This window comes from Haemophilus parainfluenzae, from assembly GCF_014931375.1.
Classification (GTDB): Bacteria; Pseudomonadota; Gammaproteobacteria; order Enterobacterales; family Pasteurellaceae; genus Haemophilus_D.
On the sequence record NZ_CP063117.1, the window covers coordinates 1302501 to 1360171 of the forward strand.

At 39.4% G+C, this 57671-nt stretch carries 45 protein-coding genes, 2 rRNA genes and 1 riboswitch (2 of these 48 cut by a window edge); of the genes, 26 read left to right on the forward strand and 21 right to left on the reverse strand.

From position 1 onward, the window contains the following. The 6 genes from INP95_RS06400 to mfd all read left to right on the forward strand — a co-directional run. Positions 1-1095 (forward strand): 23S ribosomal RNA (locus INP95_RS06400) (it extends 1803 nt beyond the left edge of the window). A gap of 143 nt (positions 1096-1238) precedes the next feature. Continuing rightward, a 5S ribosomal RNA gene (gene rrf, locus INP95_RS06405) occupies positions 1239-1354 on the forward strand. Between the two features lie 103 nt (positions 1355-1457). Further along, positions 1458-3224: an ATP-binding protein gene (locus tag INP95_RS06410; protein ID WP_049384181.1), complete on the forward strand. Its 1767-nt coding sequence runs from the start codon at positions 1458-1460 to the stop codon at positions 3222-3224. A gap of 3 nt (positions 3225-3227) precedes the next feature. Continuing rightward, positions 3228-5072 carry a tRNA(Met) cytidine acetyltransferase TmcA gene (locus INP95_RS06415; RefSeq protein ID WP_070590882.1) on the forward strand — a complete coding sequence of 615 codons (1845 nt, stop codon included), beginning with the start codon at positions 3228-3230 and terminating at the stop codon, positions 5070-5072. Then, positions 5069-5242 (forward strand): DUF5363 family protein, encoded by a 174-nt coding sequence (locus INP95_RS06420; RefSeq protein ID WP_014065161.1) that lies wholly within the window; start codon positions 5069-5071, stop codon positions 5240-5242. Before INP95_RS06415 ends, INP95_RS06420 begins: the two co-directional genes overlap by 4 nt. A gap of 116 nt (positions 5243-5358) precedes the next feature. After that, entirely contained in the window at positions 5359-8796 is a 3438-nt protein-coding gene (gene mfd, locus INP95_RS06425; RefSeq protein WP_070590895.1) for a transcription-repair coupling factor, read from the forward strand. 51 nt (positions 8797-8847) lie between these two features. On the opposite strand, the gene gltS is transcribed toward mfd, so the two are convergent. The 5 genes from gltS to queC form a co-directional block, all read right to left on the reverse strand. After that, complete coding sequence (gltS, locus tag INP95_RS06430; protein ID WP_070590880.1) at positions 8848-10062, reverse strand: sodium/glutamate symporter; 1215 nt, start codon at positions 10060-10062, stop codon at positions 8848-8850. A 36-nt stretch (positions 10063-10098) separates the two neighbouring features. Then, positions 10099-12354, reverse strand: coding sequence for a DNA topoisomerase IV subunit A (gene parC, locus INP95_RS06435; protein WP_070590878.1), 2256 nt, complete (start codon positions 12352-12354; stop codon positions 10099-10101). Positions 12355-12365: 11 nt separating this feature from the next. Then, positions 12366-13559, reverse strand: coding sequence for a copper-containing nitrite reductase (gene nirK / locus INP95_RS06440; RefSeq protein ID WP_070590876.1), 1194 nt, complete (start codon positions 13557-13559; stop codon positions 12366-12368). Between the two features lie 16 nt (positions 13560-13575). Beyond that, entirely contained in the window at positions 13576-15474 is a 1899-nt protein-coding gene (gene parE, locus INP95_RS06445) for a DNA topoisomerase IV subunit B (protein WP_197560360.1), read from the reverse strand. Positions 15475-15669: 195 nt separating this feature from the next. Next, entirely contained in the window at positions 15670-16347 is a 678-nt protein-coding gene (queC, locus tag INP95_RS06450; protein ID WP_049383981.1) for a 7-cyano-7-deazaguanine synthase QueC, read from the reverse strand. Position 16348: 1 nt separating this feature from the next. Next, a riboswitch (PreQ1 riboswitch) is annotated at positions 16349-16393 on the reverse strand. Between the two features lie 124 nt (positions 16394-16517). Here queC and INP95_RS06455 point away from each other — a divergent pair. Next, positions 16518-16661 carry a hypothetical protein gene (locus tag INP95_RS06455; RefSeq protein WP_014065561.1) on the forward strand — a complete coding sequence of 48 codons (144 nt, stop codon included), beginning with the start codon at positions 16518-16520 and terminating at the stop codon, positions 16659-16661. A 45-nt stretch (positions 16662-16706) separates the two neighbouring features. Here INP95_RS06455 and ribA read toward each other — a convergent pair whose 3' ends face one another. Then, a complete protein-coding gene (ribA, locus tag INP95_RS06460; RefSeq protein ID WP_178162217.1) occupies positions 16707-17354 on the reverse strand; it encodes a GTP cyclohydrolase II in 648 nt (215 codons plus the stop codon). 67 nt (positions 17355-17421) lie between these two features. Between ribA and INP95_RS06465 the strand changes: the two genes are divergently transcribed. The 3 genes from INP95_RS06465 (at position 17422) to INP95_RS06475 (ending at position 20785) form a co-directional block, all read left to right on the forward strand. Next, positions 17422-18147 carry a phosphatase PAP2 family protein gene (locus INP95_RS06465; protein ID WP_197560361.1) on the forward strand — a complete coding sequence of 242 codons (726 nt, stop codon included), beginning with the start codon at positions 17422-17424 and terminating at the stop codon, positions 18145-18147. Between the two features lie 144 nt (positions 18148-18291). Next, positions 18292-19209, forward strand: a complete 918-nt coding sequence (nagK, locus tag INP95_RS06470; RefSeq protein WP_197560362.1) for an N-acetylglucosamine kinase — start codon at positions 18292-18294, stop codon at positions 19207-19209. Positions 19210-19345: 136 nt separating this feature from the next. Further along, positions 19346-20785 carry an alanine/glycine:cation symporter family protein gene (locus INP95_RS06475; protein ID WP_197560363.1) on the forward strand — a complete coding sequence of 480 codons (1440 nt, stop codon included), beginning with the start codon at positions 19346-19348 and terminating at the stop codon, positions 20783-20785. 74 nt (positions 20786-20859) lie between these two features. Here INP95_RS06475 and INP95_RS06480 read toward each other — a convergent pair whose 3' ends face one another. The 3 genes from INP95_RS06480 to INP95_RS06490 are packed head-to-tail and all read right to left on the reverse strand — an operon-like array spanning position 20860 to position 23389. Then, on the reverse strand, positions 20860-22050 hold the full coding sequence (locus INP95_RS06480) for a Bcr/CflA family multidrug efflux MFS transporter (RefSeq protein WP_197560364.1): 1191 nt from the start codon (positions 22048-22050) through the stop codon (positions 20860-20862). A gap of 1 nt (position 22051) precedes the next feature. Further along, a complete protein-coding gene (gene rsuA / locus INP95_RS06485; protein ID WP_070775278.1) occupies positions 22052-22750 on the reverse strand; it encodes a 16S rRNA pseudouridine(516) synthase RsuA in 699 nt (232 codons plus the stop codon). Between the two features lie 9 nt (positions 22751-22759). Next, positions 22760-23389 carry a DUF1919 domain-containing protein gene (locus tag INP95_RS06490; RefSeq protein ID WP_070775279.1) on the reverse strand — a complete coding sequence of 210 codons (630 nt, stop codon included), beginning with the start codon at positions 23387-23389 and terminating at the stop codon, positions 22760-22762. Positions 23390-23587: 198 nt separating this feature from the next. Here INP95_RS06490 and INP95_RS06495 point away from each other — a divergent pair, with 198 nt between their 5' ends. Both INP95_RS06495 and INP95_RS06500 read left to right on the forward strand, forming a co-directional pair. Further along, complete coding sequence (locus tag INP95_RS06495; RefSeq protein WP_070775341.1) at positions 23588-24862, forward strand: malic enzyme-like NAD(P)-binding protein; 1275 nt, start codon at positions 23588-23590, stop codon at positions 24860-24862. A gap of 146 nt (positions 24863-25008) precedes the next feature. Then, the gene (locus INP95_RS06500; protein WP_197560365.1) at positions 25009-26934 is read left to right on the forward strand and encodes an LTA synthase family protein; all 1926 of its coding nucleotides are present in this window, start codon (positions 25009-25011) and stop codon (positions 26932-26934) included. Between the two features lie 69 nt (positions 26935-27003). Here the strand turns inward: INP95_RS06500 and ytfE are convergent, their stop codons facing one another. Then, a complete protein-coding gene (gene ytfE, locus INP95_RS06505) occupies positions 27004-27678 on the reverse strand; it encodes an iron-sulfur cluster repair protein YtfE (protein WP_197560366.1) in 675 nt (224 codons plus the stop codon). A gap of 224 nt (positions 27679-27902) precedes the next feature. Here ytfE and INP95_RS06510 point away from each other — a divergent pair, with 224 nt between their 5' ends. Then, positions 27903-28754, forward strand: coding sequence for an endonuclease/exonuclease/phosphatase family protein (locus INP95_RS06510; RefSeq protein ID WP_197560367.1), 852 nt, complete (start codon positions 27903-27905; stop codon positions 28752-28754). Between the two features lie 58 nt (positions 28755-28812). Here the strand turns inward: INP95_RS06510 and INP95_RS06515 are convergent, their stop codons facing one another. Continuing rightward, positions 28813-30288 carry a leucyl aminopeptidase gene (locus INP95_RS06515; RefSeq protein ID WP_197560368.1) on the reverse strand — a complete coding sequence of 492 codons (1476 nt, stop codon included), beginning with the start codon at positions 30286-30288 and terminating at the stop codon, positions 28813-28815. Between the two features lie 105 nt (positions 30289-30393). On the opposite strand from INP95_RS06515, the gene lptF reads away from it, so the two are divergent. After that, on the forward strand, positions 30394-31485 hold the full coding sequence (gene lptF, locus INP95_RS06520; RefSeq protein ID WP_197560369.1) for an LPS export ABC transporter permease LptF: 1092 nt from the start codon (positions 30394-30396) through the stop codon (positions 31483-31485). An 11-nt stretch (positions 31486-31496) separates the two neighbouring features. Next, entirely contained in the window at positions 31497-32570 is a 1074-nt protein-coding gene (lptG, locus tag INP95_RS06525) for an LPS export ABC transporter permease LptG (protein WP_197561035.1), read from the forward strand. A gap of 90 nt (positions 32571-32660) precedes the next feature. On the opposite strand, the gene fbp is transcribed toward lptG, so the two are convergent. Next, positions 32661-33665 carry a class 1 fructose-bisphosphatase gene (gene fbp / locus INP95_RS06530; protein ID WP_049367726.1) on the reverse strand — a complete coding sequence of 335 codons (1005 nt, stop codon included), beginning with the start codon at positions 33663-33665 and terminating at the stop codon, positions 32661-32663. Positions 33666-33863: 198 nt separating this feature from the next. Between fbp and INP95_RS06535 the strand changes: the two genes are divergently transcribed. The 5 genes from INP95_RS06535 (at position 33864) to INP95_RS06555 (ending at position 40363) form a co-directional block, all read left to right on the forward strand. After that, positions 33864-35228, forward strand: coding sequence for a patatin-like phospholipase family protein (locus INP95_RS06535; protein ID WP_049368856.1), 1365 nt, complete (start codon positions 33864-33866; stop codon positions 35226-35228). A gap of 246 nt (positions 35229-35474) precedes the next feature. Next, positions 35475-35867, forward strand: coding sequence for a mercury resistance transcriptional regulator MerR (gene merR, locus INP95_RS06540; RefSeq protein ID WP_007526597.1), 393 nt, complete (start codon positions 35475-35477; stop codon positions 35865-35867). A 28-nt stretch (positions 35868-35895) separates the two neighbouring features. Beyond that, a complete protein-coding gene (gene merA / locus INP95_RS06545) occupies positions 35896-37536 on the forward strand; it encodes a mercury(II) reductase (protein ID WP_197560370.1) in 1641 nt (546 codons plus the stop codon). Between the two features lie 225 nt (positions 37537-37761). Beyond that, positions 37762-39018: an ISL3 family transposase gene (locus INP95_RS06550; RefSeq protein ID WP_232088510.1), complete on the forward strand. Its 1257-nt coding sequence runs from the start codon at positions 37762-37764 to the stop codon at positions 39016-39018. A gap of 199 nt (positions 39019-39217) precedes the next feature. Continuing rightward, a complete protein-coding gene (locus INP95_RS06555) occupies positions 39218-40363 on the forward strand; it encodes a 5-methyltetrahydropteroyltriglutamate--homocysteine S-methyltransferase (protein ID WP_197560371.1) in 1146 nt (381 codons plus the stop codon). Between the two features lie 136 nt (positions 40364-40499). Here INP95_RS06555 and lysS read toward each other — a convergent pair whose 3' ends face one another. The 7 genes from lysS to INP95_RS06590 form a co-directional block, all read right to left on the reverse strand. Next, a complete protein-coding gene (gene lysS / locus INP95_RS06560; protein ID WP_049370475.1) occupies positions 40500-42008 on the reverse strand; it encodes a lysine--tRNA ligase in 1509 nt (502 codons plus the stop codon). Between the two features lie 283 nt (positions 42009-42291). Next, complete coding sequence (gene nrdB / locus INP95_RS06565) at positions 42292-43422, reverse strand: class Ia ribonucleoside-diphosphate reductase subunit beta (RefSeq protein WP_014065539.1); 1131 nt, start codon at positions 43420-43422, stop codon at positions 42292-42294. Positions 43423-43516: 94 nt separating this feature from the next. Next, positions 43517-45787: a class 1a ribonucleoside-diphosphate reductase subunit alpha gene (nrdA, locus tag INP95_RS06570; protein ID WP_197560372.1), complete on the reverse strand. Its 2271-nt coding sequence runs from the start codon at positions 45785-45787 to the stop codon at positions 43517-43519. Between the two features lie 274 nt (positions 45788-46061). Beyond that, positions 46062-46643, reverse strand: a complete 582-nt coding sequence (gene dolP / locus INP95_RS06575) for a division/outer membrane stress-associated lipid-binding lipoprotein (RefSeq protein WP_197560373.1) — start codon at positions 46641-46643, stop codon at positions 46062-46064. A 90-nt stretch (positions 46644-46733) separates the two neighbouring features. Further along, on the reverse strand, positions 46734-47318 hold the full coding sequence (locus INP95_RS06580; RefSeq protein WP_197560374.1) for a D-sedoheptulose-7-phosphate isomerase: 585 nt from the start codon (positions 47316-47318) through the stop codon (positions 46734-46736). Between the two features lie 12 nt (positions 47319-47330). After that, positions 47331-47690, reverse strand: coding sequence for a YraN family protein (locus INP95_RS06585; protein WP_197560375.1), 360 nt, complete (start codon positions 47688-47690; stop codon positions 47331-47333). A 3-nt stretch (positions 47691-47693) separates the two neighbouring features. Further along, positions 47694-49415: a penicillin-binding protein activator gene (locus INP95_RS06590; RefSeq protein ID WP_197560376.1), complete on the reverse strand. Its 1722-nt coding sequence runs from the start codon at positions 49413-49415 to the stop codon at positions 47694-47696. A gap of 69 nt (positions 49416-49484) precedes the next feature. Here INP95_RS06590 and rsmI point away from each other — a divergent pair, with 69 nt between their 5' ends. From rsmI to INP95_RS06620, 6 genes are all read left to right on the forward strand, one after another. Next, the gene (gene rsmI, locus INP95_RS06595; RefSeq protein WP_197560377.1) at positions 49485-50333 is read left to right on the forward strand and encodes a 16S rRNA (cytidine(1402)-2'-O)-methyltransferase; all 849 of its coding nucleotides are present in this window, start codon (positions 49485-49487) and stop codon (positions 50331-50333) included. 81 nt (positions 50334-50414) lie between these two features. Continuing rightward, the gene (gene tldD / locus INP95_RS06600) at positions 50415-51863 is read left to right on the forward strand and encodes a metalloprotease TldD (RefSeq protein WP_197560378.1); all 1449 of its coding nucleotides are present in this window, start codon (positions 50415-50417) and stop codon (positions 51861-51863) included. Between the two features lie 308 nt (positions 51864-52171). Beyond that, positions 52172-53713, forward strand: coding sequence for a Re/Si-specific NAD(P)(+) transhydrogenase subunit alpha (pntA, locus tag INP95_RS06605; RefSeq protein ID WP_197560379.1), 1542 nt, complete (start codon positions 52172-52174; stop codon positions 53711-53713). A 10-nt stretch (positions 53714-53723) separates the two neighbouring features. Further along, the gene (gene pntB / locus INP95_RS06610; RefSeq protein WP_014065528.1) at positions 53724-55103 is read left to right on the forward strand and encodes a Re/Si-specific NAD(P)(+) transhydrogenase subunit beta; all 1380 of its coding nucleotides are present in this window, start codon (positions 53724-53726) and stop codon (positions 55101-55103) included. 149 nt (positions 55104-55252) lie between these two features. After that, on the forward strand, positions 55253-55612 hold the full coding sequence (locus INP95_RS06615) for a hypothetical protein (protein ID WP_049375984.1): 360 nt from the start codon (positions 55253-55255) through the stop codon (positions 55610-55612). A 165-nt stretch (positions 55613-55777) separates the two neighbouring features. After that, positions 55778-56137, forward strand: coding sequence for a hypothetical protein (locus INP95_RS06620; protein WP_049375985.1), 360 nt, complete (start codon positions 55778-55780; stop codon positions 56135-56137). Positions 56138-56226: 89 nt separating this feature from the next. Here INP95_RS06620 and yedF read toward each other — a convergent pair whose 3' ends face one another. After that, the gene (gene yedF / locus INP95_RS06625; protein WP_005696304.1) at positions 56227-56496 is read right to left on the reverse strand and encodes a sulfurtransferase-like selenium metabolism protein YedF; all 270 of its coding nucleotides are present in this window, start codon (positions 56494-56496) and stop codon (positions 56227-56229) included. A 40-nt stretch (positions 56497-56536) separates the two neighbouring features. Next, a protein-coding gene (gene yedE / locus INP95_RS06630; RefSeq protein WP_197560380.1) for a selenium metabolism membrane protein YedE/FdhT crosses the window boundary here: on the reverse strand, positions 56537-57671 show its 3' portion. The gene runs 89 nt beyond the window's last position; the window shows 1135 of its 1224 coding nt (coding positions 90-1224); the start codon falls outside the window, past its right edge; the stop codon is at positions 56537-56539.

Consider the following 57671-nt stretch of genomic DNA (forward strand, 5'->3'; position numbering starts at 1 on the left):
CGAAAGTGGACGTATAGGGTGTGATGCCTGCCCGGTGCTGGAAGGTTAATTGATGGTGTAATCGAAAGAGAAGCTCCTGATCGAAGCCCCAGTAAACGGCGGCCGTAACTATAACGGTCCTAAGGTAGCGAAATTCCTTGTCGGGTAAGTTCCGACCTGCACGAATGGCATAATGATGGCCAGGCTGTCTCCACCCGAGACTCAGTGAAATTGAAATCGCCGTGAAGATGCGGTGTACCCGCGGCTAGACGGAAAGACCCCGTGAACCTTTACTATAGCTTGACACTGAACATTGAATTTTGATGTGTAGGATAGGTGGGAGACTTAGAAGTAGTCACGCCAGTGATTATGGAGTCGACCTTGAAATACCACCCTTTAACGTTTGATGTTCTAACGAAGATTACGAAACGTGGTCTCGGACAGTGTCTGGTGGGTAGTTTGACTGGGGCGGTCTCCTCCCAAAGAGTAACGGAGGAGCACGAAGGTTTGCTAATGACGGTCGGACATCGTCAGGTTAGTGCAATGGTATAAGCAAGCTTAACTGCGAGACAGACAAGTCGAGCAGGTACGAAAGTAGGTCATAGTGATCCGGTGGTTCTGAATGGAAGGGCCATCGCTCAACGGATAAAAGGTACTCCGGGGATAACAGGCTGATACCGCCCAAGAGTTCATATCGACGGCGGTGTTTGGCACCTCGATGTCGGCTCATCACATCCTGGGGCTGAAGTAGGTCCCAAGGGTATGGCTGTTCGCCATTTAAAGTGGTACGCGAGCTGGGTTTAGAACGTCGTGAGACAGTTCGGTCCCTATCTGCCGTGGGCGTTGGAGAATTGATTGGGGCTGCTCCTAGTACGAGAGGACCGGAGTGGACGCACCACTGGTGTTCCGGTTGTGTCGCCAGACGCATTGCCGGGTAGCTAAGTGCGGAAGAGATAAGTGCTGAAAGCATCTAAGCACGAAACTTGCCAAGAGATGAGTTCTCCCTGTTTTTAAGACAGTAAGGGTTGTTTAAGACTAAGACGTAGATAGGTCTGGTGTGTAAGCGGTGCGAGCCGTTGAGCTAACAGATACTAATTGCCCGAGAGGCTTAACTATACAACGCTCAAGGGTTTTGGGTGTTGTAAGACGAAACTCAGAGACGAAAGAGAAAGTTTTGAAGTTTAATCAGCTTGTTTGGTTGTGAGACACTAGAGATAGTGAGAGCAGAAAGAGATAGAAGAAGTTATTAAAGGAATAATCCTGGCGGCGATAGAGCGGTGGTCCCACCTGACCCCATACCGAACTCAGAAGTGAAACGCCGATGCGCCGATGGTAGTGTGGGGTTTCCCCATGTGAGAGTAGGACACCGCCAGGTACTGAATGTAGAACCCCGAGCTGAATGGCTTGGGGTTTTTGTTTATGGATTTTTATTAAAAATTATATAGAATGATCTCAATTTTTATTTCTCAATATAAACCATGAAAAACTTTAGATATTTTGCGCAACGTTATGTTGATTGGGTTATTCGATTAGGTCGAGTTCGTTTCTCTTTACTTGGTATCGCTATTCTTGCGATTTTAGCTATCTGTATACAAATCTTATTAAGTACGCTTCTTAGTGATGGTATTCACTGGAGTGACATTGCTCGCTCAATCACTTTTGGTTTATTTACTGCGCCTTTTGTTATTTATTTTTTTACACTACTTGTTGAACGACTAGAACGTTCCCGTCTAGAGCTCTCTAAAACACTTGCTCGATTAGAAAAAAATAGTCGTGATAAAAGTACCTTACTGGCAACAATTAGCCATGAGTTACGTACGCCTTTAAATGGGATCATTGGTCTTAGTCGAATTCTATTGGATGATAAATTAACAGAACAACAACAAAATTATCTCAATACAATTAATCTAAGTGCGGTCAGTTTAGGTCATATTTTTAGCGATATTATTGATTTAGATAAGATCGATTCTAAGCGTATTGAATTAAATATTCAGCCTTGCGATTTCCATTCACTACTTAATGATTTCTATAATTTTGGCACCTTGATGGCAGAACAAAAGGGGCTAAAATTCTCTTTAAAGCTGGATGATAATTTACCTAATTGGCTTTATCTCGATCGTGCTCGCCTTAGCCAAATTCTTTGGAATTTAATTAGTAATGCCGTCAAATTCACAGACAAAGGTGACGTTATTTTAAGGGTGCAGAAAATGCAAGATAATCAGTATCAATTTAGTGTTACTGATACGGGGGCAGGAATTGCACCTTGCGAATTAGATAAGATTTTTACCATGTACTATCAGGTTAAAGATAATATTCATCGTTCTGCGGGAAGTGGCATTGGTCTTGCAATTTCTAAGAATTTAGCTCAATTAATGCAAGGGGATTTAACGGTTGAAAGTGAATTGGAAAAAGGTTCAACCTTTTACTTAACGATCATTGCAGAAAAAGCGCAAGCTCATGATGGTAATGCTGAAAAAGCCATGCAGCATCTTTCTATTTTATTAGTAGAAGACGTTGAATTGAATATCGTTGTAGCCAAAAGTATTCTTGAGAAGCAGGGGCATTATGTTGATGTTGCGATGAATGGTGAACAGGCTATCCAATTATTTGAGAAAAATACTTATGATATTGTTTTTCTTGATATTAAGTTACCAGATATGTCAGGTTTTGATATCGCATACTATTTGCGTAAAAACTACGAAGAAGGGATTTACGATTTTCTTCCACCTTTAATTGCCTTTACGGCAAATGTAATGCACAGCGAAGAGGAATATCAAAATCAAGGTATGGATGGTGTGTTACGTAAACCTCTTTCTTTGACGGAATTACGTCAGTGTTTTAAAACCTTTTTAGGTGATGATATCGAGACTACCTCTGATGAAGAAGAGCTCCCTCAAGTTCAAGAAGGTATTAATATTTCACTTATTGAGTTAATTGGAAAATCACAAGCTAAAGCTAATGTAGAGTTATTCAAACAGTGGATGCCAATTTATTTAGATGAATTAGAAACGGCGTATGAAGATTATCTTACAAACGCAGATATGCAACAAATGGTGTCAGATGTGGCACATAAAATAAAAGGCGCTGCAGCATCAGTGGGGCTTGTTAATATTCAAAATATCGCAAAACAGGCTCAAGACACGTCATTACCTAATTGGGCATCTGATATTGCTTTATGGATAAAGCAACTCAGTAATGAATGGTCTCAAAATGTAGCTGAATTAGAAGCATATTTAGAAAAATAATTCATGACACGTCATTTTCAAATTTTGATCAGTGAGAATATGCCGTCTAATTTGCCGGCAAATACCTTGATCATTAATGAGTTTTCTAAAATTCAAAATCTTCTTGGGCAAGAGTTTGAGACGATCTTGTTTGATGCACGAAAAGGTATCCATTTAGAGGCGCTCGCCATTGCGGCCGGTACATTAAAAATGAATGGTGCCTTAATTGTTTTGCTATCAAATTGGGAGAAACTTCATTCCCAAATAGACGAAGATAGTCTTCGTTGGTCAGGTTCGCTTGAGGCAATTACGACGCCAAGATTTATTGCATATTTTAAGCATTGTATTCATAAATATGATTTTCCCGTCCTTTATCATCAAAATGATTTAAAGTTTGACCGCACTTTTCAGCAGTTATTTGTAAACCACAATGCGACCTTAGATCAGCAGAAAACCATTGAGCAAATCTTACAAAAAGAATCTGAACTTTACTTTCTTACTGCCAAACGAGGAAGAGGGAAATCAGCTCTAGCAGGCTTATTAGCGAATCAACTGGATACTAAAATTTACCTCACAGCTCCAAATAAAAGTGCGGTCAATATTTTGGCTGAATTTTCACAAAAAGAAATTATCTTTATTGCACCAGATGCGCTTTTCCTTGCTTTGCAAAATGATCCTTCTTTTTCTGAAAATGCTTGGCTTTTTGTTGATGAGGCGGCAATGTTGCCGATTGCTCAACTCACTGCTTTTTCCCAGCATTTTAAGCATATTCTATTTACGACTACCATCCATAGTTATGAGGGAACGGGGCGAGGCTTTGAGCTTAAATTTAAGCAAAAAATTAACCGCACTTTTTCTGATTTTGAGCTTATTGAACCGCTGCGTTGGTCGAAAGATGATGCTTTAGAGGCGTTTATCGATGAGCTTTTATTATTGAATGTAGAGGATGACTTTAAACAAACGCCATACGATAAAAGCAAAATATGCCAAATTACTGAACGCTCACAAGAGGAAATACTTTCTTCATTGTCTCAATTCTATGGCTTGATGACATTAGCCCATTATCGTACATCACCATTAGATCTACGGCGATTGTTTGATGCTAATTCACAGCGTTTTTTTACCGCTGAAAATGAACAAGATTTATTAGGTGCAGTTTGGGCATTAAAAGAAGGCGGGATTGAAGATTCATCGCTTATAGAAGCCATTCAGCTAGGTACTAGACGTCCTAAAGGCAATCTTGTCCCGCAAGCACTTTGTTTTCATTCTCAGCTACAAAAGGCTTGTACATTACATTCTTTACGTATTTCGAGAATTGCGGTCCAGCCTATGTGGCAGCAGCATGGTATTGGTACACAACTTATTGAATACATCACACAAAATGCCGATCTGGATTATTTATCAGTGAGTTTTGGTTATACCAAAGAACTGGCTCAATTTTGGCAGAAATGTGGTTTTTCTCTTGTTTATTTAGGCGAGCATTTAGAGGCAAGTAGTGGCTGTTATTCAACTATCGCTCTAAAAGGGCTTTCTGCACAAGGGATTGAATTAGAAAAAGAAGCAACGCAATCTTTTCAACGGAATATGCCTTTGTCTTTCCATCCACTTGCTCAGGAATTTAATACCACATCAGTAGATTGGGAATTGCTTGATGAAGATTGGTTAAGTTTAAAAAATTTTGCTTATTTTTACCGCACTTTAGCTTCCGCTTTGCCGGCAATTCGTCGATTTTTAATGAATTTAGATGAAAAAGATTGCCCTTTAATGAGAGATTATTTCATCACAAAACAGATACCCTATAATAAGAAAAATGGGTTAAAATTATTACGTTCGGAAATTGCACAAAAATTAAAAAAGGAGGCAAAATGAGCGAACAAGAAAAAAAAGGTTGGTTCCGTAAAGCGGTAGATGAATACAATAAATTTTGCAGTGAGCTTGGTTTAGATAAAGGTAGTTGTCGAGGTTGTATGCCACGCATTGAATTTGATGATGATGGTAAGGTAAAAAAAGAGAAACCACTAGAACCACTCAAAAAATAAGAGAAACAGGGTTAAATAACCCTGTTTTTTTATACAGATAATTATTGAAAAGTAGGGTGGATTTGTTAAACTAATCAGCTGTTCACGCAAAAATGAGATAAAAATTGACCGCACTTATGAAAACAACCTATTTTAATTTTGATATTCCGACTCAGCCCAATGATCATAAAATTCTTGGCAATGTATTAGCGAGTGCAGATGCACTTGCTGTTAGTGAAATTGCAGAGCAATACGATGGATTGACTGTGGTTGTGACACCGGATACCAAAAGTGCGGTTCGTTTATCACAAGTTTTACCGGATTTAACTTCTCAGCCCGTTCAGTTTTTTCCTGATTGGGAAACGTTGCCTTATGATTCTTTTTCTCCTCATCAAGAAATTATTTCTTCGCGTTTAAGTGCGCTATTTCATTTGCAAAATACTAAAAAAGGTATCTTTGTTTTACCGATTAGCACATTAATGCAACGCGTGTGCCCGCCGAAATATCTACAGCACAATGTCCTTCTGATTAAAAAAGGTGACCAGCTTGTCATTGAAAAATTGCGATTACAATTAGAGTCAGCAGGATATCGTTCCGTAGAGCAAGTACTAGAACATGGTGAATATGCTGTGCGCGGATCACTTTTAGATCTTTTCCCAATGGGAAGTGCGGTTCCATTTCGCTTAGATTTTTTTGATGATGAAATTGATTCGATTCGTACTTTTGATGTCGATACGCAGCGAACGTTAGATGAAATTCAATCTATTAATTTATTACCTGCACACGAATTTCCAACTGATGAGAAAGGCATTGAATTTTTCCGTACACAATTTAGAGAAACTTTTGGAGAAATTCGTCGTGATCCAGAACATATTTATCAGCAAATCAGTAAAGGCACACTAATCTCAGGGATTGAATATTGGCAGCCGTTATTTTTTGATGAAATGGCAACGTTGTTTGATTACTTGCCAGAAAAAACGTTGTTTGTGGATATGGAAACAAATCAAGCACAAGGTGAACGTTTTTATCTTGATGCCAAACAGCGTTATGAGCATCGCAAAGTTGATCCAATGCGCCCTCTTTTGCCGCCAGAACGTTTGTGGCTAAGCATTGATGCGGTAAATCATGCATTAAAAAATTATCCTAAAATTAATTTTAAAGTAGAAAAAGTGCGGTCATCTGTTCGTCAGAAAAATTTAGCGGTGTCCGCATTACCAGCCGTGACCATTCAATCACAGCAAAAAGAACCGTTATCGCAACTTCGTCAGTTTATTGAGCATTTTAAAGGAAATGTTCTATTTTCAGTTGAAACTGAAGGACGACGTGAAACCTTACTGGATTTACTTTCACCATTAAAAATTAAGCCTAAACAGATTAAAACCTTATCTGAAGCCAATCAAGACAAGTTTAATCTGTGGGTAAGTCGTCTTGAGCAAGGTTTTATTCTTGATGAGGCTAAACTCGCCGTCATTACAGAGCATGAAATTTTAGGCGAGCGAGTACAACAACGTCAGCGTGATAAACGTAAGGCGGTGAATCCGGATACCTTAGTGCGCAATCTGGCTGAATTAAAAATTGGGCAGCCTGTGGTACATTTAGATCATGGTGTTGGGCGTTATGGTGGCTTAGTGACACTCGATACTGGGGGCTTAAAAGCAGAGTATTTACTGATCAATTATGCGAATGAGTCCAAACTTTATGTGCCGGTTGGTTCTCTTCATTTAATTAGTCGCTATGTGGGGGGCTCAGATGAAACCGCACCATTACATAAATTAGGTAATGAATCATGGGCGAAAACGCGTCAAAAGGCCGCAGAAAAAATTCGTGATGTGGCTGCTGAATTACTTGATGTGTATGCCCAGCGAGAAGTGAAAAAAGGCTTTGAATTTAAATATGATCGTGAGGAATTCCAGCAATTTGCTGCAACCTTCCCTTTTGAAGAAACGCACGATCAAGCTATGGCGATTAATGCCGTCATTTCAGATATGTGTCAGCCCAAAGCAATGGACCGTTTAGTTTGTGGTGATGTGGGCTTTGGGAAGACGGAAGTAGCGATGCGAGCCGCATTTTTGGCAGTAATGAATCATAAACAAGTGGCTGTATTGGTTCCAACAACCTTGTTAGCTCAACAGCATTATGAGAATTTTAAAGATCGTTTTGCTAATCTGCCGGTTAATGTGGAAGTGCTTTCTCGTTTTAAAACAGCCAAAGAGCAAAAACAAATCTTAGAAAATTTAGCCGAAGGAAAAGTCGATATTCTAATTGGAACCCATAAATTAATTCAATCCGATGTGAAGTTTTCTGATCTTGGCTTACTTATCATCGATGAAGAACATCGCTTTGGTGTGGGACAAAAAGAGAAAATTAAACAACTTCGAGCGAATATTGATATTTTAACGCTTACCGCAACACCAATTCCTCGTACTTTGAATATGGCGATGAATGGTATTCGCGATCTTTCTATTATTGCGACACCACCGGCTCGTCGAGTGAGTATCAAAACGTTTGTTCGTCAGAAGGATGATTTAATTATTCGTGAGGCCATCCTGCGTGAAATTTTACGTGGTGGGCAAGTTTATTATTTACATAATGATGTGGCGAGTATTGAAAATACGGCTGAAAAACTGACCGCACTTGTACCAGAAGCTCGAGTCGTGATTGGTCATGGTCAAATGCGGGAACGTGAACTTGAACGCGTGATGAGTGATTTTTATCATCAACGTTATAACGTATTAGTCTGTTCCACCATTATTGAAACAGGGATTGATGTACCAACGGCAAATACGATTATTATTGAACGTGCAGATAATTTTGGTTTAGCTCAGCTTCACCAGCTGCGTGGACGAGTGGGACGTTCTCACCACCAAGCTTATGCCTATTTGCTTACACCACCGCCAAAATTAATGACGAAAGATGCGAAACGTCGTTTAGAAGCGTTAGAAAGTTTAGATAATTTAGGCGCGGGGTTCATTCTTGCAACACATGATTTAGAAATTCGTGGTGCAGGTGAATTATTAGGTAATGAACAAAGTGGACAAATTGAAAGCATCGGTTTTTCGCTTTATATGGAATTGCTTGATGCAGCAGTCAAAGCCTTAAAAGAGGGGAGAGAGCCTTCATTAGAAGAGATTACACATCAGCAAGCTGAAATTGAGCTACGTGTTCCAGCTTTATTGCCAGATGATTATCTTGGCGATGTGAATATGCGTTTGTCATTCTATAAACGCATTGCGGCAGCGGAAAGTAAACAAGAGTTAGATGAATTAAAAGTTGAATTAATCGACCGTTTTGGTTTGTTACCTGAGGCAACTAAAAATCTTTTACAAATTGCTGAAATGCGTTTAATGGTGAAACCATTAAAAGTATTGAAAATCGATGCAGGAGCTCAAGGTGGCTTTATTGAATTTTCACCTTCCGCAAAAGTTGATCCTGAAAAATTCATTAAACTGATTCAACAAAATCCAATTGTTTATCGCTTTGATGGTCCATTAAAATTTAAGTTTGTGAAAGCACTTCCAGAAAACAAAGTGCGGTTAGAATTTGTGATGGATTTAGTGAAGACGCTGACTGAGTAGCAAGTAAATAAAAAGGCTGACAAAATGTCAGCCTTTCTTTTTTACCTTTTATTAGTGAAGCGCTTCAACAACGCTTAAGAACATTTTTAAGATACCGGCATTTAATAAGTCGATAAAGAATGCCCCTACCATTGGTACGATTAAGAACGCTTTGTGAGAAGGTCCGAAACGGCTAGTAATTGCTTGCATGTTAGCAACGGCTGTTGGTGTTGCACCGAGACCGAAACCACAGTGACCCGCACTTAATACAATCGCATCATAATCTTTACCCATCATACGGTATGTGACGTAGATAGCGAAGAAAGCCATGAAGACAACTTGAACTGCTAAGATAATTAATACATCTGTTGCAAGACCTGCTAATTCCCAAAGTTTGAGAGACATCAAAGCAATCGCTAAGAAGATAGATAAACCAACGCTACCTAGTACGTCAATTGCTGAATCAGCCACTTGGAATTTGAATAAGTGGGTTAAGCTGTTACGAATGATTACACCTGTAAATAAACACCATACGAATGTTGGTAATTGAATGTGTGTACCTTTTGTTAAGCCATCTAAATATTGACCAATGAGTAAACATAAAGAAAGCATTGCGATAGTTTCAATGATTGAGCGAGAATTTATTTTACGTTTGTAAGTTGGATGCTCAAATGCTTCTTGTACGTCATCTACTTCATCATTCTCTGGGTTTTCACCTTGTTTTTGACGATTTAATAAATAACGAGAGACTGGACCACCTAAGATACCACCGAAGACTAAACCGAATGTGGCACATGCCATGGCGATTTCTGTTGCAGCAGGTAGGTTAAATTCTTTAGTGAATGTTTCTGCCCATGCCGCACCTGTACCATGACCACCGGTTAGGGTAACTGAACCTGCAAGTAAACCATAAGCAGGATCAATACCTAATAATTGAGTACCTAAAATACCGATGACATTTTGGCAAACAATGAGTATTGCGGCTGCAAATAGGAAGATAACTAATGGTTTTCCGCCTTTAATTAAGCGAGCAAAGTTTGCACTTAAACCGATAGAGGAGAAGAAGACTAACATCATCGATGTTTGTAAGCTTTTCTCAAAGGTAAATGAGGTGCCGTTTACTTTGTATAAAATGGTTAATGCAATAGCCACAATAAAGCCGCCAACAACAGGCTCAGGGATATTGAATGTTTGTAAAACGCGAATACGTTTTACTAGAAAAAAACCAAGTAATAATACAAAACTTGCTAAAGCAAGCGTTTGATAGGTATCAAAAACAATATTCACGAAATATCCTCCTATTTAGTTTGGTTTCGAGAATTCTTATGAGTTGTGTTCAGGTTCAACCACCACAATGTCAACATTGCTATGTAATCCACGTGGTAATTGGGAGCCTTTTCTGCCGCGTTCCGCTCGGAATTTTTGCAGATCTTCCGGTTTTAATGTGATTTTTCGTTTACCGGAATGGAACTCAAGGCTGGCTTGCTCTGAAATTAAGAACAATTTCACCAATAATTCTGACCGCGCTTTTGCATTCGCTGCTGGAATACTGATGATTTTGTTGCCTTTCCCTTTTGATAATGCCGGTAAATCCCGTACCGGAAAAATCAGCATTCGACCCGCTGAAGTGAGGGACACAAGAAGTGAGGTCGACTCGGAAAGTGTCTCAGGTTTCAAGACTTTCGCATTTTCTGGCAAAGAAATCAAGGCTTTTCCTGCTTTATTACGTGCAATTAAATCTTCAAATTTGCAAATAAAACCGTATCCCGCATCTGATGCCATCAATAATTCTTGTTTTTCAGGCTCCATAATAACTTGTTCAATGGTCGCACCTGCCGGTAATGTAAGTTTACCGGTGAGCGGTTCACCTTGTGAACGCGCAGAAGGTAAGCTTAATGGATCTAAAGCATAGCTACGACCGGTACTATCAATAAAAATCACCGGTTGATTACTTTTACCATAAGCGTGCGCCAGATATTTATCGCCTGCTTTATAGCTTAATCCTTCCGGATCAATATCATGACCTTTCGCACAGCGAACCCAGCCCATTTCAGATAAGATGACAGTAACAGGTTCAGCTGGCGTCATTTCACTTTCAGAAATCGCTTTCGCTTCTTCACGTTCAACTAATTGAGACATTCTAGGGCTGGCGTATTTTTTCGCATCTTCTTGAATTTCTTTTTTGATCAAAGTATTTAGGCGACGCTCAGATCCTAAAATTAACTCTAAATTTGACCGCTCTTCTTCGAGTTTATCTTTTTCAGCTTGTAATTGATGTTCTTCTAATTTGGCTAAATGGCGTAAACGTAAGTTTAAAATGGCTTCAGCCTGTTCATCACTTAAGTTAAAGCGAGCCATTAAAACTTGTTTAGGTTCGTCTTCAGTACGAATAATCTCAATCACTTCGTCAATATTGAGGAAGGCGATCATCAAACCATCTAAGATATGCAAACGAGCGAGTACTTTATCTAAACGATGTTGTAAACGACGCGTTACTGTTGTGCGACGGAATGTCAGCCATTCAGTGAGGACTTGAAGTAAGCCTTTCACGGCCGGTTTATGATCAAGCCCGATCATATTCATATTCACACGATAGCTTTTTTCAAGATCCGTCGTCGCAAATAAATGCGCCATCAAGGCATCAGTATCAACACGATTTGAACGTGGCACAAGCACGATACGCACAGGGTTTTCATAATCTGCTTCATCACGAATATCTTCCACCATTGGCAATTTTTTCGCCGTCATTTGCTCAGCGATTTGTGCAATGATTTTTGATGGAGAAGATTGATGAGGAAGTGCGCTAATGATGATTTCACCGTCTTCTTTATGCCATGTTGCACGCATTTTGATAGAACCACGACCGGTTTCATACATTTTGCGAATATCATCTTTTGGTGAAATAATTTCCGCTTCAGTTGGGAAATCCGGGCCTTGAATGATATTGAGTACATCATCTAATCCTGCTTTTGGATTATCTAATAGCATAACAGCGGCATCCGCCACTTCATTAATATTATGTGGTGGAATATCGGTTGCCATCCCGACGGCAATCCCGGTGGTGCCGTTTAACAGAATATGAGGCAAACGTGCAGGCAAATATTGAGGTTCTTCTAAGGTACCATCAAAGTTCGGTTGGAAATCAACAGTGCCTTGGCCTAATTCAGATAATAAAATTTCAGAGATTTTGGACAGGCGAGATTCGGTATAACGCATTGCCGCAAATGATTTAGGATCATCTGGCGCCCCCCAGTTTCCTTGCCCATCCACCAAAGGATAGCGATAAGAAAAGGGCTGAGCCATTAAAACCATGGCTTCATAACAGGCGGAGTCACCATGCGGATGGAATTTACCTAACACATCACCGACGGTACGTGCAGATTTTTTAAATTTCGCTGCAGCATTTAACCCCAATTCAGACATCGCATAAACAATACGACGTTGGACAGGCTTTAAGCCATCACCAATAAAAGGCAATGCACGATCCATGATGACGTACATTGAATAATTAAGATAAGCCTTTTCTGTAAAGGTGCGAAGTGGCATCTGCTCGATGCCTTCGTAATTAATATTGCTCATATTCTTCTAATCTATTTTCTGGTTGCACCGGAACTCGCATCAGAATGTTCGTGATGAGAATGCCCCATATCCATTCCTTTATGACTGTCAATTTCGTAAGGAACAGGTTGTGGTTTTTGTGGATTGGCTTCTTTAAAGGCTTCGTCTTTTAGTTTTCCGGAATAAATATTCGGATTTTTTTCGCCTTCGACCACGATTTGTCCCATCGTGCCTTTATTTACAGCACGGAAAATCGAGTGATCCATAAAGACATAAGTGCCCGGTACATCAATTCGTGTTTCCACCATGGTGGCACTGCCGGATGGAATCAGGGTAGTTTGAACATTATGATTAACAAGCGTACCGCCTTCCACATACACATTATCAAATACAGCACCAATTAAGTGGAAAGAAGAGCATAAATTTGGTCCAGCATTTCCTACAAATAGACGAATGCTTTCACCGGTTTTCGCTTTTAAGGCATTTCCGTCCATAGTTGCACCGACTTTACCGTTGAAGAGGACGTATTCAGGGCGTTCATCAATGGCTTTTTGCATACTGAATGGTTGCAAGCCAGGCTCGCCAAATTCACCTTTGGTATAGAATTCACTTTGCATAATGTAAAATTCGCGATCCACTTTTGGTAAGCCTTCTTTGGGCTCAACTAAAACTAAACCATACATCCCTTTGGCAAGGTGAATATCCACAGGCTGACTGCCACAGTGGTATAGATAAATTCCCGAACGTAACGCTCTAAATTGGAAGGTTGATGTACGCGTTGGTGGTGTTTCACTTGCGAGTGCTCCGCCCATTGGTACGGCTGCAGCATGGAAATCGATACTGTGTGGCATCATTGAACTCGCTGAGTTGGAAAGTTGCACTTCCACCATGTCGCCTTCGCGCACACGAATAAACGGCGCAGGCACGCTCCCATTTAATGTCCAAAATTTAAATTGCACACCATCCATTAAATCCATAATTTGCTCAAGTGCGGTCAGTTTTACCACGACTTTTGCTGGATAGTTACGCTCAATCGGTTTTGGCACATTGGGCGCAAGCGTCAGTTCAGCTTCAATCTCTGGTAAATTCTCAACTGCAGTGGTTGCTGTATTTGAGGCTTTTTCTTCTGCTTGAGCAGAAGGAATAAGGCTTAAACCAGCACCTAATGTAATTGTTGCTAGGCCTAGTGCACTGTTTTTAAAAAAATCTCGACGTTGTTCGTTCATGATTGACCTCAAATAATTAAACAGCTAAATCCACTTGGTCGCCATTGGTTTGTAACCAATTTTTGCGATCTTCCGCTCGTTTTTTGGCAAGTAACATATCCATTAATTCTAATGTTTCCGCGCCTTGATCTTCGCCTAGCTCATAGGTTAATTGAACTAAACGGCGTGTATTCGGATCCATGGTGGTTTCACGTAATTGTGATGGATCCATTTCACCTAAACCTTTGAATCGTTGTACGTTTAAAGTGCCTTTTTTACCTTTTAAGCGTTCTAAAATTGCTTCTTTTTCGTTTTCATCGAGGGCATAAAAGACTTCTTTACCTAAGTCGATACGATAGAGTGGTGGCATTGCCACATAAACGTGTCCATCTTGAACCAATTTAGGGAAGTGACGTAAAAAGAGGGCACAGAGTAGGGTGGCGATATGCAAACCATCAGAGTCCGCATCGGCTAAAATACAGACTTTCCCGTAACGAAGTTGAGATAAGTCTTCATTATCAGGATCGATACCAAGCGCCACAGCAATATCATGAATTTCCGTTGAGCCAAGCACTTGATCACTGGCGACTTCCCAAGTATTTAAGATTTTTCCGCGTAAAGGTAGGATCGCTTGATATTCACGATCTCGCGCCTGTTTGGCCGAGCCGCCCGCAGAGTCACCCTCTACTAAAAATAATTCGGTTTTTTCTAAATTTTGTGATGCACAATCGGCTAATTTACCCGGTAGAGCAGGACCACTCACTAATTTTTTACGCACGACTTTTTTGGCTGCATTCAGACGACGTTGTGCAGAACTGATCGCCATTTCAGCTAAGCGATCTGCATCTTGTACGTTTTGATTCAACCATAAACTGAAGGCATCTTTTAAAACACCTGCAACAAAGACCGCACTTTGACGGGAAGATAAGCGTTCTTTGGTTTGGCCGGCAAATTGGGCATCCTGCATTTTCAGTGAAAGAATGTAAGCACAGCGATCCCAAATGTCGTCTGCGGTTAATTTCACGCCGCGTGGTAATTTATTGCGGAATTCGCAATATTCAGTCATGGCATTAAGCAAGCCTTGGCGAAGACCATTTACGTGTGTTCCGCCTTGTACTGTTGGAATCAAGTTTACATAGCTTTCAGCAATAAGCTCGCCACCTTCAGGTAACCATAATAATGCCCAGCTTACCGCTTCAGTTGAACCTTTAAATTCACCAACAAAAGGTTTTTCAGGCAAGGTTTCAAAACCATTTACCGCTTCGGTTAAGTAATCGGATAAACCATCTTGATAGCACCACACATCTTCGGTGTTATTCACTTTATCGATAAATTTAATTTCTAAGCCTGAACAAAGTACGGCTTTGGCACGTAATAAGTGGCGTAAACGACTAACAGAAAAATTCTTGCTATCAAAATATTTTGGGTTTGGTTTGAAGTGAACGGTGGTGCCGGTCGTACGTCTGCCACAAGTCCCAATGACTTCTAATTCTTCTACTTTTGCGCCATTTTCAAAGGCAATTTTATACACTTCGCCGTTACGTTTAACTTGAATATCTACGCGTTCAGAAAGGGCGTTGACAACAGAAATCCCCACCCCGTGTAAACCACCGGCAAATTCATAGTTTTTATTCGAGAACTTACCGCCAGCATGAAGTTTGGTTAAGATGACTTCCACACCAGAAACCCCTTCAGTTGGGTGGATATCCACTGGCATTCCGCGTCCGTTATCAATGACTTCAAGCGATTGATCGGCGTGTAAAATCACTTCAACTTTAGTGGCGAAACCCGCAAGGGCTTCGTCCACACTGTTATCGATAACTTCTTGAGCAAGATGATTTGGACGAGTCGTGTCCGTGTACATGCCGGGGCGAATTTGCACCGGTTCGAGATCTTTCAGAACCGTAATTTCTTGAGCGGAATAATTTGTAGTCATTTTTAAAATTAGTTACTTATTTATAAAAAATTGGCGTGATTTTATCAAAAAATGACGCGTTTATAAAATCAAAGATGAGAAAAGATAAGGATACTATATCAAGTAAAAGTGCGGTCAAAATTTGACGTGAATTTTGACCGCACTTTGGATTCATTTGAACCTATTAAATCTGTTATGGGTTAAATTATCTCGATACTAAGCTTTTACTTTTGTGGCTAAATATTCCAGCAAGCCTTTATCTCTCAATTTGCAGCTTGGGCATTCCCCGCAGCCACCTTCAACACCTTCGTAACAAGTATGAGTGTGATGGCGAATATAATCTAACGCACCTAATTCATCAGCTAATGCCCAAGTTTGTGCTTTGGTAAGATACATTAACGGTGTTTTTAAATTGAACGGATAATCCATGGCTAAATTAAGGGTGACATTCATGGATTTGATAAACACATCGCGACAATCGGGATAGCCACTGAAATCTGTTTCACATACGCCCGTGATAATGTCATTAATATCTTGGCCTTTTGCGTAAATCGCGGCATACAATAAGAAGAGCGCATTGCGGCCATCCACAAAGGTGTTCGGTAATTCACCGTCTTTTTGTTCAATATCTGCATTTGCATCCATTAGGGCATTATGGGTAATGGATTTGATGACAGACGTATCAATCAACGTTTGTTTTACGCCGAGATCTTTGGCGATCCAACGGGCTTTTTCTAATTCTATAGCATGACGTTGGCCATATTGAAAGGTAACTGTTTCCACATTTTCTACGCCATATTCGGCAATAGCTTGAATTAAACAGGTTGTGGAATCTTGTCCACCAGAGAAGATTACGAGGGCTTTACGATTGTGATTAGGATTTGAAATATTCATAGGATACCTAGTTTTTTTATGTAGGAGGTTTGCGAACTACAAGTTAAAAATGAGGCGGTATTGTAGAAGTCAAAGATAAATTTTGCAAGAAAAGGACTAATTTAAGCAGGAAAAAACGAGGAAAGTTGTGATACAATTTTGGTAAGTTAGTTTTAAAAAAGGTAAACACAATGAAAAAATTAATTCTTATTGTTATCGGTGCACTAGTAATTTCAGCTTGCGCAAATAAAGACGTTTATTTTAATGGTTCGGAAGGATCCCATTCAGGCATGAAATTTGATAAAGACACTCGTCATTGGGGCGTTAATCAATAATTGTTTTGATAAAAGAAAAGCCATACAGTTGTATGGCTTTTTTATTTAAATCACTTCTTCTTGGCAATGTGGGCAAGTCATTAAATGTTCTTCATTATTATGCACAATATAATGGCCCATTTTTTTCGCTTTAGTATCAAGATATTTCGTATTGTAACGATTTTCACCCACATTTAATGGCACACGTTCTACAATATTAATGCCCGCTTTTTTCATCGTTTCTACTTTTTGTGGGTTGTTTGTCATCAAGCGAACTTGTTTCACACCTAATAATTCAAACATATCGGCACACACATTAAAGTTACGCTCATCGGCTTTAAAACCTAATGCAAGATTGGCTTCAATCGTATCCATGCCTTGATCTTGTAATGCATAGGCACGAATTTTATTAATTAAACCAATGCCTCGCCCTTCTTCACGATGATAGATCAATACGCCTCGACCCGCTTCACTAATTTGACGTAATGCGGCTGCAAGCTGGAAACCACAATCGCATTTTAAACTGTGTAACGCATCACCCGTTAAGCATTCAGAATGAATACGGGCGAGCACAGGCTCATCTTGGTTTGAAATATCCCCCATTACTAATGCAACGTGCTCTTTTTTTGTATCGGGAAATTCAAATCCGACCATTTTAAATATGCCATATTCGGTAGGCAAATTGGCTTGAGCAACCAATTGGATTTTTGACATAACTTATCCTTTTTTCAATTTTATTCTGTTAAAATATGCACTTTATTTTTATTATCAAGAGGCAACAATGTTTAAAAGGCTGTCATTATATACGTTATTCCTTTGTCTTGTACCATTTTTTGTTTGGGGTTTTGCTTATCATTGGCATGGAAACAACCAATTAATGGAATGGGATTATTGGCTTTATCTTTTAACCGAAACCGGTAGCGTACCTTACGCTTTAATTACCTGTGGTGTGTTTGCTTTACTTTTCCGTTTTCTTTTTGAAAACCGTAAACAGTGGATTATGGGCGTGATTGTAATGGGCCTGTCGGTATTATCTACACAAGTGATTAAAACAGGTTTAAAAACGGTTTTCGCTGAGCCGCGTCCTTTTACTGTCTATTTAGCGGAAAAAACAGAAAGTACGACAGATGCTTTTTATCATCAAGATCGTTCAGAACGTGCGAAATTAGTGGATAAATTTTATTCTACACAAGCGGATACTCCTGTCTGGTTAAAAGAACATTATGAAGATGAAACGGGTTATTCTTTCCCATCTGGACATTCTATTTTTGCAGCCACTTGGCTTATGTTAGCCGTCGGATTCAGCCAATTATTAGGCAATCGTTCTTTTAAAGCAGAATTACTTATTGGTGCTATGACAATTTGGGGCGTATTAATGTTGATTAGTCGTGTGCGCCTTGGAATGCATTATCCTATCGATTTATTTGTGGCGATAATTTCGGCGTGGATTGTTCATTTGATTATTTTTGGTTTCTTACAGAAGAAAGGCTTATTTAACAATAAATAGAATCAAAGACCGGTTTTAGTGATAAAGCCGGTCTTTTTTATTGCTTGTAGAAAATATGATTTTTATCATGGATTTTCATTTTGATTTCAAGGAAAATACAGTCCAGACATTCCAACAATTTTGACCGCTCTTTGAGGAGACAATATGTATTACGGTATTGATATCGGTGGCACAAAGATTGAATTGGCTGCTTTTAATGAAAAATTAGAAAAACTTTATACCGAGCGCGTGCCAACGCCACAAACAGATTATCAAGATTGGTTACAAGCGATCAAAACGCTAGTAGAACGTGCTGATGCCCACTTTGGTGAAAAAGGCACAGTAGGTTTAGGTTTGCCTGGATTTGTTAATTTAACAACTGGGCTTGCTGAAGTGACGAATATTCGTGTTGCAGATAATAAGCCAATTTTAGCCGATCTTGAACGAGTTTTAGATCGTGAAGTGCGGGCAGAAAATGATGCAAATTGTTTTGCTCTCTCTGAAGCCTGTGATGAAGAAAATACCCAATATCCTTCTGTATTAGGGCTTATTTTGGGGACGGGCTTTGGTGGTGGTTTTGTAATTAATGGCAAAATTCACTCAGGACAAGTCGGGATGGCAGGGGAGTTAGGCCATCTTCAATTAAATTATCATGCCTTAAAGTTATTGGGCTGGGATAAAGCGCCAATTTACCAATGTGGTTGTGGCAATCAGGCCTGTTTAGATACGTATATTTCCGGTCGCGGCTTTGAAATGTTGTACCGTGATTTAAAAGGGGAAGAGTTATCAGCCAAAGAGATTATCGATCGCTTTTATGCGAAAGAGGAAAGTGCGGTTGATTTTGTTCGTATTTTTGTTGAATTAGCGGCTATTTCTATCGGCAATATTATCACTGCATTTGATCCGCATATGATAGTGCTCGGTGGTGGTTTATCGAATTTTGATTATCTTTATGAAGCGTTACCAAAAGCATTACCTGCTCATTTAATGCGTAGTGCAAAAGTGCCACCAATCAAAAAAGCAAAACATGGTGATTCCGGGGGGGGTCGTGGAGCAGCCGCGTTATTTTTAAACTGTGAATAGATTTAATCTAAAAATACAGTGAAAATTTGAATAAATTTTATGTTATAGGATAAGAATCCAGTTCTCCTCTAAGAAAACTGGATTTTTTCTTTTGTCTATTTACAATCAGAATGTGGATTTTTTAAGTGAGGTTTTTATGCTGACAGAATTTGGGAACTGGATTGAACAAGGATTGACATGGATTATCGAACATTTTGATGAGCCATTATGGAATATCACCATTGTTATTTTATTAGGTGTAGGTCTATTTTTTACCATTACTACTGGGTTAGTGCAGTTACGTCTTTTCCCTGCAAGTATTCGCGAAATGTGGTTTGGTCGTGCAGCAGAGGGAAATTCTTTAACGCCATTTCAAGCTTTTGCAACTGGGCTTGCTAGTCGAGTTGGCGTAGGTAATATCAGTGGTGTGGCAACAGCCATTGCACTTGGCGGCGAAGGGGCAGTATTCTGGATGTGGGTAACGGCATTTATTGGGATGTCGAGTGCTTTTGCAGAATCGACTTTAGCACAGGTATTCAAAATTCAAGATAAAGATGGCTCTTTCCGTGGTGGCCCAGCCTACTATATTACACAAGGTTTAAAATCTCGTTGGTTAGCAGTAGCGTTTGCGGTATCACTTATTTTTACTTTTGGTTTTGCATTTAATTCAGTACAAGCAAACTCAATTGTGGAAGCAACTAAAAATGCTTGGAATTGGCAAGGTGAATATGTAGGTCTGGTTTTAGTGGTATTAACTGCTGCAATTATTTTCGGTGGCGTAAAACGTATTGCGACCATTTCTAGTAGCGTAGTACCGATGATGGCACTCTTTTATTTAATCATGGCGGTAATTATCTTAGGTATGCATATTGATATGATTCCGACGGTAATAGCCAATATTTATAAAAGTGCTTTTACTTTCCAATCAGCCGCTGGTGGTATGTTTGGTGCTTTAGTCTCCAAAGCCATGATGATGGGGATTAAACGTGGATTATTCTCTAATGAAGCGGGGATGGGCTCTGCACCAAATGCCGCAGCAGCTGCTCATGTAAAACATCCAGTTAGTCAAGGCTTAGTACAAATGCTTGGTGTGTTTGTAGATACCATGATCGTCTGTACTTGTACGGCCGTGATTATCCTGCTTTCTGATAATTATGGCAGTGAAACACTGAAAAGTATTTCCTTAACACAAAACGCATTGCGTTATCATGTTGGAGAATTTGGTGTACACTTCTTGGCTTTTATTTTATTACTTTTCGCTTATTCCTCTATTATTGGTAACTATGCTTACGCAGAAAGTAACATTCGCTTTATTAAAAATAAACCTTGGTTTGTATGGGCATTCCGTTTATCGGTATTATTCTTCGTTTATTTCGGTTCGGTAAAATCAGGTAATGTTGTGTGGAATTTTGCGGATACGGTGATGGCTGTGATGGCAATTATTAACTTAGTCGCGATCGTTTTACTTTCCCCGATTGTGTGGAAGTTAATGAAAGACTATCAACGTCAATTAAAAGAAGGAAAAGAGCCTGAATTTAAAATTGAACTCTATCCTGAAATTAAAAAGCGAGTATTAGAACATCGAATTTGGAAATAAATTTTGATGGAATATGAGAAAGGCGGGATATCCCGCCTTTATTGTTTTAAATTGACTCGAAAATTGACCGCACTTTATCGTTCATTTCGATAAGTCAGGAAGTAATAAGAGAGGGCTGAAATGATTACGCAAGCCGTCATTGTATAGAGCATTGGTGCAGCGGTTTCCATTTTAAAGCTCGCTACCAAGGAACCCATCACCGCACCTACACCAAAACGTACACTTCCCATTAATGAATTTGCTGTACCCGCCATCGTTGGAAATTTTTCTAGAATAGAGGCTGTGGCATTTGAGGAGATTAATGGATTTTGTCCAACAAAAAAGGCTACGCCAATAGCCATTGGCCAAAAACCGAAATCAAAAAGTGCGGTTAAAAATAGCCAGATTCCTGAAATGAATTGTACAGCAATACCAATACGTAACATGGTTTCAGCACCTAATTTCAATACAAATTTCCCATTGAGATAGGAGGCTGTTGTCATGATGGCAATATTGATCATAAAGAAATAACCGAATTCATCGACTGGAATGCCATAAATACCGATATAGACAATAGACCCTGCAGTGACGAAAGCAAATAAACCGCCAAATCCAAAAGAGGCGGCAGCCATGTAACCTAACACTTCTTTTTGTTTTGAAAGCATCATAAAGTTACGAGCAATGATATTTAGGCGTAGTGGAATACGATTTTCTTGTTTATGGGTTTCAGGAATAATGAAAAAGACAAGTAATGCGGCAAGAAATCCCATCGTACCAATCACATAAAAAATCATGTGCCAGTGGAAATACTTCACAATATATCCGCCAATCACAGGTGCAACAAGCGGCGCGATCATAAAGACAAGCGTGATGGTAGACATGACTCGAGAGAGCTGATCCTTGCTAAATAAATCCCGTAATAAAGCTCCAGAAAGTACAACGGGTGCAGCGCCAAAGAAACCTTGAATGAAACGCAGTGCAGTGAAACTGCCTATAGATTGAATACCGGTTAAAATAATAGCGGTGATAGCGCCAATAATGACACCTAGTAGAATAATTGGTTTACGACCAAAACTATCGCCAAAGGGCCCCCAGAATAATTGTCCTGCTGCCATGCCGTAAGCAAAGAATGTCAGTGTATGCTGAACTTGCTCGGAGTTGATATTTAAGTCTTCAGCAATATTTAAAAAGGATGGAATATACATATCCACGCCCAAAGGCGGTAGCATCGAGAGGATGCCGAGCGTGGCAATAAAGATAAAAGTAGGTTTAATATTTTGGCTCATATTATTTCACTAAATTGTCGATTTCTTCCTGAGTGAGTGGACGAAATTCGCCTTCTTCTAAGCTTTCATCTAATTCAACGTTACCTATTCTCCAACGGTGTAGCGCAACGACTTTATTACCAAGTGCAGCAAACATTCGTTTCACCTGATGATAGCGCCCTTCAGAGATAGTCAGATTCACGTTGTAATCATCTAATACTTCTAATTTTGCTGGTTTAGTCGGTTCTTTTTCGCCACGTAACAGAATGCCTTCTTCACAAGCTGAAGCATAATGGTTTTCAACTGGATCAGCTAAAGTGACTAAATAGGTTTTTTCGCATTGATGTTTTGGTGACGTAATACGATGTGACCATTGACCATCATCTGTTAATAGCACGAGTCCTGTGGTATCCACATCTAATCGGCCAGCGCTGTGTAACTTGCCAGAAAGAGGCGGTTCAAAGAATTGATAAATGGTTGGGTAGTCACCATCATCGTGAGAGCAAACGTAGCCTTGTGGCTTATGCAACATAAAATATTGGCCTTCTTCTACCCAAGGCAATAAATCATCTTCAAAATAAATCTCATCTTCTTGGCTAACTTTGGTCGCCCCATTTTTTACAATTTCACCATTAATTTTGACCGCACTTTGGCGAATGGCCTTGGTGGCTTGTGAACGGGTTAAACCTGTATTCTCAGCAATAAATTTATCTAGTCGCATCGTAAACTCTTATTTTTTATTGAACCAGCTGACGTAATCAAACTGATCATAATATTTTTCGCCATTCCAACCGGAAAAAGTAAATAAATCGCCCACTTCGCCTTCGTTTTCAAAGCCTTTAATGTAGAACGCAGATTTTAATTCAGGATATGGCTTGTGGGTAAAGACGACTTTGTTTGGATAAGGCAAGTTATCGAAGGCTTGTAAGTCTTCATATTTTGCACCTTTTCCACCATCTTTATCTGTCATCATAATAAACAAGTTATCGAGGTTTAAACGCTGTGAGCGAGCTTCCCACTTTTCCTGAGCCTCTTGCTCGGAGTGGTAGTGCATAAAGTGCACTTTAAGATCACCTAATAGACCAACTGGGTACGGTTTTTCTGTTTGTATAAATTGAAGCGGTTGTGCTTGATAGAATGTGATGTTCTGTAGATAGCGAACAAAATCGCTAGGGTCTAAATAAAGGTTAACAAACGGAGAATTAAAAGGCTGATTTAGGTCGTGCAAAATAAATGCACCGACACAGTTAGCAGAAATCACTGACATGCCTTGATTGGTTAACCGTTTTTGAAAGGTTTTATTAATCGCTTTCCGTTGTAATTTATTGATGGCACTTCTAAATTTAGAAAACAAACTCATTATTTATATCCTGTATATTTTTTGCGATATAGTAACGTTTTTGCTTCTGAATGTGAAGAAAAGACAAAAGTTCGGTCGATTTCACTCATATTTTGTAATCATTTTGTAAAATTTTTGCGGTATATCACAAATTTCTCTAAAAAAGAGAGTATAATGGCGCAAATTTTATTTAGCCTAAGTGAAAATGGAGTATTTTATATGAGCGAACAATTACGCCAAGCCGCATTAGATTTTCATGAATTCCCAATTCCGGGGAAAATTGCCGTTACCCCAACCAAATCGCTAGAAACCCAACATGATTTAGCCCTTGCTTATTCTCCAGGTGTTGCAGAGCCTTGTCTTGAAATAGAAAAAGATCCTTCTGCTGCAAGCCGTTATACCGCTCGCGCTAACTTAGTTGCCGTGATTTCAAATGGTACAGCGGTATTAGGTTTAGGAAATATTGGTGCGCTTGCATCAAAACCTGTTATGGAAGGGAAAGGTGTATTGTTTAAAAAATTTGCTGGCATCAATGTTTTCGATATTGAAATCAATGAACATGATCCAGATAAATTAATCGATATTATTGCTTCATTAGAACCAACGTTTGGTGGTATTAACCTTGAAGATATCAAAGCACCGGAATGTTTCCACATTGAAAAAGCATTGCGTGAACGCATGGGAATTCCGGTATTCCATGATGACCAACACGGTACAGCTATCATCGTCGGCGCAGCAGTATTAAATGGTTTAGAAATTATTGGTAAAAATATTTCTGATGTATGCTTAGTGGTTAATGGTGCAGGTGCTTCTGCTATTGCTTGTACTAACTTGCTTCGTGCATTAGGTTTCAAAAAAGAAAATATCACCATGTGTGACTCTAAAGGCGTGATTTACAAAGGCCGTGGCGATAACATGGATGAAACCAAACAATTCTACGCGATTGAAGATAATGGTTGGCGCACATTAGCGGATGCTGTTAAGGGAGCTGATGTGTTCTTAGGTTGCTCTAAAGCAGGTGCATTAAAACCTGAAATGGTGAAAACCATGGCAGAAAATCCATTAATCTTGGCATTGGCAAACCCAACACCTGAAATTATGCCAGATGAAGCCAAAGCAGTTCGTCCAGATGCGATTGTTTGTACTGGTCGCTCAGACTTTCCAAATCAAGTAAATAACGTACTTTGTTTCCCATTCTTATTCCGTGGTGCATTAGACGTAGGTGCAACAGCGATTAATGAAGAAATGAAATTAGCGGCTTCTCATGCGATTGCAGGTTTGGCGAAAGAACCGGTGCCGTTAGAAATTATTGCAAGTTATGGTGCGCTATCCTTCGGACCAGATTATGTCATTCCAACTCCGTTTGATCCTCGTTTATTGTTTACTGTCTCTTCTGCAGTAGCGAAAAAAGCGATGGAAACCGGTGTTGCAACGCGTCCAATCACAGATTGGGCCGCTTATGAAAAACAATTAAAAGCGTTAGTTGCAGCGTAATTTTACTTTCTCAAAGTGCGGTCAAAAATGATGATGTTTTTAACCGCACTTTGTGTTTTTTTATCTGTCTATGAAAGGAATGGCACATTAGCGTGCTTTAAATTAATCGAAGGGTAGCGATTCCCTTAGGACTTATGAGTGTCAAAATGAAACAAACACGTTCTCCTTTATATCCGATTTTTCTCTTCGTCATCATTAATCTGATCATTTTCTCCTTATCTCGTCTTGGGCTTGCGATTTGGCAGGCAGACCGTGTCTCTGCGGTAGCTGGCTGGGGGCAATTATTCTTACAGGGCTTGCGCATGGATATCGTGGCTTTGTGCTATTTATTTGGAGTGCCAGCATTATTTACAGTGCTATTTCATCATAGCCGAATTTGGAAAATGATTTTACGCATTTGGCTTACTTTCGGTAGTGTGTTTATTCTATTCATGGAATTGGCTACGCCCGCATTTATCGAAACCTATGATTTCCGTCCAAACCGTCTCTTTATCGAATATTTAATTTATCCGAAAGAAGTCTTTTCAATGTTGATGGAAGGGCATTTAACTGCGGTCATTTTTAGCCTTATTTTCACTGTTACGGCTTTCTTCTGTTATTGGAAACTATCTGGTTATGCGGTCAAAGATTTACGCCCAATGAGCTGGAAATTACGCCCTGTAATAGCATTGCTCGTGATTGCAGTTGCTTTTTTAGGTGCGCGTTCGAGTTTCCAACACCGTGGTGTTAACCCTGCAATGGTTGCCTTTTCTTCCGATGGTTTAGTGAATTCTCTCGTGTTGAACTCTGGCTATTCTGTCCTTTATGCGGCACAGCAATTTAAAGATGAAGGAGCATCTTCTGAAGCCTATGGCAAAATGGATACTGATGAAATGTTGCGTATTGTCAAAGCAAGCCGTGGGCGCCCTGAAAGTGATTATATTTCAGAGAAGATTCCAACCTTAACGAAAAACCAAGCGACTTACCAAGGTAAACCGAAAAATATCGTCATTATTTTGGAAGAAAGTTTTGGGGCGCAATTTATCGGTACATTAGGCGGAAAACCACTTTCACCTGAATTTGATAAATTAGCCAAAGAAGGTTGGTTATTTGAAAATCTTTATGCTACGGGGACGCGTTCTGTTCGTGGTATTGAAGCTACCACAGCGGGCTTCACACCCACTCCAGCACGTGCAGTGGTGAAATTGAATAACAGCCAAAGTGGTTTCTTTACCATTGCAGATTTACTTGCTAAACAAGGTTACAATACTTCCTTTATTTATGGCGGTGAAAAGCACTTTGATAACATGGCAAGTTTCTTCTATGGCAATGGTTTCCAAACCATTATCGATCAAAAAGATTACCAAAATCCTAAATTTACTGCGACTTGGGGTGTGAGTGATGAGGATTTATTTGATAAAGCGAACGAAACTTTTACCCAATTACAGAATGAAGGAAAACCATTCTTTAGCTTAGTGTTTAGTTCGAGCAATCACGATCCTTTTGAATTTCCGGATGGTAAAATTGAGCTTTACGAACAACCAAAAGCAACCCGTAATAACAGTGCAAAATATGCGGATTATGCGATTGGTTATTTCTTCAACTTAGCGAAACAATCTAATTATTGGAAAGATACCGTGTTCTTGGTGATTGCCGACCATGATTCTCGTGCAGCTGGGGCAAGCTTGGTGCCAATTAAGCATTTCCATATTCCTGCGTTAATTTTAGGTGATCATGTTGAGCCACGCCGAGACAGTCGTTTAGTGAGTCAAATTGATATGCCGACAACCTTACTTTCTATTGCGGGGGTAAGTGGTAATTATCCGATGATTGGCTTTGATTTAACGCAAGATGTGAATCCGAATCGTGCCTTTATGCAGTTTGATCAAACCCAAGCTTTAATGAAAGGCAATCATGATGTCGTTATCCAAACACCAAATAGTAAAGCAAAAGGCTATGTTTATGATAAGGAAAAAGACACATTAACCGAAAAAGACGTGCCGGAAGAAATGAAAAAAGAAGCGTTGGCACATGCCTTACTTGGCAGCTATTTGTATAAAAACCGTTTATATAAAGGCAGTGAAGAGAAGTAAAGTGCGGTCAGTTTTAGGCTAATTTTAAAGGGCGAATGATTTCGCCCTTTTTCTTTATATGATTTGTTCTTAGTGATTTTCAGCAATCACACGAGGGAATAAAATATTATTTTCACGATGAATATGCATCATTAAATCATCTGCAAATTCTTGGATACCGCTATAAAGCGCACGCCATGTGTTACAAGCATCTGCTGGAGGCGTCATATTGTTTGTTAATGATTTCAATACGTCTAAATGTTCGCCATGTTCTGCGTGTTCCATTTCCATCATACGAATCGGCATTTGTGCCATCATATAATTTCCCGCTTTGATCATAGGGAAAAGCACGTGCTCTTCTTTCATCATATGGTTGCTCAAATCTTCATAGACATTGCGCAATTCAGCTGCAACACCCATTGGACAATCTTCACGATCGCCATGAACACTTTCTACGCGATCCGCTAATACGATTAATTCTTGAAGTTGTTCACGATGGCGTTGATGGTAGCGAACTAAGATATGATCGATAATTTCAGGATAAGTTGCATTAACCCAATATTCTTCTGGGTTTTCTGCTTTACTGTTTTGAAGCTCCGTTAAACGCGTTTCGATTTCAGCTAAATTTAACCCTTTTTCTGCGGCAGCGTTGGAAAGTGTATCTGACCCACCACAGCAGAAATCCAAATCGTATTCACGAAGTAGGGAAGTTGAGCCGGGTACGCTGACAGCGATTTCACTTAATTTTTTATCTCCAAAAGACATAATGAATCTCCTTATTGATGAGGTAGAGTTAGAAGTTGAGCAAAATACTAAGATAACAAGAGAAAAATGCAAAGGTTTTTTTTAACAAAGTATGATTTAAATCAAAGAGAAAATTTAAACTTACCATGTTGTAGGTAGATGTTGATGAGTATTTAGGTGGAAGTTGCATTGCTTTGATGAGATGTTATTATTCGTGCGTAGAGGATAGATGAGAAGGGGAGAGGATGAAGCAAATTAACCGATTTTTAAAGATTGGCTTAGTATTAGCCATTTTAGGTGCTGGGTATTTTTTTACGAGTTTAACAATTTTTGACCGTACATTAATTCAATTAAATACGTCACAAAAACTAAGTTATATTCCTTTTGAAAACAAGTTAAATATGCAATGTGACAAGGCTGATAATTTAGTGCCTAAATTAGCCTTCTCTCGTTTTCATTTGATAACTTGGAATGTGCATAAGGGACAAGATACAGGATGGCAAGAGGATTTAGAACGATTCTCTAAACGGGCTGATTTTGTGTTATTACAAGAGGCGACGCAGCATCAAAATTTAAACACATTTTCGACCGCACTGTTTGTATCTTCTTTTTCTTTTAAAGATCTCTTATCGGGTGTCAAGACATTCACCAAAACGCAACCAGAATGGTATTGCGGTGGTGGTGTTGCAGAACCATTAATACAAATCCCTAAAGTAGCAAGTGTGATGAGTTTTCCATTAGAAAAAGGCGATAGCTTGCTGCTTATTAATGTACATTTAATTAATTTTGAATGGGGGATTTCTGCTTATCAAACTCAGTTAGAACAACTATTTTCCTTTATTGAAAATCATCAAGGTCCCATCATTATGGCGGGCGATTTTAATGCATGGAATGAAACTCGCCTTAATTTAGTCAATAATCTGATGCAAAAATATGGATTAGATTCTGTGACGCTTTCTCAAGATGAACGAGTACGATTCTTAGGTTATCCACTGGATTATATTTTCAAGAGAGGCGTAAAAGTGGCTAGAGCAACATCAGAAGTGGTTACTTCTTCAGATCATAATCCATTACTGATGGAGTTCGAATTAGAATAAGTGCGGTCAGATTTTTGGAAAAATTTAGGGCTAACGTAATGTTAGCCCTATATATTAATTATTTAGTTTGGTTAATTAAGAATTGCGTTAATAAAGAAACCGGGCGACCTGTTGCTCCTTTATTGGCGCCTTGAAGCCAAGCTGTCCCAGCAATATCTAAATGTGCCCAAGTATATTTTTTCGTAAAATTAGAGAGGAATGCGCCAGCAGTAATTGCGCCGCCCCAGCGACCGCCGATATTGGCTAAATCAGCAAATGGAGATTTTAATTGCTCTTGATATTCTTCACTCAACGGTAATCGCCAAGCTTTATCAGTAGTTTGTTGTGCGGCTTGTAATAACTGTTCAGCCAAGGCATCATCAGTTGAAACTAAGCCGCTGTTATGTTGACCTAAAGCCACCACGCAAGCACCTGTTAGGGTTGCGACATCAATCACATATTGCGGTTCAAAACGTTCTACATAGGTGAGCGCATCACAAAGTACTAAACGTCCTTCCGCATCTGTATTTAATACTTCTACGGTTAAACCGTTCATCGTGGTGAGAATATCACCTGGACGATAAGCATTGCCATCAGGTAAGTTTTCACATCCTGCTAATACGCCGATGACATTTAATGGCAGATTTAATTCAGCAATGGCTTTCATCGTACCGAATACCGAAGCCGCACCGCACATATCGTATTTCATTTCATCCATATCAGCGGCAGGTTTTAAAGAAATACCGCCCGCATCAAAGGTTAAACCTTTACCCACTAACACGATTGGTTTCGCGTTTTTATCAGGCGCATTGTTGAAATGTAAAATAGACATATAAGCTGGATTTTGTGAACCGCGAGATACCGCTAAATATGCATTCATGCTAAGTTTTGTCATGTCTTCTTCATCAACCACATCGAGAGATAGTGAGGTTGATGTTTCAGCTAATTTTTTAGCTTGTTCTGCTAAATAAGCCGGTGTACAAATATTAGGTGGCATATTCGCGATATTACGCGCAGCTTTTACACCATTTGCAATGGCTTGCGCTTCTGCGATGGCTTGTTGAGCTTGTGCATCATCGGTATTAAAAATAATTTCTTGAAGTGAGATAGCATCCGCTTTTTTACTTTTAAATTCATCAAATTGATAAAGGCTATGTTCGATGGTTTCAACAGTAAAACGCACATTCCAAAAGAGATCGCGATCTTTGATTTCCACATCCGTTAAATTATTTACCACTTGTTGAATAGTTAATTCTTTTAATGTTTGGGTAACACGTTGGATGATTTGTTTAAATTGGCGTTCAGTCGTTTCCCCTCTTTTGCCACAACCTGCTACTAACACGCGTTTAGCGGCAAGATTTTGTAACGAATGAAGCAGAGTCGCTTGGCCAATTTTGCCTGAAAGATCTTGGCTTTGGGCTAACTGACTGAGGTAGCCTTTTGTGATTTGGTCGATTTCATTGAAACTTTTTGTAAATTCGTTGTTCTCATAAATGCCGATGATAAGGCAATCGGTTGATTGAGAAAGTGCGGTTGAGTTTGCTTGATATTTCATGTTATTTCCTTATGTTGCTAATTTGCTATTTAAATCAGTGAAAATAAGGTATCATACGCCATCTAAATTAGCCAGTTTCCCGTGTTTTTTAGTTAGAAAAAAAGAATGATATTAACCCGATATTTAACAAAGGAAGTCTTTAAAAGCCAGATTGCGATTTTGTTTATTTTGCTTTTAATTTTCTTCAGCCAACAACTTGTTCGCGTACTTGGTTCAGCGGCAAATGGTAAAGTGCCCGCCGATCTTGTGTTCTCTTTACTCGGTTTAGGGATGCCGACAATGGCGCAATTAATGTTGCCATTATGTTTGTTTATCGCCATTTTACTGACTTTCGGTCGTCTCTATGCAGAAAGTGAAATTACGGTAATGCGAGCCTGTGGTGTGGGCCAACGTATTCTTGTTCGCGTGGCGTTAATTCTTTCTTTACTCACAGCGGGATTGGCTGCTTACAATGCATTGTGGCTTTCTCCATGGGCCATTCAAAAGCAAGCGGCGATTGTCGAAGATGCTAAAGCGAACCCAACCATGGGGGCATTGGCTTCTGGTCAATTCATGTCCACAAGCAACAATAATTTCGTCTTATTCATTGATAAGATTAACGGTAATCAAATCAGTGATGTTTATCTTTTCCAAATGAAAGCCAAAGGCCAAACGAAACCATCAGTGGTTACGGCTGAAAAAGGTGAATTAAAAGCGTTACCAAATGGCGACCAAGTACTGAATTTACAAAATACTTTGCGTGTAGAAGGTACATCGGTACTTCCTGATTTCCGTATTACGCATTTTGATGATTACCAAGCGTATTTAGGTCATCAAGAGACAAATACAGAAAGTGATGAAGCGGCTGAATTATCTTTTGAGCAATTATTAAAAGATAACAGTGCAGCAGCAAAAGCAGAGTTGCATTGGCGCATTACCTTAATTTTAGCGGTGCCTTTAATGGCGCTTATCGCCGTACCAATGAGTAAAGTGAATCCTCGACAAGGCCGTTTTGCGAAGATCTTACCGGCACTATTGCTTTATTTAATTTACTTCTTATTACAAAGCTCATTTAAATCTGCGGGTGGTGCAGGTAAGCTTGATGCAGGTTTATTAATGCCGTTGGTAAATATCGCCTTTTTAATTTTAGGAATTGTGCTGAATAGTTGGGATAGTACCGCTATGCATAAATTCCGTCGTGTATTCAGAAAAGGGTAATAACAATGTTGATGAATACTCTTGATCGTTATATCGGTAAAAGCATTTTAGGGGCAATTTTTGCCACGCTATTTACGTTGGTTGGCCTTTCGGCAATTATCAAATTTGTAGAGCAATTCCGTAGCGTAGGGAAAGGTTCTTATGATATTTGGCAAGCGGTGGCTTATACAGGATTAACCATTCCTAAAGATGTGGAAACCTTTTTCCCAATGGCGGCCTTGTTAGGTGCATTAATCGCTTTAGGTAATTTAGCCAGCCGCAGTGAATTAGTGGTAATGCAATCTGCGGGTTTTTCTCGCTTTAAAATTGGATTAGCCGTCATGAAAACGGCACTTCCACTGGTGTTTTTTACCATGATTATTGGAGAGTGGGGGATTCCTCAAACTGAACAGTTTGCCCGTGATATGCGTACTCGTGCACTTTCTGGTGGCTCAATGCTTTCGGTAAAAAATGGTGTATGGGCAAAAGACGGTAATAATTTCGTGTATGTGCGTCGAATTAAAGATGATGCGAAATTAGAAGATATTTATATTTATACTTTTGATGACCAGCGTAATCTCACTCATTTGAAGCATGCAAATCAAGCGCAATATTCTGCTGAAAATAATCAATGGCAGTTACGCCAAGTCAATAATTCAGCAGTATCAAAAGAGCAAATTACCACGACAAACCGTTTAACAGAAGATTGGGTAACAAGCTTAACGCCAGATAAATTAGGCGCAGTTTCATTACGTCCAACGTCATTATCCATTTCAGGCTTGTATGAATATATTGCGTTCTTAAAACAAACAGGACAGGATTCTCGCCGTTTTGAATTAACCTATTGGCGTAAGATTTTACAGCCCCTTTCTGTAGGTGTAATGATGATGCTTGCGTTATCTTTCATCTTCGGTTCATTGCGTAGTGTCACTGCAGGAGCGAGAATCGTAACGGGGATTTGCTTTGGATTCTTGTTCTATGTCGTCAATGAAATTTTTGGACAAATGAGTGTGGTATTTAATGCGCCAGCTTTTTTAGGCGCATTAATGCCAAGCCTCTTGTTTATGGCGATTATTTGGTGGCTACTTGCAAGAAAACGAGATTAATTAATACAAAAAATGAAAAAGGCGAACATATAAAGTTCACCTTTTTGTTAGCTAAAAAAGTGCGGTCAAAACTGACCGCACTTTAGGAATTTAATCTTCTTTAAATTCTCTCATCATTTCTTCTGCTTTTTTCACCATTTCTGCAGAACCGACGAAAAGTGGTATACGTTGGTGAAGCGCTGTTGGTTGAATATCTAAAATTCGATTGTAACCATCAGAGGCAATACCCCCCGCTTGTTCTGCTAAGAATGCAATCGGATTGCCTTCATAAAGCAAACGAAGTTTACCATTTGGATAGTTAGTTGCACTTGGGTAAATATAGATACCGCCTTTTAATAAGTTACGATGGAAGTCAGCCACTAATGACCCGATATAGCGTGAAGCATAAGGACGGTTAGTTGCTTTATCTTCCTCTTGGCAGTATTTAATGTATTTTTTTACCCCTTGTGGGAATTTGAGATATTGTCCTTCATTGATGGAATAAATTTTGCCCTCTTTTGGCATTTGCATATTTTCATGAGAAAGACAGAATGTACCGATAGACGGATCATAAGTGAAACCATTCACACCGTGACCAGTGGTATAAACCAACATGGTAGAAGAACCATACACGATGTAACCCGCCGCGACTTGTTTATTACCTGGTTGCATAAAATCTTCTAAGGTAACAGGTGAGCCAATAGGGGATACACGACGGTAAATAGAGAAGATTGTCCCAACCGAAACGTTCACATCAATATTGGATGAGCCATCAAGTGGGTCGGTTAAAATAATATATTTGGCATTACGAGCGCGTTCAGTATCAAAAGCGATAAAGCTTTCTTCTTCCTCAGAAGCAAAACCCGCCACTTCTTCACGTGACATGAGTGCTGCGCTCATTGTGTTATGGGCAAATAAATCCAATTTCATTTGGCTTTCACCTTGCACGTTTTCGACACCAGACTGACCAAGAATATTGGTTAAACCCGCTTTGTTGATATCACGATGAATGATTTTTGCTAGTAAACGAATAGAAGACAAAATACCACTAAGTTCCCCTTTTGCATTTGGGTACTCCGCTTGGCGTTCAACAATAAATTCACTCAATGTTTTCATGTTTATTCCTTTTTTATAATTGTTAAATAAATAATAGACCCTTTTATTATATGTTATTTGGCACTTTTGATTGAGATCAAAATGTGAAGAATGAGATCTTTGTCACATTTTATTTTTGATACAAAGCCTTGACAAAACGTATATATCCTTTAAAAAAGATATAATAGATAAATAACGTCACAGTAAAGGAATACTGTTATGAAATTTACTCATTTTCCTTTCAAATCAAGTTTACTTGCTTGCAGTATTGCTTTGCTTGCTGCGTGCAATTCAATTACTTATCATCCCACTAAAACGATTGAGAAAATAGATCCACAAAAGGGATATCGTTTAGAAAATGCGATGCAGCAGGCATTACAAAAAGAAAATTTGGTGATTATGACTTTTTCAGGTGGTGGTTCTCGCGCGGCATCTTTAGGTTATGGCGTGTTAGAGCAGTTCCAAAATGTCTCAGTGCGTCCAACAGAGAAAGGTAGCACCTTATTGCAAAATATTGATATTGTGTATGGGGTGTCTGGCGGCTCAGTATTAGCAGCCTATTTTGCTTTAGAAGGACAGGACATTATCCCTAAATTTAATAATTCTTTTTTGAAAAAGAATTTCCAGAAAAAAGTCATCAATGAAGTATTTTCGGTGAGTAATGTGCCTCGGCTTACTTCTCCACAGTTTGGTCGTAGCGATTTGTTGCAGGAACAGCTCAATCTTGCTTTATATCGTGGAAAAAAATTTGCAGATCTTGAACAACGTAAAGGACCTTTTGCTGTAATTAATGCCACCGACATGGTCGCTGGACAGGAGGTCTCTTTCACTCAAGATTTCTTTGATTGGCTTTGTGTAGATTTAAATGATGTCGAAATTGCAAGAGCTGTGGCAGCATCCAGTGCTGTTCCATTAATTTTTTCACCCATTACACAAAATAATCATGGTGGTGCTTGCCAAGCCGAGAGTAAAAAAGAATTATTGACACAGATGAAAGTAGGGAATCGTTTGTGGCTAAACAATTTTGAAACCATGAAAAAACGTACGGCTTCTTATCAAAATAATGAGGAAAAACCTTATTTACATTTGGTTGACGGTGGTTTAACGGATAATTTGGGCTTGGCAAGCTTGTTGGATATGTCGAATTTACTCACTGTCAAAAAATTGTATGCAGAGCTGAAAAATTACAATTTACGCAATATTGTCGTGGTAAACGTCAATGCGCAAAGTGAGCTATCGAGCCATATTGATAAGTCTGCTGATGTGCCAGGAATCAAAGAAGTGGTGAACACGGTGATAAATGTACCGATTGATAAAACAACGGAATCTACCGTGAAATATTCACAAAAATTTGCTGATCAATGGAATGCTTACACTAAACATAAAAAAGGTGCAAAAATTAAAGCTTATTTTGTGAATTTAAGTTTGAAAGATTTGCCTGATGGGCAGTTAAAAAATGATGTGCTTAATATCGGAACATCTTTCTATTTACCCCAATCAGATGTGGACAAATTGCGTGAAGCGGCCAAGATTTTATTGGAACAATCGAAAGAATATCATAAGGCACTGAAAGCATTACAATAGCCCAATAATTAAAGTGTGGTTAAAAATTATGGGTCTTCGGAATATATAGTGGAATTACTTTCTTAATAGTTTAAAAACAACTGGTGTTTAAATCGGATTTTCTGGTGGGATGTTAGGATAATCAATAGTATTATATAAAAGTATCAATCACATACGAGTGATACTTTGGGAAAAAAATAAAATAGTCCAATTTACTTGACCGTGTACTATAGTACATGGTTTATAATATTCAGGGGGTGAAATAAGATGATTTATCGCATTAGTGAGTTTGCAGATAAATGTGGAGTTAATAAAGAAACGATCAGATATTACGAGCGAAAAAATTTATTACAAGAACCTCACCGAACGGAAGCTGGTTATCGGATATATTCATATGATGACGTTAAGCGTGTTGGGTTTATTAAACGAATACAGGAACTTGGTTTCTCTTTAAGCGAGATTTATAAATTACTTGGTGTTGTAGATAAAGATGAAGTTCGTTGTCAAGATATGTTCGAATTTGTTTCTAAAAAACAAAAGGAAGTGCAAAAACAAATAGAGGATTTAAAACGAATTGAAACTATGTTAGACGACTTAAAACAACGATGTCCAGCTGAAAAGCAATTACATTCGTGTCCAATAATAGAAACATTAACATGAGAGATTAATTAACGAAAGGAGCTTTTTTATGAATAAATTTAAGGTAAACATTTCAGGAATGACCTGTACGGGTTGTGAAAAACACGTAGAATCAGCACTTGAAAAGATAGGTGCTAAAAATATTGAGTCTAGTTATCGTCGTGGTGAAGCAGTATTTGAACTGCCCGATGATATTGAGGTTGAAAGTGCAATAAAGGCGATTGATGAAGCAAATTACCAAGCCGGAGAAATTGAAGAAATATCATCACTAGAAAACGTGGCGTTAATTAATGAAGACAATTATGACCTTCTTATTATTGGTTCTGGTGCTGCTGCCTTTTCTTCGGCAATTAAAGCTATAGAATACGGTGCAAAAGTTGGAATGATTGAGCGTGGAACGGTTGGGGGAACCTGTGTGAATATTGGCTGTGTTCCGTCAAAAACTCTTCTTAGGGCAGGGGAAATCAATCATTTATCAAAAGACAATCCGTTTATAGGTTTACAAACATCCGCTGGAGAAGTGGATTTAGCTAGTTTAATCACGCAAAAGGATAAATTGGTGAGCGAACTTCGGAATCAAAAATATATGGATTTAATTGATGAATATAATTTTGATTTAATTAAAGGTGAAGCAAAATTCGTTGATGCTAGTACGGTTGAGGTCAATGGGGCAAAGTTATCTGCAAAACGCTTTTTAATTGCAACAGGTGCATCGCCTTCGTTGCCCCAAATTTCAGGACTTGAAAAAATGGACTATTTAACTAGTACAACACTTCTTGAGTTAAAGAAAATACCAAAACGATTAACTGTAATTGGTTCAGGATACATTGGAATGGAGCTTGGACAACTATTTCATCATTTAGGTTCAGAAATAACGCTTATGCAAAGAAGTGAGCGACTTTTAAAGGAGTATGATCCTGAGATTTCAGAGTCAGTTGAAAAAGCGTTAATTGAACAGGGTATAAACCTTGTCAAAGGGGCAACTTTTGAGCGTGTTGAACAAAGTGGAGAGATAAAAAGGGTTTACGTAACAGTAAATGGCAGTAGAGAAGTCATTGAATCAGATCAGTTACTTGTTGCCACTGGAAGAAAACCAAATACGGATTCTTTAAATTTAAGTGCAGCAGGTGTTGAAACTGGAAAAAATAATGAAATCCTGATCAATGATTTTGGTCAAACAAGTAATGAAAAGATTTATGCAGCAGGAGATGTGACTTTAGGACCACAATTTGTATATGTAGCAGCCTATGAAGGTGGAATTATTACTGATAATGCTATTGGTGGATTAAACAAAAAAATAGATTTATCGGTAGTTCCTGCTGTTACGTTTACGAATCCGACGGTTGCAACGGTTGGTTTAACAGAAGAACAAGCAAAAGAGAAAGGGTATGATGTGAAGACATCTGTATTACCTTTAGATGCTGTTCCAAGAGCAATTGTAAACCGTGAAACAACCGGTGTATTTAAACTAGTAGCAGATGCAGAAACACTAAAAGTATTAGGGGTTCATATTGTATCTGAAAATGCAGGAGATGTCATCTATGCAGCATCATTAGCTGTTAAATTTGGCTTAACGATAGAAGATTTAACAGAAACCCTAGCACCATATTTAACAATGGCTGAAGGGCTAAAATTAGTTGCACTTACGTTCGATAAAGATATTTCGAAATTATCTTGTTGTGCAGGCTAAGGGAACTTTTTTACAACTCCCTATTCAAGTGAACCAGCTAATGCTTTAAGGGATTTTCTAAGTGCATTTGTGGTCACAAAAATAATTTAACACTGATGATTTCGACATCAAATCTATAATTGATACCTTAACACCGCAGAGTAATAAAGGATGAATAATATGTCAGACTTATTATCCCTACCAGACATTAAAACAATAGAACCGCCACAATAAAATGAAACCGATATGATGTTTAAAGTTGAAGCAGTCGGACCACCTGAACGTTGTCCTGAATGTGGTTTTGACAAGTTGTACAAACACAGTTCAAGAAATCAACTAATTATGGATTTGCCCATTCGTTTAAAGCGAGTGGGCTTACAATTGAACCGTAGACGATACAAGTGTCGTGAATGCGGATCTACCTTCTGGGAACGCCTAATATCTGTAGATGAAAAGCGTAGTATGACCAAAAGGCTTTTAAAGTCCATTCAAGAGCAATCCATGTCTAAGACCTTTGTAGAAGTCGCAGAAAGCGTTGGTGTTGACGAGAAAACCATTAGGAACGTTTTTAAGGACTATGTGGCACTCAAAGAACGTGAATACCAGTTTGAAACTCCTAAGTGGCTTGGGATAGACGAGATACATATTATCCGTAGACCTCGGCTTGTATTGACTAATATTGAACGCAGGACTATTTATGACATCAAGCCTAACCGTAACAAGGAAACAGTCATCCAACGTCTTTCAGAAATCAGTGACAGGACTTACATTGAGTACGTCACAATGGATATGTGGAAGCCCTACAAAGACGCAGTGAACACTATCCTTCCACACGCTAAAGTTGTCGTAGATAAGTTTCATGTAGTTAGAATGGCTAATCAAGCCTTAGATAACGTCAGAAAGTCTTTGAAAGCCCATATGAGCCAAAAAGAAAGACGTACCCTTATGCGTGAAAGGTTTATCCTTCTAAAGCGTAAACACGATCTAAATGAACGTGAATCATTCCTCTTAGATACTTGGTTAGGTAATCTTCCTGCTTTAAAAGAAGCCTATGAACTCAAAGAAGAGTTTTACTGGATATGGGATACTCCTGATCCAGATGAAGGTCATCTTCGTTATAGTCAATGGAGACACCGTTGTATGTCCAGCAACTCTAAAGACGCATATAAAGACCTCGTGAGAGCCGTAGACAACTGGCATGTTGAAATATTCAACTACTTTGATAAAAGGCTCACTAATGCTTATACGGAGTCAATTAACAGCATTATTAGGCAGGTAGAGCGAATGGGTAGAGGTTACTCGTTTGATGCCTTACGAGCCAAAATCCTTTTCAATGAGAAGCTCCATAAAAAGCGTAAGCCACGATTTAATTCAAGTGCTTTCAATAAAGCTATGTTATACGATACTTTCAATTGGTATGAAGTGAATGATCACGACATTACAGACAACTTAGGTGTCGATTTTTCCACACTTATTAAGAATTTGGAGAAGGGTGATTTATAAGCCCTTTTCCACCATAAAATCCGAATACCCAAAATTATCAGGAATATTAACCGCACTTTTCTTTTTAAATTTTATATCAATTCCATTCATATAAAATCACAATAAAATTCACATCCATCTAGACGTCTAATCTTTAATGAAGACGTTAATTTTGTTACACTCAGTCTATCTTAGAATTAATTAAATATAGGAAAGCAAAATGAGTAAACTTTTTCCCAATGCTACTATTCGTACTTCTGCGCCATATCGTTTTGATATTGTAGGCAGTTTTTTACGCACAGAGGCTTTAAAACAGGCTCGTTATCAATGTAGTTGTGGTGATATTTCTTGTGCTGATTTAACGCAAGTTGAAGATGCAGAAATTGCAAAATTGGTAGAGCATCAAAAAAATGTCGGATTGCATGCAGTGACCGACGGTGAATTTCGTCGCACGTTTTGGCATTTAGATTTCTTAGCCGCATTAGATGGTGTGAAAGAAGTGGATGCGGAGAAATTCTCAGTGCAATTTAAACACGATAATGTCCGCCCGAAAACGTTAAAAATTGTGGATAAGATCGGTTTTTCAGAGAGCCATCCTTTCGTTGAACATTACCGCTCATTGCAAAAAATGGCAGGGGAGACTGAAGTTAAATTAACGATTCCTTCTCCGTCTATGCTTCATTTAATTTGTACCGTACGTGCCACAGATTATCAGCCAATTGAATGTTATAAAGATAACAATCAGTTGTTATTAGATGATATTGCTGGTGCTTATATTGATGCGATGAATATCTTCTATAAATTAGGCTGCCGCAATTTACAGTTGGATGATACCAGTTGGGGCGAATTCTGTGCGGAAGATAAACGTAAAACCTATACTGAACGTGGTTTAGATTTAGATCAAATTGCCAAAGATTATGTGTATATGTTAAACAAAATCGTGGCTGCGAAACCAGCTGATTTAGCGATTACAATGCATATTTGTCGTGGTAACTTCCGTTCAACGTGGTTCTCGGCAGGTGGTTATGAGCCTATCGCAGAAACCTTATTTGGTCATTGTAATGTAGATGGTTTCTTCTTGGAGTATGACAGTGATCGTGCAGGCGATTTCAAACCTTTACGCTTTATTAAGAATCAACAAGTAGTGTTAGGATTAGTAACCTCAAAATCGGGTGAGTTAGAAAACCGTGATGAAATTATTGCTCGTATTAAAGAAGCGGCACAATATGTGGATATCAATCAACTTTGCTTAAGTCCACAATGTGGTTTTGCTTCAACAGAAGAAGGTAATATCCTGACTGAAGAGCAACAATGGAAGAAACTCGAATTTATCCGTAGTATCGCGGAAGAAGTTTGGGGTAAATAATTTCAATTGGAATGTAAAAGGGATAACGGTGAAAGCGGTTATCTCTTTTTTTATGAAAGTGCGGTTAAAAATGACCGGACTTTTAGACAATAAAAAAGGAAGTCCGTAGACTTCCTTTTATGTTATTTAAACTTAATTATTTTTGACGCATAGCAGGGAATAGGATCACATCACGGATAGATGGTGCGTTAGCATAAAGCATTGCTAAGCGGTCGATACCTAAACCTTCACCTGCTGTTGGTGGTAAACCGTGTTCAAGTGCAACAACAAAGTCATCATCTTTAAACATCGCTTCATCATCACCTGCTTCTTTCGCTGCAACTTGTGCATCAAAACGTTCGTTTTGGTCTTCAGCATCGTTCAATTCTGAGAAACCGTTACCAATTTCACGACCACCGATGAATAATTCAAAACGGTCTGTTACTTCAGGGTTTTCATCGTTACGACGTGCAAGCGGAGAAATCTCTGCAGGGTGTGCCATTAAGAAGGTTGGTTGAATTAAGTGATGTTCAGCCACTTCTTCAAAGATCGCATTCACGATAGAGCCTAAGCCCCAAGATTTTTGTACTTCGATACCTAAGCGTTCAGCGGTTGCTTTTGCACGATCGAAATCATAAAGATCTTCTTTTACGATACCTTTATCTGCACCGTATTTAATAGTTGCATCGTGTAATGTAATACGTTCAAATGGTTTGCCGAAGTCAAATTCTAAATCACCGTATTTCACAATGGTGGTACCAAGAATATCAATTGCTAATTTACGCAATAATTCTTCGGTATTATCCATTAAATCGTGATAATCCGCATAAGCTTGGTAGTATTCAAGCATGGTGAATTCTGGGTTATGACGAACAGAAACCCCTTCATTACGGAAGTTACGGTTTAATTCAAATACACGTTCAAACCCACCAACCACTAAACGTTTTAAGTAAAGTTCTGGCGCAATACGAAGATACATATCAACGTCTAATGCATTGTGGTGCGTGATAAATGGACGAGCAGACGCACCGCCTGGAATCACTTGTAGCATTGGAGTTTCAACTTCCATGAAGCCTTTAGAAATAAAGAATTCACGAATACCCGCCACCACTTTGGAACGAATCACAAAAGTACGACGAGATTCTTCGTTAGAAATTAAATCTAAGTAACGTTGACGATAACGGGCTTCCATGTCGGTTAAACCATGGAATTTGTTTGGTAACGGACGAAGTGCTTTGGTTAAAAGTTGAACTTCCGTTGTTTTGATGGTTAATTCATTGGTTTTGGTTTTGAAAAGTGTACCTTTCACCCCAATGATATCGCCTAAATCCCAGTTACCGACATCTTCAGCATAAACGCCTTCAGGAAGGTTATCACGAGCAACATATAATTGGATTTTGCCACTCATATCTTGCAAGGTAATAAAGGTGGCTTTACCCATTGCACGGCGGGTCATAATACGACCTGCAACGGCAACTTCAATCGCTTTTTCTTTTAATACTTCACCATCTTCGGCTTCGTACTTATCATGTAAATCTTGAGCAAGGGCGTCACGACGGAATTGATTCGGGAACGCATTACCTTTTTTGCGTAATGCGGCTAATTTTTCACGGCGAACGAGCATTTCGCCATTGAGATCTAATTCTTTCACTTCTTGTTCTGACATATCCTTTACCTCGCTAGTTTGTAATTAGAATGTGATTTATTGAAAATAAACAGGTTTCTTCTATTCTACCCATAGCATGGTTTTTTGTTAAGCCTTTTTTAATGAAGTCATCTGTTTTATAGGGAAAGTGTTAGCGATAAAGGTAGGAAAGCGAAATTGTGCTATTTTTTTAACCAAAACGTTTATCACCATGTCTTGATATTCATGCAAACAAAAGAGCGGTCAATTTTCCAAAGGTTTTAAACTCAGAAAACACTGACCGCTCTTTGCGTAGAATGATTAATTAAAGATCGAAATCACCGAAATCATTGGTATCGACTTTAGAGTCAATTTGACCAACAAGGTAAGAACTCACTTCAACTTCTTGTGGCGCTACTTGTACGTTATCAGAAACAAGCCATGCGTTAATCCATGGAATCGGGTTAGAACGTGCACCAAATGGTAATGGAAGCCCAACGGCTTGCATACGGATATTCGTGATATATTCCACGTATTGCACTAAAATATCTTTGTTCAAACCAATCATTGACCCATCTTTGAACAAGTAATCCGCCCATTCTTTTTCTTGTTCCGCTGCCGCTAAGAATAAATCATAGGCTTCTTGTTTACATTCTTCTGCAATTTCAGCCATTTCAGGATCGTCTTGACCTGCAGCCATAATGTTTAAAATGTGCTGTGTACCCGTTAAGTGTAAGGCTTCATCACGTGCGATAAATTTAATAATTTTCGCATTGCCTTCCATTAATTGACGTTCCGCAAAGGCAAAGGAGCACGCGAAAGACACATAGAAACGAATGGCTTCAAGCGCATTGACGCTCATTAAGCAAAGGTAAAGTTGTTTTTTCAAATTACGCAATGTGACGACGCATTCTTTGCCATCCACGGTGTAAGTGCCTTCGCCGTACAGGCTGTAAAGTTGGCTGTCGCGGATTAAATCGTCATAGTAAGAAGAAATATCGCGTGCGCGTTTGATGATTTCTTCGTTCGTCACGATGTCGTCAAACACAATAGACGGATCGTTCACAATGTTACGAATAATGTGGGTGTAAGAACGAGAGTGGATGGTTTCGGAGAACGTCCATGTCTCGATCCAGGTTTCTAATTCCGGAATCGACACTAACGGCAACAACGCCACGTTCGGGCTACGACCTTGAATAGAATCTAATAAAGTTTGATATTTTAAGTTACTGATGAAAATATGTTTTTCATGCTCAGGTAACGCGGCATAGTCGATACGGTCTTGTGACACATCCACTTCTTCCGGACGCCAGAAGAAAGAAAGTTGTTTTTCAATGAGCTTTTCAAACGTCTCATATTTTTGTTGATCGTAACGCGCAACGTTAACGTTTTGACCAAAGAACATCGGCTCTTTTAATTGGTCGTTTTTAGTTTGTGAGAAAGTAGTATATGCCATGTTATATCCTTACTTATAGCGGGCTTTTACCCACTTAATGATTGATTGCCTAAAATATCAAAAGGCGGACTTGTAAACAAGCCCACCTAAATGATTAAATCTTACAAGCACCGCCTGCACAGCCGTCATCTAAATCTTCTTGGCTGTCTTCCGCACCATCACGGGTGTTTTGATAGTAGAGGGTTTTTAAGCCGTATTTGTAAGCGGTTAAAAGATCTTTTAACAATACTTTCATCGGTACTTTACCGTCTTCAAAACGTTTTGGATCGTAATTAGTATTTGCAGAGATCGCTTGGTCTACGAATTTTTGCATGATGCCCACTAAGTGTAAGTAACCATCATTGCTTGGAATATCCCAAAGTAACTCGTAGTTATCACTTAAGTTTTCATAATCCGGTACAACTTGTCTTAAGATACCATCTTTTGATGCTTTAATACTTACATGACCACGTGGAGGCTCGATACCATTTGTTGCGTTAGAAATCTGTGAAGAGGTTTCTGACGGCATTAATGCGGTTAAGGTCGAGTTACGTAAACCGAATTCTTTGATTTCGTGACGTAACGTCTCCCAATCATAATGCAATGGTTCTTGCGTTAAGCTATCGATATCTTTCTTATAGGTATCGATTGGTAAAATACCTTTCGCGTAATTGGTTTCATTGAAGTATTCGCATGCACCTAATTCTTTCGCTAAGTTCATGGAGGCTTTCAATAGATAGTATTGAATTGCTTCAAATGTGCGGTGAGTTAAATCGTTCGCTGAGCCATCAGAATAACGCACGCCATTTTTCGCTAAATAATACGCATAGTTAATTACACCGATACCCAGTGAACGACGACCTAATGAAGAGCGTTTCGCCGCTGGAACAGGGTAGTCTTGGTAATCCAGTAATGCATCTAATGCACGTACTGCAAGATCCGCTAAGTTATCTAACTCGTCTAAATCATCTAATTTACCCAAGTTGAACGCTGAAAGTGTACAAAGGGCAATCTCACCATTTTCATCATGGAAATGTTGTAATGGTTTAGTTGGCAATGCAATTTCTAAACATAAGTTAGATTGACGCACTGGTGCAACAAGTGGATCAAACGGTGAGTGAGTATTACAGTGATCCACGTTTTGGATATAAATACGACCGGTTGATGCACGTTCTTGCATTAATAAAGAGAATAACTCAACGGCTTTTACAGAGCGTTTGCGGATATTTGGATCCTGTTCGTATTTCACATAAAGTTCTTCAAATTTATCTTGATCAGCAAAGAAGGCTTCATAAAGTCCAGGTACATCTGAAGGGCTAAACAAAGTAATATCCGCGCCTTTGATTAAGCGTTGATACATTAATTTGTTTAATTGTACGCCGTAGTCCATATGACGCACACGGTTATCTTCCACACCACGGTTATTTTTCAATACTAATAAGCTTTCAACTTCTAAATGCCAAATCGGGTAGTAAACTGTCGCCGCGCCGCCACGTACGCCACCTTGTGAACAAGATTTGACGGCACTTTGGAAGTGTTTATAGAATGGAATACAGCCAGTGTGGAAGGCTTCACCGCCACGAATTGGGCTACCTAATGCACGAATTGCACCCGCATTTACCCCGATACCCGCACGTTGTGAAACGTATTTCACGATTGCTGCAGAGGTAGCGTTGATAGAGTCTAAGCTATCACCACATTCAATCAATACGCAAGAGCTGAATTGACGCGTAGGCGTACGAACCCCCGCCATAATAGGCGTTGGTAAAGAAATCTTAAAGGTTGAGGTTGCATCGTAGAAACGACGAATGTAATCCAAACGGGTTTCTTGTGGATATTTTGAGAATAAGCTCGCTGCCACTAATAAATACAGGAATTGTGCAGATTCATAGATTTCACCGGTTACACGGTTTTGAACTAAGTATTTTCCTTCTAATTGTTTTACTGCGGCATAAGAAAAGGTCATATCACGCCAGTGATCAATAAACCCATCCATTTCATCCCATTCTTCACGAGTATAGTCGGCTAAAAGGGCAGGATCATATTTGCCCATGCGCACTAATTTTTTCACATGATCGTATAAACGAGGCGGATCAAAATGGCCATACGCTTTTTTGCGTAAATGGAAAACGGCAAGGCGTGCAGCAAGATATTGATAATCAGGGGTATCTTTGCTGATTAGGTCTGCTGCTGCTTTAATAATCGTTTCATGAATATCGGAGGTGCGAATACCTTCATAGAATTGAATATGAGAACGCAATTCAACTTGAGAAACGGAGACGTTTTCCAAGCCTTCAGCCGCCCAAGTAATCACACGGTGAATTTTGTCTAAATTGATTTGTTCAAGCGTACCATCGCGCTTCGTAACCATTAATCCTTTGTTCATGGGAGATAAACCTACTAGAGAAATGAATTGAATAAAACACAAGATATAGTGTTATGGAAAATGACGCTGCACAAGATAGAGTGTTTTAAAATTGAATTCAAGCAGTAAATTTTTTACTTAGATTATTGACAAAAGATAAGTCATTTAAAATAAATAACTTATCTTTAAAGTGATGTTTTTTTAGGCGGGATCTTTTTTGTAAATTTTTGTAAAGAAAAAAGTGCGGTCAAAAACGAGATGATTTTTGACCGCACTTCAACGTTCGAAAATTTAATTAATTCAAGTATTTAAATACTTTGACGACTTTTTGAACACCAGATACTTTACTTGCAATTTCTGCCGCTGAGTCACCTTGTGATTGAGTGACGTTTCCGAGTAAGAATACTTCACCATTTTCGGTGATCACTTTCACATCTGTTGCTTTTACATTATCGCCTACGAAAAGTTTAGATTTAATTTGCGTCGTAATCCAACTGTCTTTTGTAATTTGTCCAAAAGTAATTTTTGGTCCAACACGTAATTCATTGTATACGTCGTTTACACCTTCTACACCTTTTGCAAGACTGGTAGCTGTTTCTTTTACACTTCCATTAGGAACTTGGCCAATTAACAATACGCGACCACTGTAAGAAACAGCATTAACACGACCTTCTGATTTAATTTGCGCATCTTTATCTAATGCGTGCCCAACTTTTAATTCTAGGGTTTCATCATCTATCTGAGTACCCATTGTTCGAGGATCTGTCGCGACTTTTGCGCCCGCAGCAGTACCACCAACAACTGCAGCAGCACAGCCTTGTAATATAATTGATGTGCCAAGTATGAAGGCTAATTTTTTAAATTGGGTTAGTTTCATATTAATAATCTCCTTATTTATTAAAATGAGTTGAGTCAACTAATTTGTCAATTAGTCTAAGAGACACTCTAGTTAGAAAATCTTTTAATGTCAAGCTCTTGGGAAAAGTGTGCTATCAACAAGCTCACAAAGTGCATTAATCACAAATAAATGATTTTCTAAAATACGTGTTTCTTTAGTGGCAGGAATGGAGATTTCTAAATCTGTTTCAGCCAATACACCTTGAATAGCATCGTTATTTGAACCCGTTAAAGCAATCACTTGAATTTCTTTATTGACTGCATTAGAAATCGTATTTAGCACGGCTTTTTCTGTTCCTAAAGGGGCAAAAGCGATCAATAAGTCACCGGGCTTCGCGATAGCGTTGAATTGATGTTGATAAAGCTGCTCGATAGGTTGATCAAAAACCAGTGAAGAACCGACCGCACTTTCAAGGCTAAGGTGTACGGATGGTAGGCTAGGACGCTCAAAATCGTAACGATTAAGCAAATTTGACACTAAGAATTGAGCATTCGCGTAAGAGCGAGCGACGCCACAGGCAATCACTTTATGACCACTTAACAAACATTGCATGACCATTTGTGTGGCACTTGCAATATTTTCTGATAATAGGCTCGAAGCAGAGATTTGAATCTGAATACTTTCGCTATAAATATCTTTAACTTTTTGTAACATAATCGGAAAAGGTTAATCGAGAAAATTAGGAATCCATTGGATATCACTGGCAGTTTTTCCAAAGGCGATAAGATCAAAACGACAATCTGCATCTTCGAGACTTAGGTCGCGTTGGGCAAGCCATAAATTTGCAGCATTCAGCCATTTTTGTTGCTTTTGCCAATCCACACTTTCAACAGCGGATCCAAATGCTGAACTAGATCGTTGACGTACTTCAACAAAAACAATGGTTTGCCCGTCTTGCATAACGAGATCTAATTCACCGCATTTGAAATGTTGATTCGCCACGATGAATTTGAGACCTTTAGACTCTAAGAAAAGGCGGGCTTGATGTTCAAAGCCCGCCCCTTGTTGACGTTTTAATGAAAACATGGATTAGTTCGCAACCGCTACCACATTACCATCTTGTACTTGATACCATGTCATATCGCGATCCACATCACAGTTTGAATCAGCACTAAGCTGACCGGTTAAACCGCTTAAGGTATAACCTGGCACTTGGCGTAATTCATTAAAGTGATTGATGAGCAACCATGCATCAGAACCCATTGCATATAAACGCATTAATTGGAATTCACCACCGGTTGAGCCAGCCACTTTTTGATATTGTGAAGAATCGCTTTGTTTAAAGAATGGAATATCACTAAATTGAACGCCATTCATTTTCGCATAGTATTCTGGTGTATTGCTTGCTGCGTTAGAACGAGAGCTTGCATAAATACGGACATTCGGATTGCTGGTATCTAAATAACCTTTAATTTCAGCCAATTCATCTGGTGAAGAGATGACATAAAGTGCACTTGTATCTTGCGGCGCACCTTGGAAGAAGTAGGTAATGTCAGCCGGTAAGTTATAGTAGCGAATATTCGCATCTGTACCCGCTAAACGTTGCCAACGCACGTTGAATGCGTTTCCTACACGTTGTCCTAAATCATTTTGCGGCATGGCAACAATTGGATTGCGAATACCATCTTTCCACATTTTGTTTGCAGCGGACTCAGCTTCATCTTCTGGAGATAAACCGTAATAACAGACTTGGTTAATTGCTTGAGTATTTGCTGTTGCATTTAATGTGAGCACATCCATGCCTTGTACTGCGCTTGGATTCGCAATGATGGCATCGACGTTTTGTTTAAGTAGTGGACCCACTAATGCTTTAATACCCGATGCTTTTGCCTGCGTAATAATGTCATTAATCGGGGTAGTTGATGAGTCAAACACTTGTACTGGAATAGTTGAGTCACCTTTTGCATCGTTAAAACCTGATTGGATAGTTGTACCTAAAATTTGGCCATCGCCGCTTAAAGGTAAGACTAAACCAATTTGAGCTAAATTCGTTTGTTGGAAATTCAACAAGCTTTCTAGCTCTTTAGGGAAAAAGGTTGCCGCAACGTGGTTTGGATAAGCTGATTTCCAGCTTTGTAACGCTTGGCTTAGTTGTACTGGCTGACGGATGTTGTCATTATAAGCTTTAATTAAGGTGAGCCAACCGCCTAATGCCACGCTACCTTCATCTGAGGCATTATTGATGACAGCGGCATTCGCAGAACGGAGTAATGACCAAGTTTTATCAACATTATCTTTACGACGTTGCATGTCTGTTAAATTTTCATCCATTTTGATGCGTGCTTTTACCGCTTCAATCACGTCTTTACGATTTTCTGCTGTTTGAGCAAAGGTTTCGTAATAACGAGATTTTTGTGATGGACTTAATTTAGTCAGATCGAGTGCACGTAATTTACCTTCAGCAACATCATTATTACCTTTTGCTGCGGCGATGCGCGCTTCAATTAACGTACGATCTAATTGTTGTGCTTCGTTTAAGTCAACTAACTCCGTTAATAACTCTTCCGCTTGGGGTACTTTATTTTCAGAAATTAATACACGAGCGGCTAAGAGTTTGTATGTTTGTTGATCTTCTTTATCCTGTGTTTGCCCTAATTTGTTCATATAAAATTCAGAACTCGCATTGGCATCACGTTGTAATGTTTGGGTAAAGCTGCTACCGAATAAGTTAGAACAACCTGCTAATGCAACAGACAATAAAATCGGCATTAAACGTTTTTTAAAACGACCGCCTTGTAATAGAATAGACATATTCGCTCCATAATGAATAAATCAATAATGGGCGATCTTACTTATCTCACAATGTAAAAGCAAACAAAAATGAATGATTTAACCGGAATTTTATATATTGTCGCTACGCCAATCGGGAATTTACAAGATATTACACAACGTGCTTTAGAGACCTTTTCACAAGTGGATTTAATTGCTGCGGAAGACACGCGCCACAGTGGTTTATTGCTCAGTCATTATGGTATCAAAAAGCCTTTTTTCGCCTTGCATGATCACAATGAACAAGAAAAAGCACATGTGTTGGTAGAAAAGCTAAAACAAGGTACCAATATTGCATTAATTTCAGATGCAGGAACGCCCTTGATTAGCGATCCGGGTTTTCATTTAGTGCGTCAATGTCGTGAGGTAGGCATTAAAGTAGTACCATTACCAGGCGCTTGTGCAGCAATTACTGCATTGTGTGCATCGGGCATTGCGTCAGACCGTTTTTGCTTTGAAGGCTTTTTACCGGCCAAAACCAAGGCGCGTAAAGATAAGTTAGAAAACGTTGCGGAAGAAGACCGCACTTTGATCTTCTATGAATCAACTCACCGCATTTTAGATACCCTTGCCGATATGCAAGATGTATTAGGCGGCGAACGCTATGTTGTACTTGCTCGTGAAATTACGAAAACATGGGAAACCATTGCAGGGGATAAATTAAGTGATCTTCGTCAATGGTTAAATGAAGATCCGAATCGCACAAAAGGTGAGATGGTGTTAATCGTGGAAGGTAAACCAAAATCAGAAGATAGCGACGAATTTGCACCACAAGCAATTAAAGCGCTCACGTTGATAGCTAAAGAATTACCTTTAAAAAAGGCTGCGGCGATTGTGGCAGAACTTTATGGTTATAAGAAAAATGCCTTATACCAATTTGGATTGGATAATTTAGATTAGTCAAAAAACTATCTCTCTCTTTAGCAAAGAGGGACTAGGGGAGATTTGGCAGAATTAATTTTTATAAATTTCGGAGAACAAATGTTAAAACAGGTTTCAGATACCTTACTTGCACCAAGCAATTTATCGCATCAATCATTGCTTAATATTTTTGATGTGATGTCACATCGTCATATTGATTATGCGGATCTTTATTTTCAATTAAGCCAAGATGAAAGCTGGGTATTAGAAGACAGTATTATTAAAGAAGGTGGCTTTCATATTGATCGCGGTGTTGGTGTGCGCGCAGTTTCTGGAGAGAAAACAGGCTTTGCGTATTCTGACCAAATCAATTTAGCCTCATTACAACAATGTGCAGCGGCCGTAAAAGGTATCGCACAAATTAAAGAAGGCAATTTAATTTCGCCTCAAGCATTTAATGCGGTGAATGCGGTTCAGCGTTATGCAGCGATTAATCCGTTAGAAAGTTTAAGTAAAGAGAAAAAGATCGAGTTATTACACTTAGTGGATCGTACAGCGCGATCTGAAGATCCTCGTGTTACGCATGTCTCAGCGGCATTAAGCTCGATTTATGAAGAAGTGTTAGTGGTCGCAACAGATGGCACACTTGCTGCAGATATTCGCCCGCTTGTGCGTTTATCCATTTCTGTTCTCGTGGAAGAAGATGGTAAACGTGAGCGTGGTAGCTGTGGTTCAGGTGGACGCTTTGGCTTAGATTGGTTCTTTGAAGTGGTAAATGGGGACATTCGTGCCGTTAATTTTGCAAAAGAAGCGGTTCGTCAAGCCCTTGTGAATTTAAGTGCAGTCGCAGCGCCAGCAGGATTAATGCCTGTGGTATTAGGGGCAGGTTGGCCTGGCGTATTGCTTCATGAAGCAGTGGGACATGGTTTAGAAGGGGATTTCAACCGTAAAGAAAGCTCTTTATTTACAGGAAAAATTGGTGAGTTAGTGACGTCGCCATTATGTACAATTGTGGATGATGGCACATTGCCAAACCGCCGTGGTTCTTTAACCATTGATGATGAAGGTGTACCAAGTCAGTGCAACGTTTTAATCAAAGACGGGATTTTGCAAGGTTACATGCAAGATAAACTGAATGCGCGATTAATGGATGTGAAACCAACAGGGAATGGTCGCCGTGAGTCTTATGCACATTTACCAATGCCACGCATGACCAATACCTATATGTTAGCAGGTCAAAGCAAATTTGAAGATTTAATCGCTTCTGTCGATCGTGGTATTTATGCACCGCACTTTGGTGGTGGGCAAGTGGATATCACCTCGGGTAAATTTGTGTTCTCGACATCTGAAGCTTATCTCATTGAAAAAGGTAAGATTACTAAACCAGTTAAAGGTGCAACGTTAATTGGTAGCGGTATAGATGTGATGCAAAAGGTTTCTATGGTGGCCGATAAAACAGACTTAGATCTTGGTATTGGTGTATGCGGCAAAGATGGCCAAAGTGTGCCGGTCGGTGTTGGCCAGCCAGCCTTGAAAATAGATGAAATCACCGTTGGTGGAACCAATTAAACATACAGCCCGATAATCATATTGGGCTTTTTATTTCCTTCATATCTAAGTGCGGTCCGTTTTTCATCTATTTTTGATTAGTCAGTTTCTGATGAATAATCATTGCGTTAGGCTAAAAGTTAAACACCCTGCGCATTTATCTCGATTCTTTTATGATCCCTATCACAATATCTTGTAAAACCAGTTAAAAAAATTCCCCAAATAACCACAATAAGTGATACATTTACCGTCGCATGACTTTTTGTCATTTAAGAGACAGGGACAGGCGTGAGTTTGTCTGAAATTTCATCAACCAGAGGGAAACATTTATGTTAATTGGTGTACCTAGAGAACTGCTTGATAGCGAAAATCGTGTGGCGGCGACGCCAAAAACGGTTCAGCAGATCTTAAAACTGGGCTTTGACGTCATCGTAGAACACGATGCGGGATTCAAAGCAAGTTTTGAAGACCAAGCATTTATCGACGCCGGCGCAAAAATTGGCTCAAGTTCAGAAGTGTGGCATTCGGATGTGATTTTTAAAGTGAATCCACCAACGGATGCAGAAATTGATCAAATGAAGGAAGGTGCAACACTTGTGAGCTTCATTTGGCGCGCACAAAATCCGGATTTAATGAAAAAACTCACGTCGAAAAAAATTAATGTATTAGCGATGGATTCAGTGCCACGTATTTCCCGTGCGCAAGCGCTTGATGCATTAAGCTCTATGGCGAATATTTCTGGTTATCGTGCAGTGATTGAAGCCGCTCACGAGTTTGGTAGTTTCTTCACCGGACAAATTACTGCAGCAGGTAAAGTGCCACCAGCAAAAGTGTTAGTCATTGGTGCGGGTGTCGCAGGTCTAGCAGCGATTGGTGCAGCGAATAGCCTTGGTGCGATTGTACGTGCTTTTGACTCTCGTCCAGAAGTAAAAGAACAAGTACAAAGTATGGGCGCATCTTTCTTAGAAATTGATTTCAAAGAAGAAGGCGGTAGCGGCGATGGTTACGCGAAAGTAATGTCAGAAGAATTTAACCGTCGCGCGATGGAGCTTTATGCGGAACAAGCGAAAGAAGTGGATATCATTATTACCACCGCGGCGATTCCAGGTAAACCAGCCCCTCGTTTGATCACAAAAGAAATGGTTGATTCCATGAAACCAGGTTCTGTGGTGGTGGATTTGGCGGCTGCAACAGGCGGTAACTGTGCTTACACTGAAGCAGGTAAAGTGGTCACCACTGAAAACCAAGTGAAAGTGATTGGTTACACCGATTTCCCAAGTCGTTTACCAACACAATCTTCCCAACTTTACGGTACAAACTTAGTTAATTTATTAAAACTACTTTGTAAAGAAAAAGACGGCAAGATCAATATCGATTTTGACGATGTGGTATTACGTGGTGTGACTGTGGTACGTGATGGGGAAGAAATTCCACCAGCACAAATCCAAGTGTCAGCACAACCAAAACAAGAAGCGAAAGCGGCACAAAGTGCGGTTAAAAAAGAGGAAGAAAAACCAGCTGATCCTCGCATCAAATACGGTGTGATGGCGGGTGTAGGTGTATTATTCCTCTGGCTTGCATCTGTGGCGCCAGCAGCATTCCTTTCTCACTTCACCGTATTCGTATTGGCTTGTGTAGTTGGTTACTACGTGGTTTGGAACGTCAGCCACGCTTTACACACCCCACTTATGGCGGTAACCAATGCGATTTCAGGTATTATCATTGTGGGTGCATTACTGCAAATTAGACAACCAACAGGCAACTTCTTTATTGATGTATTAGCCTTTGTGGCAATCTTGGTGGCAAGCATCAACATCTTTGGTGGTTTCCGTGTAACCCAACGTATGTTGGCGATGTTTAGAAAAGGTTAAGGAGAAGACGATGTCTGAAGGTTTAGTACAAGCAGCCTATATTATCGCTGCATTACTTTTCATTATGAGCTTAGCCGGTCTTTCTAAACATGAAACGGCAAAAGCCGGTTGTTGGTATGGTATTGTCGGTATGACAATTGCCCTTGTTGCAACCATTTTCGGCCCGCAATCAGAAGGCACATTATGGATCATCATTGCGATGATCATCGGTGGCGTGATTGGTGTTCAACGTGCATTAAAAGTTGAAATGACTGAAATGCCTGAACTTGTTGCGATTCTTCACAGCTTTGTGGGTTTAGCCGCAGTGCTCGTAGGCTTTAACAGCTACGGCTTAACACACGAAACTGATCCTGTGTTAATGAATATCCATAACGTTGAAGTATTCTTAGGGATCTTTATCGGTGCGGTAACATTCACGGGTTCTATCGTAGCATTCGGTAAATTAAGCGGCAAAATCAATTCAAAAGCATTAATGTTGCCACATCGCCATAAATTAAATTTAGCGGCATTAGTGGTTTCCGCTTTCTTGATGGTGGCATTCTTAAACAACCCAGATAATATCTTCCCAGTGTTACTCATGACCGCGATTGCTCTTGCATTCGGCTGGCACTTAGTGGCATCTATCGGTGGTGCGGATATGCCGGTTGTGGTTTCAATGCTTAACTCTTATTCTGGTTGGGCAGCAGCTGCAGCGGGTTTCATGTTGAGCAATGACTTGCTTATCGTTACCGGTGCATTAGTGGGTTCTTCTGGTGCGATTCTTTCTTACATTATGTGTAAAGCGATGAACCGCTCATTTATCAGCGTTATCGCAGGTGGTTTTGGTAATGATGTTCAAGTATCTTCTGATGAAGAACAAGGCGAACACCGTGAAACAACGGCAGAAGAAGTGGCTGAATTGCTCAAAAATGCAAGCTCTGTAATCATCACTCCAGGATATGGTATGGCGGTAGCGCAAGCGCAATATCCAGTGGCTGAAATTACGGCGAAATTGCGTGAGCGTGGTATTAACGTACGTTTTGGTATTCACCCTGTTGCAGGTCGTTTACCTGGTCATATGAACGTGCTTTTAGCGGAAGCGAAAGTACCTTATGACATCGTGCTTGAAATGGATGAAATCAATGATGATTTCGCGGATACCGATGTGGTATTGGTTATCGGTGCAAACGACACCGTAAACCCAGCTGCAATGGAAGATCCAAACAGCCCAATCGCAGGTATGCCAGTGTTAGAAGTATGGAAAGCACAAAACGTTATCGTATTCAAACGTTCAATGGCGGTGGGATACGCAGGCGTTCAAAACCCATTATTCTTCAAAGAAAACACTCAAATGCTCTTTGGTGATGCAAAAGAACGTGTAGATGACATTCTTACAGCATTAAACAAATAAGTAAAAAACTGAAGTAAAACTAACCGCACTTTGAGAGATTAAAGTGCGGTTTTTTTATATGTTTTTTAGTGCTTATATGATTAAATAACCTAACTTTAAGAAGTTATACACTAACTTCCTGAAAACAAAATAGGCGAGGGAGCTATAAAATGAGATTTACATTACCACTATTATTATCTCTAACTTTGTTTGGTTGTTCTTTTGGTGGGTTTCAACCTCCGCCACCACATTATCATTGGCGATTGCATAATGCAGATGCTTTATTCCCTGAATCAGATCCTAATGTTTTAACTAAATATGTTGATAGAAAAGAAAAAGATATGAAGGATTGTGGTATGGATTATGTGACAGGGGAAAGTATTAATCCAGAAGTAAATCTTTGTTTAGAGAAAAAAGGTTGGTATCTAGAAGGCGGTCCAGTTTGTGAAGAAAGACTAATGTGGGATAGTCCAATATGTACCCAATGGCGAAAAAAACACAGCAAACCTGATGCTAAGCCTTGGGGGTAAGTATTAGGTGTTACAACTTTCGTTTATTTCTCGATTTTTCTTTCTATAAAATATTAAAGCGCTATTTTCTGTATGTTTCTTTAGTGTTTATATGATTAAGTAATCGAGTTCCAAGCAGTTATACACTAACTTCCCCAAAATCAAAATAGGCGAGGAAACGATAAAATGAGATTTACATTACTACTATTATTATCTCTAACTTTGTTTGGTTGTTCTTTTGGTGGTTTTCAGCCTCCGCCACCACATGATCATTGGCGCTTACATAATGCAGATGCATTATTTCCTGATTCAGATCCTGATGTTTTAACTAAATTTCTTGATAGAAGAAAAAAAGATATGTCGGATTGTGGTATGGATTTTGTTACCGGTGAAAGTGATGAGCCGGAGGTGAATCTTTGTTTAGAGAAAAAAGGCTGGTATTTAAAAGGCGGACCAATCTGCGAAGAAAGAACAATGTGGAATAGACCTATATGTATTCAGTGGCGAAAAAAACATAGCAAACCTGATGCTAAGCCTTGGGGGTAAGTATTAGGTATCACAACTCTCGTTTATTTCTCGATATTTCTTTCTATTAAATATAAAAGTGCGGTCAAAATTGACCGCACTTTTTTACATTAACGTTGAATCAAATAGCGTAATTTGGTGCCATCTTGTTCTACGCTTAATAGTGTGTAACCGTGGTTTTTAGTATCAACAGGAATGTTGTTGATAGATTGGGCACAGTCACTTAATAGCTCTAAAATTTCGCCTTTTTGCAATTGCGGCATGGTTTCGAGCATTACGATTGCTGGATACGGGCAAGGTTCACCTAGCGTATCTAACGTGTAATCTGGGGTGATGTCTTTTGGATCTTTATCTAATTTTTGAACAACGGTAAATGCCATAATAATGTCCTCTTTTTGGAATGAATTCGTTAATATTTAATTAGCAACCACAAGCTTGTGGATTCTCTGCTGCGATTTTAGCTTTGGCTTTTTTCAAGAAGTGGCGTTCCCACCAAACAACAGCGATTAAGCAGAGAATAAGCAAGCCGTAATTCACTAATAAACCGCCAACAGGACCAAAGGATTTCAATAAGTTAAGTTTTTCGTAATCTAATGCGAGCACAGGGGCAAGATCGTCCCATGCGTAGGCTAAATAGGTTGAACCAACAACATTGCCCACACCCACCCACATAAAGTGAACTTGACCTTCCATTGAGCGATACATCCAACCGGTTTCACATCCGCCCGCTAACACAATACCGAAGCCAAATAATAAACCACCGATAATGGCATTTGGACCCGCCCACATGATTTTTGCTGGTACGCCTAATTGAATGTAGCTGAATACGCCAAGCGTACCCACGATAATACCGAAGATGATGGCTTTTGCCATATAAGCACGGCCGGTTACCCATAAATCACGGAAAGCCGATGTAAAGCAGATTTGAGCACGTTCAATTAATAAGCCGAAAGCTAACCCACAAAGCATCGCAAAACCCAGTTTAACTGAGTTTGTCATCACATAAAGGGAAGTGATAAGATAGGCAAAAAAGACCACCATACCAATCCAGAAACGACGATTAGCTTGTTTCGGGTCAGTTTCTTGTAGTTTTGCTGCGCCTTTTTTCAATTCTAATTTCACGCGAAACATCGGAAGTAAGGTGACTTTTACCCCGGCATAAGTACCTACAGCAGTCGCAATAGTAAAGAACCAAGCATGAACCGAAAATTGTGGAATACCCGTAAAGAGAGAGGCAAGGTTACAGCCCATTGCCAAACGAGCGCCGAAACCGGCTAATGCACCACCAATGAGCGCTTGAACAATACGGCGTTTGTGCGGCTGGTTACGCCATTTCACATTATTTGCCCAAAGTGCAGCAGAAATACAACCGGCGAACATACCTAAGATCATTACACCATCAATACGGGTGAAGATCGTGCCTTGCATACCGATAATTTTATAATAGCTCCAGTCGGATACGTCGACGCCTAGCGCTTGCAAAGCATGTCCACCCCAACGGGTAAATTCCCCGGTAACCGCCCAATAAGTGCCAGTTACCCCAAAGTAATAAGCT

Excerpts from the sequence above, each read along its gene's own strand:
- INP95_RS06410 (WP_049384181.1), top strand. The coding sequence starts at position 1,458 with ATGAAAAACTTTAGATATTTTGCGCAACGTTATGTTGATTGGGTTATT.
- INP95_RS06415 (WP_070590882.1), top strand. The coding sequence starts at position 3,228 with ATGACACGTCATTTTCAAATTTTGATCAGTGAGAATATGCCGTCTAAT.
- INP95_RS06420 (WP_014065161.1), top strand. The coding sequence starts at position 5,069 with ATGAGCGAACAAGAAAAAAAAGGTTGGTTCCGTAAAGCGGTAGATGAA.
- mfd (WP_070590895.1), top strand. The coding sequence starts at position 5,359 with ATGAAAACAACCTATTTTAATTTTGATATTCCGACTCAGCCCAATGAT.
- parC (WP_070590878.1), bottom strand. The coding sequence starts at position 12,354 with ATGAGCAATATTAATTACGAAGGCATCGAGCAGATGCCACTTCGCACC.
- nirK (WP_070590876.1), bottom strand. The coding sequence starts at position 13,559 with ATGAACGAACAACGTCGAGATTTTTTTAAAAACAGTGCACTAGGCCTA.
- parE (WP_197560360.1), bottom strand. The coding sequence starts at position 15,474 with ATGACTACAAATTATTCCGCTCAAGAAATTACGGTTCTGAAAGATCTC.
- queC (WP_049383981.1), bottom strand. The coding sequence starts at position 16,347 with ATGAATATTTCAAATCCTAATCACAATCGTAAAGCCCTCGTAATCTTC.
- INP95_RS06455 (WP_014065561.1), top strand. The coding sequence starts at position 16,518 with ATGAAAAAATTAATTCTTATTGTTATCGGTGCACTAGTAATTTCAGCT.
- ribA (WP_178162217.1), bottom strand. The coding sequence starts at position 17,354 with ATGTCAAAAATCCAATTGGTTGCTCAAGCCAATTTGCCTACCGAATAT.
- INP95_RS06465 (WP_197560361.1), top strand. The coding sequence starts at position 17,422 with ATGTTTAAAAGGCTGTCATTATATACGTTATTCCTTTGTCTTGTACCA.
- nagK (WP_197560362.1), top strand. The coding sequence starts at position 18,292 with ATGTATTACGGTATTGATATCGGTGGCACAAAGATTGAATTGGCTGCT.
- INP95_RS06475 (WP_197560363.1), top strand. The coding sequence starts at position 19,346 with ATGCTGACAGAATTTGGGAACTGGATTGAACAAGGATTGACATGGATT.
- INP95_RS06480 (WP_197560364.1), bottom strand. The coding sequence starts at position 22,050 with ATGAGCCAAAATATTAAACCTACTTTTATCTTTATTGCCACGCTCGGC.
- rsuA (WP_070775278.1), bottom strand. The coding sequence starts at position 22,750 with ATGCGACTAGATAAATTTATTGCTGAGAATACAGGTTTAACCCGTTCA.
- INP95_RS06490 (WP_070775279.1), bottom strand. The coding sequence starts at position 23,389 with ATGAGTTTGTTTTCTAAATTTAGAAGTGCCATCAATAAATTACAACGG.
- INP95_RS06495 (WP_070775341.1), top strand. The coding sequence starts at position 23,588 with ATGAGCGAACAATTACGCCAAGCCGCATTAGATTTTCATGAATTCCCA.
- INP95_RS06500 (WP_197560365.1), top strand. The coding sequence starts at position 25,009 with ATGAAACAAACACGTTCTCCTTTATATCCGATTTTTCTCTTCGTCATC.
- ytfE (WP_197560366.1), bottom strand. The coding sequence starts at position 27,678 with ATGTCTTTTGGAGATAAAAAATTAAGTGAAATCGCTGTCAGCGTACCC.
- INP95_RS06510 (WP_197560367.1), top strand. The coding sequence starts at position 27,903 with ATGAAGCAAATTAACCGATTTTTAAAGATTGGCTTAGTATTAGCCATT.
- INP95_RS06515 (WP_197560368.1), bottom strand. The coding sequence starts at position 30,288 with ATGAAATATCAAGCAAACTCAACCGCACTTTCTCAATCAACCGATTGC.
- lptF (WP_197560369.1), top strand. The coding sequence starts at position 30,394 with ATGATATTAACCCGATATTTAACAAAGGAAGTCTTTAAAAGCCAGATT.
- lptG (WP_197561035.1), top strand. The coding sequence starts at position 31,497 with ATGAATACTCTTGATCGTTATATCGGTAAAAGCATTTTAGGGGCAATT.
- fbp (WP_049367726.1), bottom strand. The coding sequence starts at position 33,665 with ATGAAAACATTGAGTGAATTTATTGTTGAACGCCAAGCGGAGTACCCA.
- INP95_RS06535 (WP_049368856.1), top strand. The coding sequence starts at position 33,864 with ATGAAATTTACTCATTTTCCTTTCAAATCAAGTTTACTTGCTTGCAGT.
- merR (WP_007526597.1), top strand. The coding sequence starts at position 35,475 with ATGATTTATCGCATTAGTGAGTTTGCAGATAAATGTGGAGTTAATAAA.
- merA (WP_197560370.1), top strand. The coding sequence starts at position 35,896 with ATGAATAAATTTAAGGTAAACATTTCAGGAATGACCTGTACGGGTTGT.
- INP95_RS06550 (WP_232088510.1), top strand. The coding sequence starts at position 37,762 with ATGATGTTTAAAGTTGAAGCAGTCGGACCACCTGAACGTTGTCCTGAA.
- INP95_RS06555 (WP_197560371.1), top strand. The coding sequence starts at position 39,218 with ATGAGTAAACTTTTTCCCAATGCTACTATTCGTACTTCTGCGCCATAT.
- lysS (WP_049370475.1), bottom strand. The coding sequence starts at position 42,008 with ATGTCAGAACAAGAAGTGAAAGAATTAGATCTCAATGGCGAAATGCTC.
- nrdB (WP_014065539.1), bottom strand. The coding sequence starts at position 43,422 with ATGGCATATACTACTTTCTCACAAACTAAAAACGACCAATTAAAAGAG.
- nrdA (WP_197560372.1), bottom strand. The coding sequence starts at position 45,787 with ATGAACAAAGGATTAATGGTTACGAAGCGCGATGGTACGCTTGAACAA.
- dolP (WP_197560373.1), bottom strand. The coding sequence starts at position 46,643 with ATGAAACTAACCCAATTTAAAAAATTAGCCTTCATACTTGGCACATCA.
- INP95_RS06580 (WP_197560374.1), bottom strand. The coding sequence starts at position 47,318 with ATGTTACAAAAAGTTAAAGATATTTATAGCGAAAGTATTCAGATTCAA.
- INP95_RS06585 (WP_197560375.1), bottom strand. The coding sequence starts at position 47,690 with ATGTTTTCATTAAAACGTCAACAAGGGGCGGGCTTTGAACATCAAGCC.
- INP95_RS06590 (WP_197560376.1), bottom strand. The coding sequence starts at position 49,415 with ATGTCTATTCTATTACAAGGCGGTCGTTTTAAAAAACGTTTAATGCCG.
- rsmI (WP_197560377.1), top strand. The coding sequence starts at position 49,485 with ATGAATGATTTAACCGGAATTTTATATATTGTCGCTACGCCAATCGGG.
- tldD (WP_197560378.1), top strand. The coding sequence starts at position 50,415 with ATGTTAAAACAGGTTTCAGATACCTTACTTGCACCAAGCAATTTATCG.
- pntA (WP_197560379.1), top strand. The coding sequence starts at position 52,172 with ATGTTAATTGGTGTACCTAGAGAACTGCTTGATAGCGAAAATCGTGTG.
- pntB (WP_014065528.1), top strand. The coding sequence starts at position 53,724 with ATGTCTGAAGGTTTAGTACAAGCAGCCTATATTATCGCTGCATTACTT.
- INP95_RS06615 (WP_049375984.1), top strand. The coding sequence starts at position 55,253 with ATGAGATTTACATTACCACTATTATTATCTCTAACTTTGTTTGGTTGT.
- INP95_RS06620 (WP_049375985.1), top strand. The coding sequence starts at position 55,778 with ATGAGATTTACATTACTACTATTATTATCTCTAACTTTGTTTGGTTGT.
- yedF (WP_005696304.1), bottom strand. The coding sequence starts at position 56,496 with ATGGCATTTACCGTTGTTCAAAAATTAGATAAAGATCCAAAAGACATC.